The sequence below is a fragment of the Fibrobacter sp. UWCM genome (genome assembly GCF_900129735.1).
Taxonomy (GTDB): domain Bacteria; phylum Fibrobacterota; class Fibrobacteria; order Fibrobacterales; family Fibrobacteraceae; genus Fibrobacter.
On the sequence record NZ_FQWR01000015.1, the window covers coordinates 1 to 57671 of the forward strand.

The 57671-nt window shown below is 54.9% G+C and carries 48 protein-coding genes and 1 tRNA gene (1 of these 49 running past the window's edge); 25 read left to right on the forward strand and 24 right to left on the reverse strand.

Annotated elements, in window-relative coordinates; translation table 11 throughout:
- Positions 1–148: 148 nt before the first annotated feature.
- Both BUB22_RS17355 and BUB22_RS10375 read right to left on the reverse strand, forming a co-directional pair.
- Positions 149–235: an HNH endonuclease gene (locus tag BUB22_RS17355; protein WP_073115069.1), complete on the reverse strand. Its 87-nt coding sequence runs from the start codon at positions 233–235 to the stop codon at positions 149–151.
- A gap of 311 nt (positions 236–546) precedes the next feature.
- Positions 547–1410 carry an NAD(P)/FAD-dependent oxidoreductase gene (locus BUB22_RS10375; protein ID WP_073115070.1) on the reverse strand — a complete coding sequence of 288 codons (864 nt, stop codon included), beginning with the start codon at positions 1408–1410 and terminating at the stop codon, positions 547–549.
- A 121-nt stretch (positions 1411–1531) separates the two neighbouring features.
- Here BUB22_RS10375 and BUB22_RS10380 point away from each other — a divergent pair, with 121 nt between their 5' ends.
- Entirely contained in the window at positions 1532–2644 is a 1113-nt protein-coding gene (locus BUB22_RS10380) for a glycosyl hydrolase family 8 (protein ID WP_073115071.1), read from the forward strand.
- Positions 2645–2659: 15 nt separating this feature from the next.
- Positions 2660–3586 carry an FISUMP domain-containing protein gene (locus tag BUB22_RS10385; RefSeq protein ID WP_073115072.1) on the forward strand — a complete coding sequence of 309 codons (927 nt, stop codon included), beginning with the start codon at positions 2660–2662 and terminating at the stop codon, positions 3584–3586.
- A 140-nt stretch (positions 3587–3726) separates the two neighbouring features.
- On the opposite strand, the gene argJ is transcribed toward BUB22_RS10385, so the two are convergent.
- A complete protein-coding gene (gene argJ, locus BUB22_RS10390) occupies positions 3727–4944 on the reverse strand; it encodes a bifunctional glutamate N-acetyltransferase/amino-acid acetyltransferase ArgJ (RefSeq protein WP_073115073.1) in 1218 nt (405 codons plus the stop codon).
- A 74-nt stretch (positions 4945–5018) separates the two neighbouring features.
- Between argJ and greA the strand changes: the two genes are divergently transcribed.
- Complete coding sequence (gene greA, locus BUB22_RS10395; protein ID WP_073115074.1) at positions 5019–5486, forward strand: transcription elongation factor GreA; 468 nt, start codon at positions 5019–5021, stop codon at positions 5484–5486.
- Positions 5487–5498: 12 nt separating this feature from the next.
- A complete protein-coding gene (holA, locus tag BUB22_RS10400; protein ID WP_072808705.1) occupies positions 5499–6467 on the forward strand; it encodes a DNA polymerase III subunit delta in 969 nt (322 codons plus the stop codon).
- Positions 6468–6576: 109 nt separating this feature from the next.
- Here the strand turns inward: holA and pilQ are convergent, their stop codons facing one another.
- From pilQ to BUB22_RS10450, 10 genes are all read right to left on the reverse strand, one after another.
- Positions 6577–8190 carry a type IV pilus secretin PilQ gene (gene pilQ / locus BUB22_RS10405; protein WP_175547282.1) on the reverse strand — a complete coding sequence of 538 codons (1614 nt, stop codon included), beginning with the start codon at positions 8188–8190 and terminating at the stop codon, positions 6577–6579.
- Positions 8187–10205: a hypothetical protein gene (locus tag BUB22_RS10410; RefSeq protein ID WP_073115075.1), complete on the reverse strand. Its 2019-nt coding sequence runs from the start codon at positions 10203–10205 to the stop codon at positions 8187–8189. The genes pilQ and BUB22_RS10410 overlap by 4 nt, the downstream gene beginning before the upstream one ends.
- Positions 10202–10801, reverse strand: coding sequence for a type IV pilus inner membrane component PilO (locus BUB22_RS10415; protein ID WP_073115076.1), 600 nt, complete (start codon positions 10799–10801; stop codon positions 10202–10204). The genes BUB22_RS10410 and BUB22_RS10415 overlap by 4 nt, the downstream gene beginning before the upstream one ends.
- Before the next feature lies 1 nt (position 10802).
- Positions 10803–11438 carry a PilN domain-containing protein gene (locus BUB22_RS10420; protein WP_073115077.1) on the reverse strand — a complete coding sequence of 212 codons (636 nt, stop codon included), beginning with the start codon at positions 11436–11438 and terminating at the stop codon, positions 10803–10805.
- Positions 11438–12586 carry a pilus assembly protein PilM gene (gene pilM / locus BUB22_RS10425; RefSeq protein WP_073115078.1) on the reverse strand — a complete coding sequence of 383 codons (1149 nt, stop codon included), beginning with the start codon at positions 12584–12586 and terminating at the stop codon, positions 11438–11440. The genes BUB22_RS10420 and pilM overlap by 1 nt, the downstream gene beginning before the upstream one ends.
- 89 nt (positions 12587–12675) lie before the next feature.
- Positions 12676–13695 carry a PilZ domain-containing protein gene (locus tag BUB22_RS10430; RefSeq protein ID WP_073115079.1) on the reverse strand — a complete coding sequence of 340 codons (1020 nt, stop codon included), beginning with the start codon at positions 13693–13695 and terminating at the stop codon, positions 12676–12678.
- A 3-nt stretch (positions 13696–13698) separates the two neighbouring features.
- A complete protein-coding gene (locus BUB22_RS10435; RefSeq protein ID WP_073115080.1) occupies positions 13699–14946 on the reverse strand; it encodes a dihydroorotase in 1248 nt (415 codons plus the stop codon).
- Positions 14939–15874, reverse strand: coding sequence for an aspartate carbamoyltransferase catalytic subunit (locus BUB22_RS10440; protein ID WP_072808723.1), 936 nt, complete (start codon positions 15872–15874; stop codon positions 14939–14941). Before BUB22_RS10440 ends, BUB22_RS10435 begins: the two co-directional genes overlap by 8 nt.
- A gap of 1 nt (position 15875) precedes the next feature.
- Positions 15876–16436 carry a bifunctional pyr operon transcriptional regulator/uracil phosphoribosyltransferase PyrR gene (gene pyrR / locus BUB22_RS10445; RefSeq protein ID WP_072808725.1) on the reverse strand — a complete coding sequence of 187 codons (561 nt, stop codon included), beginning with the start codon at positions 16434–16436 and terminating at the stop codon, positions 15876–15878.
- A 67-nt stretch (positions 16437–16503) separates the two neighbouring features.
- Positions 16504–17421: an FISUMP domain-containing protein gene (locus BUB22_RS10450; protein ID WP_073115081.1), complete on the reverse strand. Its 918-nt coding sequence runs from the start codon at positions 17419–17421 to the stop codon at positions 16504–16506.
- A 113-nt stretch (positions 17422–17534) separates the two neighbouring features.
- Between BUB22_RS10450 and BUB22_RS10455 the strand changes: the two genes are divergently transcribed.
- The 3 genes from BUB22_RS10455 (at position 17535) to BUB22_RS10465 (ending at position 20472) form a co-directional block, all read left to right on the forward strand.
- A complete protein-coding gene (locus BUB22_RS10455) occupies positions 17535–18080 on the forward strand; it encodes a peptidylprolyl isomerase (protein WP_073115082.1) in 546 nt (181 codons plus the stop codon).
- Between the two features lie 238 nt (positions 18081–18318).
- Positions 18319–18391: transfer RNA gene (locus BUB22_RS10460), tRNA-Ala, on the forward strand.
- Positions 18392–18483: 92 nt separating this feature from the next.
- Positions 18484–20472, forward strand: coding sequence for a M23 family metallopeptidase (locus BUB22_RS10465; RefSeq protein ID WP_073115083.1), 1989 nt, complete (start codon positions 18484–18486; stop codon positions 20470–20472).
- Between the two features lie 55 nt (positions 20473–20527).
- Here the strand turns inward: BUB22_RS10465 and BUB22_RS10470 are convergent, their stop codons facing one another.
- A complete protein-coding gene (locus BUB22_RS10470) occupies positions 20528–21265 on the reverse strand; it encodes a DUF2334 domain-containing protein (RefSeq protein ID WP_073115084.1) in 738 nt (245 codons plus the stop codon).
- A gap of 156 nt (positions 21266–21421) precedes the next feature.
- Here BUB22_RS10470 and BUB22_RS10475 point away from each other — a divergent pair, with 156 nt between their 5' ends.
- Complete coding sequence (locus BUB22_RS10475) at positions 21422–22270, forward strand: undecaprenyl-diphosphate phosphatase (protein ID WP_073115085.1); 849 nt, start codon at positions 21422–21424, stop codon at positions 22268–22270.
- Positions 22271–22274: 4 nt separating this feature from the next.
- Here BUB22_RS10475 and BUB22_RS16415 read toward each other — a convergent pair whose 3' ends face one another.
- From BUB22_RS16415 to trpS, 7 genes are all read right to left on the reverse strand, one after another.
- Complete coding sequence (locus BUB22_RS16415; RefSeq protein ID WP_139258962.1) at positions 22275–23123, reverse strand: hypothetical protein; 849 nt, start codon at positions 23121–23123, stop codon at positions 22275–22277.
- 168 nt (positions 23124–23291) lie between these two features.
- On the reverse strand, positions 23292–24776 hold the full coding sequence (locus tag BUB22_RS10490; protein ID WP_073115088.1) for a hypothetical protein: 1485 nt from the start codon (positions 24774–24776) through the stop codon (positions 23292–23294).
- A gap of 29 nt (positions 24777–24805) precedes the next feature.
- On the reverse strand, positions 24806–26374 hold the full coding sequence (locus BUB22_RS10495) for a hypothetical protein (RefSeq protein ID WP_139258963.1): 1569 nt from the start codon (positions 26372–26374) through the stop codon (positions 24806–24808).
- A gap of 331 nt (positions 26375–26705) precedes the next feature.
- Positions 26706–27638 carry a cysteine synthase A gene (cysK, locus tag BUB22_RS10505; protein WP_073115091.1) on the reverse strand — a complete coding sequence of 311 codons (933 nt, stop codon included), beginning with the start codon at positions 27636–27638 and terminating at the stop codon, positions 26706–26708.
- A 171-nt stretch (positions 27639–27809) separates the two neighbouring features.
- Positions 27810–29096: an O-acetylhomoserine aminocarboxypropyltransferase/cysteine synthase family protein gene (locus BUB22_RS10510; protein ID WP_073115092.1), complete on the reverse strand. Its 1287-nt coding sequence runs from the start codon at positions 29094–29096 to the stop codon at positions 27810–27812.
- Positions 29097–29486: 390 nt separating this feature from the next.
- Positions 29487–29945 carry an RrF2 family transcriptional regulator gene (locus BUB22_RS10515; protein ID WP_072808740.1) on the reverse strand — a complete coding sequence of 153 codons (459 nt, stop codon included), beginning with the start codon at positions 29943–29945 and terminating at the stop codon, positions 29487–29489.
- Between the two features lie 23 nt (positions 29946–29968).
- On the reverse strand, positions 29969–30964 hold the full coding sequence (gene trpS, locus BUB22_RS10520) for a tryptophan--tRNA ligase (RefSeq protein WP_073115093.1): 996 nt from the start codon (positions 30962–30964) through the stop codon (positions 29969–29971).
- A gap of 70 nt (positions 30965–31034) precedes the next feature.
- Between trpS and BUB22_RS10525 the strand changes: the two genes are divergently transcribed.
- From BUB22_RS10525 to BUB22_RS10575, 11 genes are all read left to right on the forward strand, one after another.
- The gene (locus BUB22_RS10525; protein ID WP_073115094.1) at positions 31035–32192 is read left to right on the forward strand and encodes a ribonuclease D; all 1158 of its coding nucleotides are present in this window, start codon (positions 31035–31037) and stop codon (positions 32190–32192) included.
- A gap of 1 nt (position 32193) precedes the next feature.
- A complete protein-coding gene (locus tag BUB22_RS10530) occupies positions 32194–32784 on the forward strand; it encodes a 5-formyltetrahydrofolate cyclo-ligase (protein ID WP_254794721.1) in 591 nt (196 codons plus the stop codon).
- 30 nt (positions 32785–32814) lie between these two features.
- On the forward strand, positions 32815–33729 hold the full coding sequence (locus BUB22_RS10535; RefSeq protein WP_073115095.1) for a TrmH family RNA methyltransferase: 915 nt from the start codon (positions 32815–32817) through the stop codon (positions 33727–33729).
- Between the two features lie 59 nt (positions 33730–33788).
- Positions 33789–35531 carry an AAA family ATPase gene (locus BUB22_RS10540; protein ID WP_073115096.1) on the forward strand — a complete coding sequence of 581 codons (1743 nt, stop codon included), beginning with the start codon at positions 33789–33791 and terminating at the stop codon, positions 35529–35531.
- Between the two features lie 19 nt (positions 35532–35550).
- A complete protein-coding gene (locus tag BUB22_RS10545) occupies positions 35551–36888 on the forward strand; it encodes a hypothetical protein (RefSeq protein ID WP_073115097.1) in 1338 nt (445 codons plus the stop codon).
- Between the two features lie 48 nt (positions 36889–36936).
- Complete coding sequence (locus tag BUB22_RS10550; RefSeq protein ID WP_072808753.1) at positions 36937–38118, forward strand: LysM peptidoglycan-binding domain-containing protein; 1182 nt, start codon at positions 36937–36939, stop codon at positions 38116–38118.
- Between the two features lie 125 nt (positions 38119–38243).
- Entirely contained in the window at positions 38244–40283 is a 2040-nt protein-coding gene (locus BUB22_RS10555) for a sensor histidine kinase (protein ID WP_073115098.1), read from the forward strand.
- A 1-nt stretch (position 40284) separates the two neighbouring features.
- Entirely contained in the window at positions 40285–40995 is a 711-nt protein-coding gene (locus tag BUB22_RS10560) for a response regulator transcription factor (RefSeq protein WP_072808757.1), read from the forward strand.
- An 11-nt stretch (positions 40996–41006) separates the two neighbouring features.
- Positions 41007–43532 (forward strand): PQQ-binding-like beta-propeller repeat protein, encoded by a 2526-nt coding sequence (locus BUB22_RS10565; RefSeq protein WP_073115099.1) that lies wholly within the window; start codon positions 41007–41009, stop codon positions 43530–43532.
- Between the two features lie 156 nt (positions 43533–43688).
- Positions 43689–45440: an ABC transporter substrate-binding protein gene (locus BUB22_RS10570; protein ID WP_139258964.1), complete on the forward strand. Its 1752-nt coding sequence runs from the start codon at positions 43689–43691 to the stop codon at positions 45438–45440.
- A 169-nt stretch (positions 45441–45609) separates the two neighbouring features.
- The gene (locus BUB22_RS10575) at positions 45610–46422 is read left to right on the forward strand and encodes a CDP-alcohol phosphatidyltransferase family protein (RefSeq protein ID WP_254794722.1); all 813 of its coding nucleotides are present in this window, start codon (positions 45610–45612) and stop codon (positions 46420–46422) included.
- Here the strand turns inward: BUB22_RS10575 and mpaA are convergent.
- The 3 genes from mpaA to ruvC are packed head-to-tail and all read right to left on the reverse strand — an operon-like array spanning position 46419 to position 48391.
- Positions 46419–47120, reverse strand: a complete 702-nt coding sequence (gene mpaA / locus BUB22_RS10580; RefSeq protein ID WP_254794723.1) for a murein tripeptide amidase MpaA — start codon at positions 47118–47120, stop codon at positions 46419–46421. The two genes, BUB22_RS10575 and mpaA, sit on opposite strands and share 4 nt — an antisense overlap.
- Before the next feature lie 6 nt (positions 47121–47126).
- Complete coding sequence (locus BUB22_RS10585) at positions 47127–47807, reverse strand: M15 family metallopeptidase (RefSeq protein ID WP_073115100.1); 681 nt, start codon at positions 47805–47807, stop codon at positions 47127–47129.
- Between the two features lie 5 nt (positions 47808–47812).
- On the reverse strand, positions 47813–48391 hold the full coding sequence (ruvC, locus tag BUB22_RS10590; protein ID WP_073115101.1) for a crossover junction endodeoxyribonuclease RuvC: 579 nt from the start codon (positions 48389–48391) through the stop codon (positions 47813–47815).
- Between the two features lie 99 nt (positions 48392–48490).
- On the opposite strand from ruvC, the gene BUB22_RS10595 reads away from it, so the two are divergent.
- The 6 genes from BUB22_RS10595 to BUB22_RS10620 form a co-directional block, all read left to right on the forward strand.
- A complete protein-coding gene (locus BUB22_RS10595; RefSeq protein ID WP_073115102.1) occupies positions 48491–52138 on the forward strand; it encodes a S8 family serine peptidase in 3648 nt (1215 codons plus the stop codon).
- Positions 52135–52596: a hypothetical protein gene (locus BUB22_RS10600; protein WP_073115103.1), complete on the forward strand. Its 462-nt coding sequence runs from the start codon at positions 52135–52137 to the stop codon at positions 52594–52596. The genes BUB22_RS10595 and BUB22_RS10600 overlap by 4 nt, the downstream gene beginning before the upstream one ends.
- A gap of 30 nt (positions 52597–52626) precedes the next feature.
- On the forward strand, positions 52627–54060 hold the full coding sequence (locus tag BUB22_RS10605) for an FISUMP domain-containing protein (RefSeq protein WP_073115104.1): 1434 nt from the start codon (positions 52627–52629) through the stop codon (positions 54058–54060).
- Between the two features lie 118 nt (positions 54061–54178).
- Positions 54179–56059 (forward strand): CHC2 zinc finger domain-containing protein, encoded by a 1881-nt coding sequence (locus BUB22_RS10610; protein WP_073115105.1) that lies wholly within the window; start codon positions 54179–54181, stop codon positions 56057–56059.
- Positions 56059–57261 carry a glycosyltransferase gene (locus tag BUB22_RS10615; protein ID WP_073115106.1) on the forward strand — a complete coding sequence of 401 codons (1203 nt, stop codon included), beginning with the start codon at positions 56059–56061 and terminating at the stop codon, positions 57259–57261. The genes BUB22_RS10610 and BUB22_RS10615 overlap by 1 nt, the downstream gene beginning before the upstream one ends.
- Positions 57262–57281: 20 nt before the next feature.
- A protein-coding gene (locus tag BUB22_RS10620) for an LTA synthase family protein (protein WP_175547283.1) crosses the window boundary here: on the forward strand, positions 57282–57671 show its 5' portion. 1665 nt of this gene lie beyond the right edge of the window; only the first 390 of its 2055 coding nucleotides appear in the window; it begins with the start codon at positions 57282–57284; the stop codon falls past the right edge of the window.

A 57671-nucleotide genomic window follows, 5' to 3' on the forward strand; every position in this document is an offset into this window, starting at 1 on the left:
GTATACCACTTAACAAGAAAAAAGGATATATTTTAACTTAACCGGTAATGAATATGGTTGTTCATGAACCCACTATTAAAAAACCTACAAATCCATTTTTACCCTAACCAATCCCTTTGCTTATAGCGAATCTCTCCTTTTCTAATCCCTACTTGTCGCTTTTTCTTCTGTTGCAATCCCTACACAGCATCTGACAGTTTGCATCGATTGTCGGGCCGCCTTCGCACCAGGTCATCACCTGTCAATATGTACGGATAAATTCCTTTTTTGTTGGTCACGTCATCATCCTTGATGAGCCCGGCGTTGCGGCCTTTGGACACTTAGCTCTTTAGTGCTTATGTGTACATGGCCACCTTTAGGTGGTGCGGGACACTTCCCCCTTTATACAACGTCGAATTTTTACACAGATCAAATCTGCGTTAAAAGGCGTTAAAGCAGCAAATTTTATTACGCACAAACTAATATATTGCAGACTAAACGTCCACAAGCAAGGCATTTGGTCTGCTATTTTGGCAAAAAAGCCTTGCGGATTATTTGCGCGGGCACCTAGCGATTTTCACGCAAATACTTGATGGCGGCAAGGCCCGCAATGGCGCCCTCGCCCACGGCGACAGCGACCTGCAACGTACCGCCGGTGCAGTCTCCCGCGGCAAACAGGCCGGGAACCGTCGTCATGTAATCCTTGTCCAGCACGACGCTGCCGCCGTCGAAGGCGGCTCCCGCCTTCCGCGCAAGATCCATGGCACTTGCGCTGCCGAGGGCGACAAACAGTCCGTCGAGTTTCAGTTCCTCGCCATCATCGAACTTTACGCCGCCAAACGTTCCCTCGCCCACAAGACCCGCGAGCTTTCGCTTGTCAATCCTTACTTTGTCTGTAAATTCAGCCGTCGGTTCCGCACCATTCGTAAGGAGCGTCACACTTCCGACCACATTCAGGAGTTCATTGCATTCATGCAGGGCGTACTCGCCCGACCCAAGAACCGCGACATCCTTCCCGCGGTAAAAGAACGCATCGCACACCGCGCAGTAGCTCACGCCGTGGCCTTCCATCTCGGCCATACCCGGGAGAGGAGTCTTCTTGCGGGCAGAACCCGTCGCCATGATGCACGCGCGACCACGGTACTCGCCCTTGAGCCCCGTCGCCACGAATTCCTTCCCGTCGAAGAACAGGTCGGTCACCTCGTCGTCTACAAGGTTCGCCCCGAGCCGCTCGGCCTGTTTCTTGCCCACCTCGAACAGTTCTGACCCGCTCAGCGGCTTTTCCAGGCCATAGTAATTCTCTATCATGTGCGCCTTTTCGAGCGCACCGGCGCCCTTCCCAACCAAGATAACGTCCAAACCGGCACGCAACGCATAAAGCGATGCCGAAACGCCCGCCGGGCCCTGACCAATAATCAACATATCTGCCATAAATACCTCTCGTTGTAAAAATACGAAATTTCTACACATATTTTTTACACTTGTTTTCAAAAAGCGGTTTTGCATACGGGACAAATTAAGTTATTTTAGATAATAGAATAGAGGATTTTATATGGAATGTAAAAAGCCCCGCGACATGTTCGTCGAAGCAGGCTACGGCCCCAACTTCGCCGACCAGCTAATCCAGAACGCATTCAGCAAACTCTTCGAAGGTGACCCCATCGACGAGCGCGTGTGCTTTGATGCCGCCGACGACATGGCATACATCATCGACATCGGCCACGACGACATCCGCTCCGAGGGCATGAGCTACGGCATGTTCATTGCCGCCCTCACCGGCCACGACAAGCTTTTCCAGAAACTCTGGAACTTCGCGAAAAAATACCTGCGCAACGACGACGGCCCGCACAAGGGCTACTACTCCTGGCAAGTCTCCACCACCGACTTCTCGATGATGGACCCGGGGGCTGCCCCCGACGGCGAGGAATACATCGCGGCAGCCCTCCTCATCGCCGCAAAGAAGTTTGTCCGCGACGACTACAAGCAGGAGGCCATCGAACTCATCAACTGGATCAAGAACAAGCCGTTCAACGAACTCGTGGGCCCGATGATCGACCCCGAAAGGAAGCTCATCAAGTTCTCGCCCGTGCTGGGCAACGACTTTACCGACCCGAGCTACCACACCATCGCGTTCTACCGCGCCTACGCCGACGCGACCGGCGACAGCGAGTGGCTCGAAATTGCGAAGAACAGCATCGATTACCTGAAGAAGGCCGCCCACCCCGAAACCGGCCTCTGCGGCGACTATTCCGAATACGACGGCACCCCGAAGGCAATGCCCTGGTTCCCCGAAAGCAACTGCTTCAGCGGAGACGCCTGGCGCGTTGCGCTCAACCTGAGCCTCGACTACGCACTCTTTGGCGGCGACGAGAGCGAGAAGGAAATCTGCACGCGCCTGCTGAACTTCTTCGAGAACAGGAGACCCTACCTCTCTGACTACGCGACCGACGGCGGGCCCTACCCGCGCCAGGGCCGCAACGCCACGCCGGGCATTATCGCGATGAACGCGGCCGCCACGCAGGTACTCGATTCCGAAGACCCGCTGGTAAAGCCCTTCGTCAAGGACCTCGCGGCACTTTCCGTCCCGTTCCGCTTCTGGCGCTACTACGACGGCATGCTCTACATTATCGGGCTCTTGGCCACCGCCGGTAAGATTGAATTCTAGAACAAGGAGAACACGATGAAACAGAGAACCATCCTCATTGGCGCTACCCTTGCGGCAGCACTTGCATTCACCGCCTGTGACGACATCCGCGTGCAGGAATTCCCCGACGGAAAGGTGCGCATGGAAACCACCTACGTCAAGGACAAGAAGCAGGGCCTCGAGAAGGAGTACTACAACAACGGCACGCTCCGGCGAGAGACCACCTACAACGCCGACCGCAAGGAAGGCCTGCAGAAGGAATACTACGAGGACGGCACGCTCCAGGCCGAAACCCCGTTCGCCGACGGCTACATCGAGGGCGAAGTCGTGAAGTACCACAAGAACGGCAAGCTCGCCTCCAAGGCCAAGTACCAGAAGAACAAGCAGATTGAATTCGGCGAGGTGTTCGACCCCGACGGAACTCCCGCGACCGACGGCAGCTACAAGGACCCGCGCGACGGATACGCCTACCAGTGGATTCGAATCGGCACGCAGCTCTGGACCGCAGAGAACATGAACTTCGGAACCTTCGAAGGTTCCGTGTGCAACCAGTGCAACCACTGGGGCCGCCTCTACAACTTCGAGAACGCGAAGAAGGCCTGCCTCGATGGTTTCCACATGCCCACCAAGGATGAATGGAAAACACTCCTCACCTTCGCCGAGACAAGCGGCAAGGCCGGCACCGTGCTCAAGGCCGGCTTCGGCTGGGACCCCATCAAGGAAGGCGGCAACGACTACGGCAACGGCAAGGATGAACTCGGGTTCGGCGTGAAGGCCGGCGGCGCACACTTCGCGAAGAGCGATGTTCCGCTGAAGGAACGCAAGTTCGAAGATGCCGGCAAGAAGGCCTACCTCTGGACAGCCGAAGGCGAAGTGCTCGTGTTCTACCACGACAAGGACATCGCGAAGTTCGAGAAGTTCAATCCCGAATTCGGCGCGAGCCTCCGCTGCCTGAAAGACTAGGCAACAATGTGAAATGTGTAGTGAGGAATGTGGAATGAAAAATTGCTCCGGCCAAACCGGAGCGATTTTTTTCAACGAGAAACTTCTTTCGTCTTTCGTCTATAGCAAGTCTCGCAGAGACTTGCGTCCTTTCGTCTAAATCACGTCGTATATTCCGCGTTGATCTTCACGTAGCCGTAGCTCAGGTCGCAAGTAAACGCGCTTGCGGATGCCTGCCCAATGTTGAGCACGAGCGTTACTTTGTATTCACGCTGGCGCACCACGGCATGGAGTGCCGCCGTCTGGGACTCGTCGAGCTGGAGCGGGCGCCCGCCTTCCAAGACCTTCACGTCGCCGAAGTACAGGTCGGTGTGTTCGGCCACCATGTTGCAACCGCTGGAACCCGCGCTGCTGAGGATGCGGCCCCAGTTCGGGTCTTCACCGAACATCGCGCACTTCGCAAGGTTGCTGGTACCGATAAAGCGTGCCATGCGGAGAGCTTCCTCGTGGCTTTCGGCCTTCTCGATACGCAGTTCGATAAGCTTGGTGGCACCTTCGCCATCACGCACGATGTCTTTTGCGAGGCTCTGCATGATGAGCATGAGAGCAGCACGGAACTCGCCCTGTTCGCTCAAGCTCAGGTCTTCGTAACGGAGTCCGCTCATGCCGTTTGCTAGCAAGATGCACGTGTCGTTCGTGCTCGTGTCGCCGTCCACCGTAATCGCATTGAAGGAATCGGCGATGTCGGCACGGAATTCGGCGAAGAAGTCTATGGGGAGCGAGATGTCGGTCGTGATGAAGGCAAGCATCGTCGCCATGTTCGGGTGAATCATGCCCGAACCCTTGCAGGCGCCGCCAATCGTAATCACGCCCTTCTCCGTCTGGATTTCCACGGCGTGGCTCTTGAGGGCAAGGTCGGTCGTGAGGATTGCGCGCCCGAATTCCTCGGAAGCATCGGCATGCAGTTTTTCCACGAGCTTCGGGATTCCAGCCTCGATCTTGTCCATCGGCATCAGGTGGCCAATCACGCCCGTGCTGCAAACGAGCACGCTCTTCGGGGTAAGGCCAAGAGCCTCCTCGGTCATCACGGCCATGCGTTCGGCATCCTTGTAGCCCTGTTCGCCGGTACAGGCGTTCGCGTTGCCGCTGTTCACCACGACTGCAGTCGCGAAGTGTGCGTGTTCAAGCGCAGCCTTGTCGTACAGTACCGGAGCGGCCTTCACCTTGTTGGTGGTAAAAACGGCGAAACAGCGGGCCGCCTTCTCGCTTTTCAAAAGCGCCATGTCGGCGTTACCGCTGGCCTTGATGCCAGCGCAAATTCCAGATGCGGTAAAGCCCTTGGGTGAGCAAACGCCGCCTTTTTCCAGCACAGTGTACATAGTATCTCCTAAAAAGAAGCTTTCTTTGCGATTCGGGGCTCGCAACGCCCGTTAAAATTTTTACCTTGTAGAGCATGGAAAAGATCAAGTTTACACAGGAAGCTTTCGACAAGCTCATCAAGGACCTAGAAAATTTAAAAAATGTTGAACGCCCGCGCGTATTGCAGGAACTGGTTGATGCCCGTGCGCAAGGCGATTTGAGCGAAAACGCCGAATACCACGCAGCGAAGGAACGCCTTTCCTCCATCGACAACATCGAGATGCCCAGGCTCCAGGACCAGATTGCCCGCGCCGAAGTCGTCGCGTTCGACCCGAATTCCGACACCATCCGCTTTGGCGCGAAGGTCACGCTCCTCAACGCAAAGACCAAGAAGAACGTCGTGTACCAGCTGGTGAGCCCCGAAGAGGCAGACGCCCTCAACGGCAAAATCAGCTTCAAGAGCCCCATCGGAGCCGCCCTCATGGGCCAGAAGAAGGGCGAAACCATCGAAGTCACGACCCCGAGGGGCGTAAACAAGTTCCAGATTATCGACTTCAGCTAACTGGACCCGCAGATGATTATTGCGCTCATCGGCAATGACGATTTCTCGAAGGACATGCGCATCGAGAAATTCCTGCAAGATACCCTCGGCGACCGCAAGGACGACCCGATGGCAAAGCAGATTCTGTTCGCGACGGACCCGAACATCGCCTCCATCGCGGAGTCGGTCATTACCGCGTGTGACAGCGTATCCATGTTCTCGCCCGAACAGACGGTCGTCGTCCGCAAGGCCGACGAACTCAAGGCCGACGACACGCGCGAACTCACCAAGTGGCTGAGCCACAAGCCCAACTGCACACTCCTTTTCGAGTTCTCGAAACTCGACGGGCGCGGGGAACTGTACAAGACGCTCAAGAGCGTGGGCGAAATCGAGAAATTCGACGAACCACCCCAGTACAAGATGGCCGACTGGATTGCGGCCGCAATTCCCTCGCACTTCAACAAGGCAATCGACAGGGACGCCTGCTACTACCTCGCCGACGCGCTCGGCAACAAGACGAAAATCGTCTGCGAGGAAGTCGAGAAGGTCCTGATGTACGACCCCAACTGCAAAAAAATTACGCTCGACCTCGTGAAATCCATGGTGGTTCCGCAGCGCAAGAACGCGTCGTACGAAATAAACACGCCGTTCGGGCTACGCGACGTGAAGGCATACACCCGACTGCTGAACGAAATGTTCAGGAACGGCGTGGAAGCAGTCCCCATAGTCGCATCGCTCTACTACTACGCCATTGACCTGCTGAACTTCATGACCCTGACCGAAAAGAAGATGTCACCTGCCGATGCCGCAAAGGCCATGGGCAAGAACGACTACGTGTTCAACAAGCTGGGGCGCGCCCCGGAATGCGCCAAGCGCTGGAGCAAGCCCCTGCTGTGCAGGGTAATTCGCCGCCTCTCCGATATCGACTACGAAATCAAGAGCGGAAAGTGCAGCACGAAGATCGCGCAGGAACTCGCGCTCGCTGCCCTCGTCGTGCGGTAGTGCAACTAGGGACGGCATACGCACGGCTGGCCCTCCCTCTCTAAAACAATTCCAATATAAACAGAGAAGCCCGCTTGGAGCGGGCTTCTTAAGTTCTTGGAAGAACGGCTTAGTTCCAGTCGTCCTGGACGTCGTTTGCAGCAGGTTCCGGTGCGGCGGGAGTTTCAGCAGCGGGCTCGGATGCCGGAGCAGGTTCTACGGCAGGGGCAGGTTCCTGTGCAGAAGCGGGTTCAGCGGCAGGTGCCGGCTGTGCCGCAGGTGCGCTCTGAGCAGCGGGCTGTGCTGCAGGAGCAGCCTGTTGTGCAGGCTGTGCAGCCGGAGCCGGCTGTGCAGGCTGTTCCACCTTCTGCATCTGCGGAGCGCCCTGTTCAGCCACTTCGGCGGAAGGTTCGGAAAGTTCCACGTTGCCGATGTAATTGCGGATAATGCGCGGGGTCACGAAGATCACGAGGTCCTTCTTGACCACGGAATGACGCGTATACTTGAAGAGGTTGCCGAAGAACGGAATGTCCTTGAGGAACGGAATGCCGCTCTCGGATTCCTGGGTCTCGTTACGGGTCAGGCCGCCGATAATCACGGTCTCGCCGTCAGCCACCACGACCTTCGTCTTGGCTTCCTGCGTACTGATCACGATTTCGCCCTTGGAGTCGTAATCGTAGGAGTTGTTTTCCGGGTGCAGGTCAAGCAAGATGCGGTTGTCGCCCGAAACGTGCGGGGTAACCGTCAGCTTGATACCGGTTTCGACGAGCTGCGTAGAAGATTCACCGCTATCGTCAATCACGCGGATAGAAACCTTGTCACCCATGAACACCTGGGCTTCGGTATTGTCGAGCGTAGAGACCTGCGGGCTCGCGAGCACTTCGGTAGAAGCGTCACCCATCAGGCTCGACACGGCGAGCTTCAGGTTGTTGTCGAACAGGCTCGTAGTAATAGTCGTTGCGGCACCGCTAACAGCAGGCGTTGCACCGTTGTTCGGGAAGGACGTAACCATGGCAGCGCCACGGCTAGACCCAGCCTGGCTTCCGTAAGTACCGTTTGCCGCACCCGGAGTCATAGAGACGTTGTTGCCGAGCATCGCGCTCCAGTCCACACCGAGTTCGCGGGCGCGCTGGCTGTTCACCACCACGAGCTTCGCAGTAATCATGATCTGGAGGGTTTCCACGTCAAGTTCGGTAAGGGCGTTTTCCATCTGCTCGATCTTAGAATCGGTATCGTACACGATAATGGAGTTCGTGCGTTCCACGACGGTGATACGGCCACGACCGCTCTTCATGCTTTCGAGCACCTTCACGAGTTCGTCGGCCTTCGCGTGGTGAATCTGGAAGTTCTTGCGTACGAGCGGAGCAGTATCTTCCTGCTGCTTTTCCTCGTCGGCAATCTTCTTCTGCTTGGCCTGGTAAGTACTCTGGCGCTGAACCACGATGTACTTGTCCTGAATAACCCAGGTGAGGTCATTGATTTCGCAGATAATGTCGAGCGTTTCCTGCCAGGTCTTCTTGGTGACCTTGATGCTCATCTTGCCCTTCACGTCGGGGGCAAGCAAGATATCGACACCCGCAACCACAGAAACAGAGCGGAACACGGCACTGAAGTCAGTGTCCACGAACGAGAAGTCGTACAGCTTCTTGTTGGGTTCCACGGAACCCGACGCGGGGGCAGCACAGACCGAGGAGAGTCCCACTACCAGGGACAGGACCATGAGTATTTTAATCAGCTTTTTCACTTTTGACCCCCAAATTTATCGGGAAGACCCATAGAGTAGCGACGGCTCACGCCAAATTCTTGAATAAGGAAGAGCACGTCTGTTTGTGTGATTTTAAGAACTTTTCCGTTGAGAATCTTGTCGCCTTCCTTAAGCGTGTAGGATATGGAAGGATTCTTGGATTCCACGAGGAGCGCCATCGGGACATCGGATTCCCAGATAATACCGACAAGTTCGACCTGGTCAATGTTGATGCCTTCTTCCACGAGGCCCTTGATTTCGACAAACGGGTCACGACGGCCGAAGGAACTGTAGGTCACGCGGTCATCGTAGAGGCCATCGAGCTGGCTGCCAGCAATCTCGCCATTCTCGGAAACAATCTCGCCCCTTTCCTTGTCGACCTGCTTGAGGCGCTCCGTCTGCACGGCGGAAAGTTCATCCATGTAACTGACCGCGCGCTTGTTCACGAAACCGATGTGGCTACCGAACTGCACCTTGCAATAGAGGCCCGAAACATCGAGGCTCACGAGGCGGTCACCGAAGGTGAGGCGCTTGAGCACCTGCGAGTTGTCATTGGGCGCGGCAAAGAGTTCAATTTCGTCGGCGACGACAATGAGTTCACGTACCACAGGGCGCAGGTGGAATGTCTGCGAACCCGAGACGAGCTTCTTGCTTTCCTTGTCGTGCTTGCTCACGAAGGTTTCAAAGGAGGGCTTTTCTTCGGCCGACTTCATCCAGTCGCGCACGAAGATTCCATCCGGATGGGCGCTCCAGAAGAGGAAGCCATCCTTCTTGATAGTCGTTTCCCGGACCTGCAAAATAAGTGCACCTTCCTGCACCACGATAACGGGCTTCGCGTTCTGCTGCAACTGCACCTTGAGGCCGTTCGCACCCCAGGTCACGTGCTTCACGAGCGTACCCGCACCGATCTTGAACACCGGCGACTTTTGCGGGCCTGCAAGCCCGATAACAATCGTACCCGCCTTGTCCGGGCCAGTCACGTTCTGCAGTTCAATCGGGGTGGTCGCCACCAGGCGGAACTGTTCCATGCCGGAACCCACGAGCACCGTCATTTCCTTCAGGTTCGGGAGGAGTGCAGAAATCTTGCCGCCTTCCTTGATAGCCTTGTCGAGGTTCTTCTGTTCCTCGGCAATGCGCTTCTCTTCTTCCTTCGCGGCCTTTTCTGCAGCCTTCTTCTCTTCGAGGGCGCGCTTCTCGGCATCTTTCCTTTCGGCAGCCTCGCGCTTGCGTTCCTCGAGAGCAGCCTTTTCCGCAGCCTTCTTTTCTTCGAGGGCACGCTTTTCAGCCGCCTTCTTCTCTTCGGCAAGGCGCTTCTTTTCTTCGAGAGCTGCCTTTTCCGCGGCCTTCTTCTCTTCGGCTAAACGCTTCTTTTCTTCGGCGGCAGCCTTTTCTGCGGCCTTCTTGTCGAGAGCGGCCTGCTTTTCGGCAGCCTTCTTCTCTTCGGCAAGGCGCTTCTTTTCTTCAAGGGCAGCCTTCTCGGCGGCCTTCTTTTCTTCGGCGGCACGCTTCTTCTCTTCGAGGGCGGCCTTTTCAGCAGCCTTCTTCTCTTCGGCAGCGGCCTTCTCGGCAGCCTTCTTGCGGTCAGCAAAGAGCTTCGAGAGCGTCCAGGCCTTCCCGCCCTTGCCGGCGAGTTTCAGCATAAAGTCCGACTTGTTGAGAGCAATCTCGTTCTTGTCAGATTTAATCGCAGAACCGACAATCAAGTCAATCTTCAAGAAATCCGTCCCGCGGAAGGGTTCCTTGTAGACCTTCATGGACTTGACCCATTCCGAGGAGGGGTCAATTTCAAACGCACCCATGCCAAGAGCGAACTCACTCGTCGAAAAACCGAGGGTAAGCTTGTGCGACTTGGCATCGTACTTCTGGAAGAATGAGGGCAAATCCTTGTCCGAGGCAAACTTGAACGTGACGGCGCAATTGCTCTTATCGCAACCGAAACTCACATCCTTAATCTGAGCAGCGTTCACGGCCACCGCGACGAACAGGAACAAAGTAATTAATTTGTTCATCATCATGGGCCAACCTTCTTGGATGTATAGGTGGTCAGGTTAAACGACACCGACACCGTAATGGGAGTCCAGCCGTGGGTTTCCGCCTTCTGGAGTTCGGCGGCAATTCCCGAGTAGCGGTTCAACCTGAGGTTCGTAATCGCCGTCGGGTAATTGAAGTTAGCGATTTCCGCAAACAGGTAGCCCAGCATGTGGTAACCCGAGTTGACCGCGATGGAGTAACGGTTCTCGATGTAGTGTTCCTTCTGGGAAGAACCTTCCGGATTGAACTTCTGGATCTGCACGCCCGAACTGCGTAGCACGGCATACAAATCCTGCAGGCGCAGCGGAACCTTTTCCTCTTCGGGGAACATTTCCTTCAGCTTTTCGAAATCCTTCTCGGCCTGCACCAGCTGCAGTTCAAGTTCCGCAATGCGGTGCTTCTTCGCGTTAATCTTGTCGAGTTCAGCCTGTGCAGTGCTGAGTTCAGATTCTAGTTGCTGCTTCCTTTGTACATACGGGTTATACACGTAATCCCATGTGTAGTAGACAAGACCCGCAATAAGGAGACATATAACAATCAGGTATATGTTCTTCTTGTCTTTAAAATCGAAATTACCCATACTAGCCCTCCCCCAGGTCCTGCTTCAGGACTATCTTGATGGTAAAGCTATACGCTTCCTCGCCATCGACCTTGGTGGTAGCGATAGTCAGGAGCGACACCTTCTCAACGCTTACCTGCTTCTCAAGCTTGACCATGTACTCGGCCACTTCCGAGAAGTCAAACGTCATGCCCTTCATCTCGAGGTTGTCTTCCGACACCTGGTTGAGGCTCGTGAGCCACATGTTGGGCGGCAGCACCGACGACACGTTCTCGAACAGAACCACCCAACGACGCTTGCTCACCTGGATGCTCTTGAGCGCGTTGATTTTCGTATTGACAATCGCCTGTTTCTGTTCGAGGTCGCCAATCTTCGTGAGCAATGGACGTTCGCGTTCGACTTCTTCCTTCACGCGAGTCACATCGTTCTCAAGGTTCATGATTGTTTCGTCAATCAAAATGTTCGCGTACACGAACCCGACAATAGCGACAATCAATGCCAGCGTAGGCCAAACAATGCGGCGGTCAGTAATCCACGAAAGATCCTTCTTGACCTTGCGGTACTCCGGAGGCAAGAGGTTAATCGAAATGCATATCGAACGCTTTGCGACGTTCTTCGCTTTCGTCTTCGTCTTAGTCTTTGTTTTCTTTTCTGCCATTAGTCAAACTTCCTCATAGCAAGCCCAAGCGCTGGCGCAAGGATGTTGGATAAAGCGAGGGACACGCCCGATTCGCCCACCACGCTCGCATCACATTCAACGTAACGGAACGGGTTCACGGTGTCGGTCTCTATGCCGGAACGTTCGGCGATATATTCCTTCAAGCCCTTGATGGAGGCGCCACCGCCGCCGAGCAAGATCTTGTTCAGCGGTTCGGAATCTTCCGAAGAAGAGTAGTAGCGGATACCGAATTCCACCTGGGCCATAATGTCTTCAAAGGCAAGCTTCAGGGCCTCTTCCACTTCGGCTTCGGCAAACCCGTCCACGATGCCCAGATCGCCCGTCTCGAAAATCTCGTGGCACTTGGCGGCATCGACACCGAGCGTCACGCCGAGCTTTGCAATAATCATGTCGATCGAGCCACCGGTCATGGCACGCATGGAGTGGAACTTGCCCTGCTGGATGAACCCGATGCTCATCTTCTTTTCGCCGATATTGATGACGGCGGTAGTCTGCTTGAGGTCTTCTTCGGAAGCGGTCGCCGTGTAGGCGTTCAAAAGGCCGAAGATATCGACATCCATCGCGGTAAGCTTGAGCCCCTTCACGGTGAAGAACTGGGCCCAGGAATCAAGAAGCGCGTTTTTCGCGGCAACGACGTTCGCCTTGACTTCCTCGCCTTCGCGGGATTCAATCTCGTAGTCAATCACGTTGTCCTGGTCATCGAAGGGCGGACGGGACTGCGCGGTCTGGAGAATAATCGCCGACTCGTTGCCGTTCTTCGGCACCTTCACGCTAATCCTGTCGACCAGCACGCCGCCGACGCCAGCACCGCAGTTCACGCATGCGACAATATCGGTATTGGCATCGCGGGTATGGCGCATCATCATCTTGGTGAGCGCCTCGCTCAAAAGTTCGTAGCCGTCCTTTTCCTTCTTGCCGTCGGGACCTGTCGTAGGTTCGCCCTCGCGACGCTGGATTTCGCCGTTAATGACGGAGCCTTCCGGAACGGGTTCCGTATCAATCTCGACGACAACATGGCCACCGCGACTGTTGTGGTAAACCTTCACGTACTTGATGCTGTAATGGCCAACATCGATGCCGATAGTCTCGCGTTCACCGCGAATTCGAGCGAGCAAATCTAGTGCCAAAGTAAACTCCGATCGGAAACAATACTACCCTAATTCTACCTTTATAAAATCAAAATGTCAAGCGAAAAATGCATCTAAGTCATTAAAAATCAACTAGTTAGCGCATTTTCGGCCATTTCTTTTGCCTTTTTTCGCTTATTTACCTCAAATATGTACTGCAAAACGCGTTCCTGGGTCCATCCGAAGGCTCCGGTAAAGGACGCCGTCATGGAGAAAAGTTCCGGATAATCGCTGTTTTTATGGCCTAAACTGCGCAAAATCTCAATTTCCACGTCTTCGGGGCCAAAGCTCGGGAGCTCGAAATGGATATGCACGTGGGTACCGCCCGGGTATTCCTGCGGAAGCCCGATAAGGATACCGCCGGCAGACAGGTCGTAGAGGACGCCCGAAATCTTGGAACCATCGGCAAGGGTGACTTCGACCGGGAAATTGACAATTTCACGGAGCCAGCGACGCAGCTGCTGCTTTTCAAGATCGTTCGAATGGCGAAGGACAAGCTTCCCGGGTTCGCTATCCATTACCTTCACATACGCAGAATAGACCGCGTCTTCAGGACGGGTCCAGCGGATGCGGACTTCCTTGCCCACGTAGGACTTGCCCGGACCGAAACTGTCGTCGTAAGAGACCTTCCAGTACTTCTCGCGGCGTGAAAGGATTTCGGAATGCTTGAGCTTTGCCCCGCCGTCGAACAGGATGTCGACACGGTTACCCACGTTGAACTGGCGAGTACACACGATTACGGTGAGCGGATTCGCCGCATCGAACGCAAGTTTCTCGCGCAGCCCCGTTATGGCGTCCAGCGTCTCGTCACGAACCTTGTCCACATCGCGGAAATCGTAGAAGTCGCATACGGCTGCCTCGAACAGGTGCGAGGAATTCAGCACGGCATCCTTGTTTTCGAACTTGGATGCACGGACCAGTTTCTCCATTGTCCGGATTTCCTTCGGCGTAAGGCCGCGTTCTTCCACCTTATTCTCGAAATCCTTCGTCCCGAACATTTCCGCGTTTTCGCGGCGGTCATTGGAACGATGAATCTCAATGAGGACTAGGAGCACCAGTCCCAAGATGGCGATCGAACAAATCCAGAACAACTGAGCAGGCAGAATCACGAGCTAACCCTCGTTCCAGTTTCCGTTGATATAAGTGCCGAGGATACGGGAAGGCAACTTCTTGCCCAGGAGCGGGCAGTTGCGGGTCTTGCCCGCAAACATCGAGGAAACGACTTCCGTTTCTGCATCCGGGTCAAGGAGAACCAGACTCGCCTGTCCGCCCTGCTTAAGCGCTGCGGGTTCAATTCCTGCAAGCTGTGCCGGGGCGGTGGAAAGGAGTTCCACCGCGCGCGCGGCGGAAAGCCGCGTGCAGAGCGGTTTCCAGATTGCGGGGAGCGCGACTTCCAGCGAAACCGCTCCCGGCACCGCATCCTCGAAATTCACTTCCTTGTCCTGCCTGAGCACCGGGTCGTGGTTCACGCTGATTGCATTCACGGTTCCCGACTCGAGCCCTTGCCACAAGGCCTCGCGGTCTTCCGCAGAACGGAACGGCATAGGCACGTTGCAGTGCGAGTCGAGGTCGAACAGGCAGCTGTCGTCCAGGAGCAGGTGGTAGATATCCACGTCGCAGGTCACGTCCACGCCCTGCGTGCGCGCACGTTCGATAAGCTTGAGCGTCTCGCCGCAGCTCACCTGCTTCAGATGCACCGGCACCTTCAGGAAGCGCGCCATTTCAAGAATCCGGAACGCTTCCATCGTCTCGGCGATGCGCGGGATTCCCTTCATGCCGAGCGTGTCGGCGAAACTGCCCTCGTGCACGAGCCCGTGGTGGCGGAGCGAGTCATCGAGCGGCATAAAGAAGAAGCGCTTGCCCGTCATGGAACCGTATTCCATCGCGAGGCGCAGGAAGCGCGAACGCGAGCAGTTGTGGTTGCCGTCGCCGAAGCCGACCACGCCGCCTTCGGAAAGCTCCACCATTTCGGCGAGGTCCTTGCACTGGTAGCCCATGCTGAACGCGCCCAGGAAGGCAAACGAGAGACCGCACTTCGCGCTAATCTGCTGGATGGCGGCAAGTTTCAGGGAATCGTCGATGGCATTCGCGTTGCTTTCGTAAAGGCCGCCGTAGAAGCCGCCACGACGCATGGCCTCCACACCGTCCTTGAAGGTGTAGATGTCGTCGCGCAGGGGTTCCTTGAAATCGAGCCCGAGGCCGAAGAGCGCCGGGAGGGCGACTGCGCCCTTCGCATCAAATTCAGGTGTCCCTTCGGGTGCGGACGAGGCCCAGGCCCCATCCACGAGGCAAATCTTCGCAGGTTCAGCAATCTTCCCGTCAACAAAGGGGCGGACGTTGTTCAAGACGATATTACGCATTTGCACGACCTCCAGCCAAAAGGTAAAGCACGGCCATTCGCACGGCCACGCCGTTGGTCACCTGGTTCAGGATGACCGAATTTTCTCCGTCGGCAATTTCGCTGTCGAGTTCCACCCCACGGTTGATGGGCCCAGGGTGCATGACCAGCACCTGGTCCTTCACGTTTTCGAGCAGGTCGTGCGTGATGCCGAAGGTGTTGCGGTATTCGCGCATGCTGGGCAACAGGGCATCGTCCATGCGTTCCTTTTGCAGGCGAAGCGCGATGATCGCATCCGCATTTTTCACGGCCTTCTTCACATCGCTTTCCCAGGTGACCTTGTCCATCAGTTCGGTATTGCGGGGGACCAGGGTGCTCGGTCCGCAGAGCGTCACGTGCGCACCCATCGTCGTCATGCCCCAGAGGTTACTGCGGGCCACGCGGCTGTGGCGGATATCGCCCACAATCGTCACGTTCTTGCCTTCGAGGGTTCCGAGCTTTTCTTCGATGGTGAGCATGTCGAGGAGCGCCTGTGTGGGGTGCTCGTGCGCACCGTCGCCCGCGTTCACGATAATCGCATTGCTGTTGTCGGCGAGGAACTTCGGGACGCCCGTCCCCTTGTGGCGGACGACCACGATGTCGATCTTCATGGCCTCGATGTTACGGAGCGTATCGACGAGCGTTTCGCCCTTCTTCACGCTGGAGTTGGAACTCGTGAAGTTCACCGTATCTGCAGAGAGTCGTTTTTCTGCAAGTTCAAAACTCGTGCGGGTGCGGGTGCTGTTCTCGAAGAACAGGTTCACGACCGTCATGCCGCGCAGGCTCGGAACCTTCTTTACCGGGCGTTCCAGAATTTCGCGGAACTGCTTCGCGTTATCGAGAATCATGCGGATATCGTGCTTCGATACCCCGCGCAGTCCAAAAAGGTGTTTAATCTCAAGCGCGCTCACGCTATGCCTCCACTTCTACGAGATAAACGGAATTTTCACTGTCAATGGGTTCAATCATCACGCGGACTTCCTGGTTCTGCGCGGTCTCTACCGTAAGGCCCACGCAGTCCGGGGCAATCGGGAGTTCGCGGTGGCCGCGGTCCACCAGCACGCAGAGCCGGATGGCGGCGGGGCGCCCGAGGTCAAGAATTGCCTGCATGGCGGCACGCACCGAGCGGCCCGTGTAGAGCACGTCGTCCACGAGGATTACCGTCTTGCCTTCCACGGAGGCGGGCATCTCGGTAAAGCGCATCTCGGTAGAGGCGCTGGGCTTACGGTAGTGGAAGTCGTCGCGGTAGAATGTCGCGTCAAGGCAGCCCATCTCGATGGGCTTGCCGAATTTCTGCGAGAGCCTGTCGCTCAGTTTCTTTGCCAGCGGAATCCCGCGGCTTGCCATGCCGAGAACAATCAGGTTTTCGGCGGAAGGGTGCATCTTTGCAATCTTTGCAGCCATCTCGTCGAGGGCGAATTCCATGGCCTGCGCGGAAAGCAATTCCTGGATACGTTTGCAGTTGTCTTTCATATTCAAGAATTTAGTAATCCAACATATAGTTTGGCGAGACCGTCCTCTAGAAAAGGCCTAGCAATAACTAGTCCTTGAGGCAACGGACTGATTGAGCAGAATTTTGCCAGTAAAAATTAAATCCGGCCCTATTTCCACTATGCTTTATTTCCACGATGTGCACACTACCATAACCCGATACATTCGGATGCCTCGTTGATGCCGTAAAAAATTGAGCCTCTATACCTAGAGAACTGAATATCGGATAATCCAGATTTGACGGCTGGTACCATTCGCCTGCAGGGTATGCGGAAAAACCAAAAGAATCGGTAACATTAGCAGTATCTTCTCCAGGAATTTCACGCCAGCCACTGGTAGATCGCAAGTCAACATTTTCCCAGTACTCTTCTTCCTGTCCACCCACGGATTCAAATAATATCACAAATTCATCCACAGTGGGCACATGCCACCCCTCCGGACACACCCCGCGGATAGGGGGTTCCAAAGAACTCGCCGTATCGCTGTAACCCTTGTAAATTTTAGGGACAATGTGGTCAAAAGGACACTCCGCACCATTGCCACACCCTTCTGCGTCAGAAGAGAAAAGCCCCGCACTATCCATCGCCGCGCTAAATAGGTACAGACGGCCATATTGTTTACAGTTTTCGGGATCATTGTCATAGCAGAAACTGCTTGAATCCAAGGTTTTCGTGGGTTGTAGGTAAGCGTAGTTCAGGTTCTCCGCCATCCACCACTGGTTCCCAATTTTCACGGTCCTGTAAGTCTGTCCGTCACGATCGTCTTTTAGCTTGCCATATTCGCATGTTTCACAACCTGTCACCCGTGCTCCCGAACTCGACGAACCAGCTCCATTGTGCGAAGAACATGATTTTTCCCCGTCTTGAGGTTTGGCGATAAAGGATTCGTCATCACCGCAGGCGGTAAAATTCAAGGCAAAGACAGCGAATAAGGCCGTCCACGAAAGAAAAACGATTTTTTTGAACATTTTCGCACTCCTCTTTTCTGCAACATAATACCTTTATCGCGATATCACGTCAATTAAGGCATGTATTTTTACCTATATTAAGGCGGTAAATTCAACAAATCCAAGGAGATTCCATGTTCAACCAGCTCGACAAGCCCCAGGCAGGCGAAACCATCGCCATCATGAAAACCAACCATGGCACCATGAAGCTCCGCCTCTTCGAAGACCGCGTCGGCGAATGCGCCACGAACTTCATCGAACTTGCAAAGCAAGGCAAGTACGACGGCGCCCCCTTCCACCGTATCATCAAGGATTTCATGATCCAGGGCGGCGACTTCACCCGCAGGAACGGCACCGGCGGGCATTCAGCCAAGGGCCCGGGCACTACCATCGGCGACAAGTACGACCCGTGCCTCACCCACATGCGCGGCGCCCTCAGCTGGGCAAAGACCGCCATGCCGAACAGCATCGGCAGCCAGTTCTTCATTGTCCACGGTGACAACGTGCACTTCTTGGACCACGACCAGGTGGGCCCCGGCCCGGCTGACGGCTACTCCGTGTTCGGCCAGCTCTACGAAGGCTTCGACGTGCTCGACGATATCGCAAACGTCAAGACCGACCGCCGTGATGCCCCTTACGATGACGTGATTATCGAGTCCGTGACCATCGAGAAGGCGTGATTAGTTATTGGTCATTAGTTATTGGTCATTAGTTATTGGTCATTAGTTATTGGTCATTAGTTATTGGTCATTAGTTATTGGTCATTAGTTATTGGTCATTAGTTCTGTAATTTGGGTCTTCGGCCCCTTTTTCTAGAGCCAGTGACCTTTGACTAATGACCAGTGACCTTTTTTTATATTTTTTTTCAAAATTTCCCTTGACACGCCCATTTTTTATTCTATATTTGGTGCACCTTTCGGGGTTATAGCTCAGTTGGTAGAGCGCCTGCATGGCATGCAGGAGGTCAGGAGTTCGACTCTCCTTAGCTCCACGAAAAAGACTCGCTCAAAAGCGGGTCTTTTTTTATACCCGGCCACGCAGGGAAAAACGGAGCCGACGTAATAAATATGTATCTTTCTCCACATGAATACGGTTTTGAACAAAGTTATATGCTTCGCCCTCGGTTGTGCATGCATTTCCCTTGCACAGCAGTCCCCCTGCAACGAAGAAACCATGGATGCGTTCGCCTACGAGGACTGCCTCGCCGAACATAACTTGACTGTTCCCGGCGCAGAGGCCAAGCCCGCAAGCGACGGCCCCCGCCTGACGGTACTCGGCGCAAAGCAGCCCCCGTACAGCCCCTTCAACAAGGACGCCTACCTCACCTCGAGTTTCGGCGAAAACCGCGGTACGCGCTACCATGCAGGTTTCGACTTCTCTACGCAAATGGAGGAAGGCTGGGTCGTCTACGCCCCCGAGAACGGAACCGTGACCGAACTGAGCGTATCGCCGTTCATGTACGGGAAACTCATGCTATTCAAGGGCGAAAGCGGCAAGACGTGGGCGTTTGCGCACCAGAGCAGTTTCGGCAAGCTCGACGAGATGGTGATGGCAAAGCAGTACGCCACCAAGAAAAACGACGTGAAACTGAAACCCAACGTACGCTACAAGAAGGGTGACACGCTCACCTTCGCCGGGAGCAGCGGCATCGGAAACCCGCACCTGCACCTGGAAGTGCGCCTCGACAACGACCGCATCATCAACCCCGTCCTCGCGGGGACTGTCATCAGCGATACCATCGCACCACAGATTTTCGGAGCAGCCGTATGGCAGGGCAACGAATTCGCGACCACCAGCGCAGAGGCCTTCAGCATGGGCTGCGCCGTAAACCCCGTAAAGAACGAGTTCCCGCTCCACATGGCAATCAAGATTGCCGACTACAGCCGGGAACCCAAGGACAACCCGATGTCCATCCGCCGCATAGAAGTGTGGCGCTACGACGAGAAGGTCTACAGCAAAACGTACGACACGCTCAGCTACAAGAAGATGATCAACATCAGGGACGAGCTCCTGTGGGCCGAAGAAGCCGACACCGCCGGCGACTGGCACTACATCGGCGCAAGGATTGCCCCGCTTTCCTCGTACCGCCTCGAGGTAGAAGACTTCGCGGGCCACGTCACCACGCGCAAGTTTACGCTGCACCCCAAGTGCAAGGGCAACTCGCAGCTCGCGACCACCCATTTCCAGACTTCCCCGCTCTACACCTTCCTTGCAAAGCCCATGGTTGACCTGTTCCGCTGCGAATCGGGCTACACCTTCAAGGCAATGGGCAGCAAGGACGCGACACTTTCCGAAAACCTTTGCAAGGTGTTCAAGCACAGGCCCACGCTGCTTGCAAAAATCGTGGAGACCTACCCCGACCTGAAGGCAATCCAGTACAGTGCCGACGCGAAGTCCACCGGCAACGGGCGCGAGGTCGACGAGACCATCGCCGTGTACCCCTTCGGCAAGCACCAGACCAGCATCAACTGGAATACAAAGATTGGCGATATCGCCGTTGGCCAGAAGATTAGCGGCATCCCGGTCGGGCACGATTCCACAATCCGCGTGCTCGCCGTGACACGCACCCGCACCGACAGCGTGGACTACCTGGAATTCCACCCCAAGGGGCTGCAGTTCCGCGGAAAGTGGGACGTGTGCATCGAGAACCCGGACAACCCCGCACCGCTCTACTGGCTGGGCGAAACGAGCCGCAACTGGTTCATATTCAGCAAGCAGAGTTCGGGTAAAAAGCGCTGCGCCAGCACGAACGAACTGCGCGACATCGCAAGCATCCAGAACGACGAGCCCCCGACGCTCGGGTTCCCCTACTGGGCAGACGCGATGGCGTTCGGCCTGAACCAGCCCGTGCTCAGGATTCCCCTGATATACAAGTACGACGGCATTCCCGACGGCAACGCAATTAACGCAAAATCGGGCAAGAACTGGATTGCAGCGGAATACGATTCCGAACCGCGCGAAATCGTGATCCTCGCAGAAAAGCTCCCCGATGCAGGCGAAAAAATCAACATCCAGATTCAGGACGAGGCAAAGCACAAGGTAAGCTACGACATCACCATCCCGGAGATGTAGCAAGCATTCTCTCTTTAGGGAATAAACCGAGCCTAGGGAATTACCGTGCGGCGAACTAGAGTTCGCCGTAATGTGTGAGCGTACGCCGGTTGTTTAACGCCGCGCGCACCAGATCGCGAACGACTCCCCTCATGCGCGGGTAATCGTCCGGATGTATCGCCAGGCGGGGAATCCCTACCGGCAACCTCATGATAAGCGACCCGAAGGCTACCGCAAGTTTTTCAAGGCTTGCAGGCAGTCCCGCAAAACTTGCCACCGGAGAGGCATAGCGGAAACCCTTCGCCGTCGTGAGGGAAAAACGGTCTTCGTAGAGCATTTTCGCTGCACGCACCTGGCCCGGAAGATGCCGGTTCGAATACCACGTCGGCGGGATAAACGCCGCAGGCAGCGTATGCGTCACGACGCTCGTGGAACCTTCCGCAGAAAAAAGATCGTTCCAAGCCTTAAGGCCGCACTGCAACAGGCGCGAGGATTCGTACTCGCAGAGCCCCGCAAATTCGGCCTCGCCCCCCGTAAGGTTCATGCCCACAAGGCCCATGTAGCTGCGTCCCTGGCTGAATTCCGCCTTGTGCTTGTATCCGTGCAGAGCAAGTTCAAAGCCCTCCGATTCCAGTTGCAACAGCGTGTCACGGAACTCGCGCACAGCCTCCGGCGTAGCACCGTCGGTGCAGGGAATCACGAGCAGGCTGAACCCGCGCCCGCAGAGATCCTTGAGCGAGCGGATTTCGGGAACGACCTTCCGGTAATTCCAGATGTTTATATCGTGAAAGCAGAGGAGAAATTTACGGGCCATGCTGTGAAGATAGTAATATTAGACGAGAGAACGTGCCTTCGGTCTTACAGACGAAAGAGGAAAGAGGAAAAATGGCGCTTCACGCAATAAAAAAAGACTAAGATTCTATCGTCTATCGTCTTTTACCTACCGTCTAAAAACTACATTTACCTTACTATGTTCGAATCCATCATCCTCGGCCTCTTGCAGGGCCTCGCCGAATTCCTCCCCATTTCCAGCTCGGGCCATCTCGTACTCGGGCACGAACTTTTAGGCATGAACGAAGCGGGCATGTTCTTCGACATCATGCTCCACGCAGGCACGCTGCTTTCCATCTTCGTGGTATTCCGCAAGAAGATCGTGAACATTATCGTGGGTTGCCTGCACCGCGACCGCGACCAGCTGCGCGAAGCGGGCTACATTATCCTGGCCAGCATCCCTACCGCGATGATTGGCCTCGGGTTCAAGGATGTCCTCGAGGGGCTCTTCGAAAATCCGCGCGCCGTATGCGTCGCCGAACTCTTCACGGGCCTGCTCCTGTTCACCTCGCAGTGGGGGCCGACAGGCGCCAAGCATCCGGAAAATGAAGGCGTCAAGATGAACTGGTGGCGAGCGCTCGTGACCGGCGTCGTGCAGGGCATCGCCTGCATCCCGGGCATCAGCCGCAGCGGTTCGACCATCAGCGCCATGATGTTCATGGGCGTGAACCGCAAATACGCGGGCGAATTCAGCTTTCTCATGAGTATCCCCGCCGTCGGTGGCGCGGCCCTCCTCGACTGCATCAAGTGGGCCAAGTGCCAGAGCGCAGAAAAGGTCGCGCAGATGGCACTCGAGAACCCCGAAAAGGCGCTTGCCTGCAAGGATGCGGGCAGCTTTACCCCCGAACTCCTCGTGGGCATGATCGTTTCGTTCATCTTCGGGATTATCGCCCTCAAGTGGCTCATGAACTTCGTGCAGAAGGGCAAGTTCCAGCACTTCGCCTGGTACGTCTGGGCCGTGGGTATCCTCGGACTAATCTTCCTGTAGTAATTTAGCCGCCCATCGGTACGACGATGTGCCATCTGCCATTGTCGCAACGGTACATCCACTGGCCCTCAATCACTACCGATTTGCCATCCTGATTGCAGGGAACCGCATCGGGCAGGACTCTCGGGCTACCGCTACAATATTTGATTATGCCGAAATACATGCAGAGGTCCGCATCGCTGTACCCGCACCGTTCCTGGGTGATATCGCAGTCCTTGGCCGCAATCCACATCCCGGCAGCGCACATGTATAGCGAGTCGCTGTTTGCACAATCCGCCTTGAGCGTGTAATCGGGAGCATCGCAGTCCCACCTGTTCGCACTTTCGCTATCGGAAATGTGGATGCACATATCCGCATCCTTTACCCAGAAGCCATCCGTACACGTGTAGGCTTCGTGCGTGAAGCAGTCCTCGGCATGCTTGCCTTCGTCACCGAAGCACCAGGGATCGGAATCGCTGTTGGCAGGCATGTCACTCATGTGGATGCAGGTTTCGCCGGAGTTTGAAGAACTAGAGTTCCTGGAGTTCACCGCAGAAGAAGATTCCGGATTCACCATCGAAGAGGAACTCCCCGTGCAGTACTGGGTCATGCCCATCGCACACAGTTCCTCGGGCGAGTATCCACATTCCGGCATAAACGCATTGCACTGCACCATAACAGAGCTGGAACTTCCGTCAACATCGCTACTCGACACCGGATTACTATTGCTCGAACCGGGTAAGCCATTCGTCTCCGAACTCGTAATTGCATCGGGAACAACAGGACTGCTGGAGCTGTCGTCGCAGGCAATGAACGCGAACGCAGCAACCGCCACCGCGACACCCAAATTTTTGAACAGTAAATTCCGGCGCATACCGTACTCCTTTTTCGTTTACAGTATGTAATATACAATCATTCCCCACGGAAGTCAAGACTTTTATACAACAAAAATGTAGAAATCTTGTATATTTTGCACGATTTTATAAAAATTAATCACTTTTTATAATCATATACAACACTTTGTCGCATATACAAAACGGCACTATATCCAGAACCCGACTTCGATACCCAGGAAAAAACCATTCCGGAATATGAGGGAAGAGAGCGGTTCCATATCATCAGCAGTCTCCTCCTCAACAACGGGAATCACACCGGGATCTACTGGAGGCGGCTCAGGAGGAGGAACATCTATGATAACAGGCTCCTTTTCTATCATCTTGCTCTCGAATTTCATCCCCAGCGGAACTATCTGGTTCAGGCGAAGCCCGGCAAAGAATTTTCTTGACGGCGTCTGCACCTGCAGTTCAAGCCCAGCGACAATACCGAACAGGTATCCCTCCTTTTCCCAGAAATCTGTCTGATGGGTCATATAGAACATGCCCGCCTTTTCCTTGCGCAGGTTCAGCTTTCCCTCGTAACTACCATAAAAGTAGTCTACATCCGTATTGAGCAGCATATGCCAGCGGGAAAGCGGCAAGTTCCATTCGTAGCCAAGCCCGCCATAGAACAGTTTCCCGTCAATGTCCCCATAGATCCGGAACGTCCTCTGGAAAACGCTGAACGAAAGCGTCCTCAGCACGGAATTTTTCAGAGCCTTGTTCGGGGCAAGCGTCTCATAGAACCGACGATTTTCCCAAGGGATATTCATCTCCAGCGTAGCATACAGCAAGTTAGCCTTTAAGGCATCTCCCCTATCAAACTTGTACCTATAGGCGAGTTTGAACAAATTAAAATCAATCCCCAGCGGGAAGTATGCAAAACGTTTCTCGTTTACCTCGGAACCATCTTCCCGCGTCAAGGCGAACAGGCGGATATCCGCATACAGGTATGCATACAGAGCTTCAAATTCATTCTTCTGCCCCTGGTAAAGGTAGTTCGCCCTCGTGCCCCAAAAATGCGAGGAATCGCTGAACACATACCCCCACCGGTCATCGAGAGAAGGCGTATCCGCACCATAGGCAAACCCGCCCTGCAAAAGATGTTCCTTCAGACGGATTCCCGCATTAAAATCCTTCATCAAGTATATCGACCGGAACGTGCCGTCAATTTCAGGAACGTAGTCCTCGTCCCATTCCGATTTCCAATGCAAGCCAGAAAGGTCAAGCAAACCCTTGCCCATGGAAGCCCTTGCAAAAAAGAGCGAATCCGGCAGGTAAAAACGGGAAGAAACCGTTACCGAGGGCAGGGAACTGACCTTGACATCCAAGCCGAAAAAATCAAAATCCTTTGAGATGGACACATTCCCTATACTCAAGGACCCCTTGCTATCTAGAGTCCACGTTTCCTCAACGCTTTCGCCCTCATTGAACAGGAAGAAATTATAATGGATATAATCCAGGCCCGCCGTAAAGGTCCAGTTCCTAACCTGCACCGAATCCCCGACGTGCATTCCCCACACCGAGACCCGCTTGCCCTCCATATCCAACAGAAAAAGCCCGTCGTACTTGACGAGCCCAGTATTGTTCCAGGCAAAGCCCGCACATGTAGCAAGCAGGCACGCCCAGAAAAATGTTGTTAGTTTACTCAAAACCTACAATCAATTACGATCCAAGAGTTTTACCAATCCTCTTCTTCGTCGTCGGCACCCCTCACGGCGCTCCAGATATCCGCCTGCGTCTTGAATTCGGGGAAAATACCGCCAAAGGACGGATCCCTGAATACAATGTATTCTTCGCCATCGTCAAGGAACGAAAGCGTTCCATCCATGAAGTCCAACAGAGAGGCCGTCTTCTTGCCGCTCTTGTCGGTGAAGTTGAAGGACGCAAGGTCGGATCCATCAAACTCGTAGTACGGGAGGAACTTCTCGATACCGTCGACATTCTCGAAATACTTGCGGGCATCAATCTTGATAGTCTGACCGCGGTATTTCACCTCGTACGTACCACGGGTAACCTTCAAGGCCGTATCCAGCCCGTCGAGAATTTCCTGGATATCGTCTATGCTGACATCCGCATCGGCTCCGTTGCCGACCACGTACAGGTCGTTGTCCTGGGAATTCTTCATCTTGCTCTCGTCAAGGCTGTACTGGAACGCGACACGTGCTTCCGTAATGGCACTATCGATAAGGCTCGGAACGGTCTTCCATGCCTTCTGCCTATCAGTGTAGATGGTCGTAAAGGTACCATCCAAGCCAACGAGCTTCACGAACTGCACAATGAAATCCTTCTGTGCCTGAGTGGGTTCTTCTTTCCCGATAGTCATGCCGTTAATGCCATTAATCCAATCATAGCTACCCTTGACATCAATCTCGATATTCATACTGGTCGCCATGATAATTGCTGCCTTCGTTGCAAACAGGCCACCCAGAGCAACACCGAATTCGCTGTTGTCGAGTTCACGTATATACTCGCCATCCCTGATGTTCAGGATATAGTCACCCTGCGCCATGATGTTCTGCATATAGGTTATCGCAGAATCCACCATCGGAGCGACTTCCTTGTCCAGGGCATCCTGGGCAATCTTGGTAAAGCTCTTATTCTTGGAAAGGTCGGCAAGCATTTTCGTAAATTCAGCAACGCTTTCAATACCATAATCATACCAATACTTGTAGTCATCGTATAGACCACGGAGAGTTTCGTTATTGGCTAGATCCACGATCGAGGCAACTGCATAGCCAAGCTGTGCGTTACAATTCTTAGAATCCTTATCAAGGATCTTCTTGTACATGGGCTTGACTTCGGCACTAAGGGACTTTGCCGCTTCCATATCCTTATCGGAGAAAGCCTCGAACATCTTGATGGACTTCTCGTTAATCAGGTCCAGCGCAAGCAGGGTTCCCTCATCGGACTGCATGTCGCACGCAGCGCGCTTGAAGCCATCATCATCAATCACGACCGCGGAAGACGATTCCACAGTTTTCTCACTAGAAGAGGATGTTGTCTTTTCTCCACTGGAAGATGACGTCTTGGATACACTAGAAGAAGACTTGTTGTCACTGGATGCAGGATTATCCTTACCCGTAGACGAGGAACTCCCCAAAAGCTTGTCAATGTCATCGAGAGTAAGCGATGACGAGCTGGACAAGGTATCGTCTTCCGGCGAGGTAGACGAATGGTCATCCGAGGAACAGGCCGAGAAAATGGCCAGCGAAAGAGCGGCTCCAACCAGAATAATTTTCTTCTTCATAGTGGTTCTCCTGTGATTGTTTAAGAAACAATATACCTTATTCCCGCCCAAAAAGCAATTTTTAATTTACATTTTTTGCACAAGCCCCTCAAAATCGTGATTTTCGCCACAAACGCACACCTTCGGTGTGCATGAGACTAGGGAGGAGCTCGTACGACGGCCCCTCCCTAAAACCCTCCCGACACGCTCAAACACGCGTTGCTTATGTTAAACGTCATGTCAGCGTGTTAGAGCATGCGCACACCTGCGGTGTGCCCCGGTGCAAAAACGGTGCCGCAGGCGCGACACCGTTTTTTTGTCTAATTGACGGAAAGATTATACTGCGAACCGCTTATTCCGCGAACAAGGCCGTAGAGAGGTAGCGATCGCCGGTATCCGGGAGAAGCGCGACGATGGTCTTGCCCTTGTTTTCCGGACGCTTGGCGAGTTCCTTTGCGGCCCAGAGAGCGGCACCGGAAGAAATACCCACGAGCACGCCTTCCTTCTTGCCGATTTCGCGACCGGCCTCGAAGGCGGCCTCGTTCTCGACAGCGATGATTTCGTCGTAGACCTTGGTGTTGAGCGTATCGGGAACGAAGCCCGCGCCAATACCCTGGATCTTGTGGGAGCCCGCGACGCCCTTGCTGAGCACCGGAGAGCTGGCCGGTTCCACAGCCACGACCTTCACGTTCGGGTTCTTGCTCTTGAGGAATTCACCCACGCCGGTCACGGTACCGCCAGTACCCACGCCCGCCACGAAGATATCGACCTTACCGTCGGTGTCTTCCCAGATTTCGGGACCGGTAGTGGCCCTGTGGGCGGCCGGGTTGGCGGGGTTCACGAACTGGCCCGGGATGAAGCTGTTCGGGATTTCCTTCGCAAGCTCGTCGGCCTTGGCGATAGCGCCCTTCATGCCCTTCGCGCCTTCGGTCAGCACGAGTTCGGCACCGTAGGCCTTCATCAGCTGGCGACGTTCCACGCTCATGGTCTCGGGCATCACGATGATGATGCGGTAACCGCGGGCGGCGGCGACAGAAGCAAGGCCGATACCGGTATTACCCGAAGTCGGCTCGATGATGACGGAACCGGCCTTGAGCTTGCCGCTCTTCTCGGCGTCGTCGAGCATCGCCTTCGCGATACGGTCCTTCACGGAACCTGCGGGGTTGAAGTATTCGAGCTTAGCCAAGATCTTTGCTTCGAGATTGTTCGAGGCTTCGATGTGGGTGAGTTCGAGGAGGGGGGTGTGACCAACAAGCTGGTCGGCGGAGGTGTAAATCTTAGACATTTTGAAATTCCTTTTTTTTGTGATCCCCGCTAGTGCGCGTAGCCATCAGAGCGGGGATCTTGTTTAAAATTTTGTTGATGTTAAGCCGCGGTCGACGGCCCGAATGAAAAGCCTACTACCAGGGCTAACATCGAACAGAATTAAGGTAAAGTCCGTACATACTATAATTCCTTAGATGGCGTTCAGTGCCTGGTCGAGGTCGTTGATGATGTCCTCGTAGTGTTCCGTTCCGATGGAGAGGCGGATCGTGGCGGGGCTGATACCTGCGGCGGCGAGTTCTTCCGGAGTGAGCTCGGAGTGAGTCGTCGTGTAGGGGTGCACCACCAGGCTCTTCACGTCGGCGACGTTCGCGAGCAGGCTGAAAATCTTGAGGCTGTCGATGAACTTGAAGGCCTCGGCCTGGCCACCCTTCACGTCGAACGTGAAGATGGAGCCGCCACCGTTCGGGAAGTAGCGTTCGTAGAGCTTGTGGTCCGGATGGTCGGCAAAGCTCGGGTGGTTGACTTTCGCGACCTTCGGGTGCTTCACGAGGAACTCGAGAACCTTCTTGGTGTTTTCCACGTGGCGGTCGAGGCGGAGCGAAAGCGTTTCCGTGCCCTGCAACAGAAGGAACGCATTGAACGGAGAAATCGCGGCACCTTCGTCACGCAGGAGAATGGCGCGGATGTAGACGATGTAGGCAGCGGCGCCGGCAGCGGCCGTGAAAGGCACGCCGTAGCTCGGGTTCGTCTCGGTAAACTGCGGGAACTTGCCACTTGCTGCCCAGTCGAACTTGCCGCCATCCACAATCACGCCGCCGAGGGTCGTACCATGACCGCCGATGAACTTCGTGGCAGAATGGATCACGATGTCGGCGCCATGTTCCAGCGGGCGAATCAAATAAGGCGTACCGAAGGTATTGTCGATGAGCACCGGAATCTTGTGCTTGTGGGCAATTTCAGAAATCGCCTCGATATCCGGGATATCGGAATGCGGGTTGCCAAGCGTCTCAATGAGCACGAGCTTCGTGTTGTCCTTAATAGAAGATTCGACTTCCTTCAGGTCGCGGGTGTTCACGAAGGTCGTCTCGATGCCGAACGGACGGAGCGTGTGTTCCAGGAGGTTGTAAGTACCGCCGTAAATCGTACGCTGGGCAACCACGTGGTCACCCTTACGGGCGAGAGCCGTGATGGCGTAGGTGAGGGCTGCAGCGCCAGAAGCGACGGCAAGGCCAGCGACACCGCCTTCAAGAGCGGCGATGCGCTTTTCAAAAACGTCCTGCGTCGTGTTGGTGAGGCGGCCGTAGATGTTGCCCGCATCCTTCAGGTGAAAACGGTCAGAGGCGTGCTGAGCGTTATGGAAAACGTAGGAGGTGGTCTGGTATATAGGAACCGCGCGGCTATCGGTTGCGGGGTCTGCCTGTTCCTGGCCAACGTGGAGCTGAAGAGTTTCGAAGTGGAGCTTGTTCTGAGTAGTCATGTGTGAAATTCCTTTTTTCTGTTTTGCCATCCCCTTGCGGGATGCCTGTTAAATAGTGCCCCTTTATTTCAAGCCGGGGCCCAGCCTGGCGGATTTAAGCTCCGCGAGCCTCACTTAGAGTACACATTCGATATTTCATAAGCTATCCTGCCTTCGCAAACTATCGTCTTGCTGTTTCTTGGTTTTAAAGTTCTTGGGCGGCGTTTCCGCCCGACGAGGAATAAATTAGAACTATTTTCCCACCTTTTCAATAGGAAAATAAGCCAGCATATAAGAATTTTGCTTACATTTTTCTTACTAATAGATTTTACCTATAACTGTTTATAAGACAAAGGAGGTGAACATAAAAAAAAAAGGAGGGTTAACCCCTCCTTAAATACTTGGCTTAGCCTATAGCCCGCAGTTCCAGGACTTTCCTGCAGGCACCTTCCCCTTGGCTTCGGGAGTATTGCGCAGGAACTGGTCGAGCTTGACGCTGTCCAGGTAATTCTTGATAAGGGAACTGAGCTCTTTCCATACCGGGAGCGTTGCGCAAATATCGGCGCGGTCGCAAGAATTCTTTTCGTCATCCAGGCACGCGACCGGCGCGACGGACGTTTCTACAAGCGAAAGGATTTGCCACACGCTACATTCCGCAGGGTCGCAGTCAAGCTTGTAACCGCCCGCCTTTCCGCGGGCACCCGCCAGCAACTTGCCACGCACCAGCGCACCCAAGATGCCTTCGAGATACTTTTCCGACAAGCCTTCCTTCTCGGCCAGTTCCTGCAACTTCACGTACTCGTCCTTGTCGTGCTGGGCAAGGTCGATCATCACGCGAAGAGCATATCTGCCTTTAGTAGAAATACGCATGTCTTTATCTCGAGCAGAACGTCCTAGTACGTGCCAAGCAGGCTACGGACCTTCTCCATCATGGCCTTGGACTTCACGCGGGCCTTCTCCTTGCCATACGCGAGAATCTTGTCGATTTCCTCGGTATGGTTCAGCAGGTAGAAATACTTTTCGCGGGCAGCACCCAAGTGTTCTTCGAGAACGTTCTGGAGTTCCTGCTTCGCGTGTCCCCAGCCCATGCCACCGGCGCGGTAGCGGGCAGCGAGAGCCTCGGTCTGTTCCGGAGTCGCGAAGAGTTTGTACAACTTAAACACGTTGCAGGTATCGGGATCCTTCGGTTCCTCGATGCCCTGGGAGTTCGTGACAATCTTGCCAATCTTCTTCTTGAGGGCCTTGCTCTCGAGGAAGATGTCGATGACGTTGTCGTAGGACTTGCTCATCTTGCGGCCATCGAGACCGGGGATGATGCCGGTCGTTTCCTGGAACACGGGTTCCGGAATCGTGAATACATCTTCGCCAAAATGCTTGTTGAACTTGATGGCGATATCGCGGGCGAATTCCACGTGCTGCTTCTGGTCCTTGCCCACGGGCACGATGTCAGCGCTGAACATCAAAATGTCGGCATCCATCAAGCACGGGTAGCAGTAGAGGCCCATGTTCACGTTCGCATCCGGGTCCTCGCCGGCGGCTTCGTTCTTCGCAACCTTGTCCTTGTAGGCGTGGGCGCGGTTCATAAATCCCTTCGGCGTAAAGCAGCTAAGCGCCCAGCTGAGTTCGAAAATTTCGGGAATATCGCTCTGCTTGTAGAACAGGCCCTCTTCGGGGTTGAGTCCCAGCGCAAGCCACGTCGCCGCAATCTTGTAGATGTTCGCGCGCATCTCGGCACCGTTCTGCACGGTGGTAAGGGCGTGGTAGTCGGCGATAAAGTAGACCGTATCGTAGGTCTTGGAAAGTTCAAGAGCGGGGCGGATGGCGCCCAGGTAGTTGCCTAAGTGCGGCGTGCCGGTGGGCTTGATGCCCGTAAGGGAAATCTTTTTCATGAGCGCAAATATAGCAAGATTTGCAGGAAGGCCAAAATCTACACGTGTTATTTATTTAAATTTATAGAAAATGATGCAGAACGAAAAATACATACTTGTAGATAACGAAGAAAGTCTTGCAAACCTTGTTGCGGACCTCGAACTCTACGATATGGCGGCCGTTGATACCGAGGCCGATTCCATGCACCATTACCATGCAAGGCTCTGCCTCATCCAGATTACCATCGGCGAACACCACTATATCGTGGACCCTCTCTGCGGAGTCGACATTTCTCCCCTGTTTTCCACGAAGGCGATGCAGACAGTCATTTTCCACGGTGCAGACTATGACCTGCGCCTGCTCTGGCAAGCCTACCAGTACTCCCCCAAGAGCATCTTCGACACGATGCTTGCCGCAAAGTTTCTGGGAGCGCAGCATCTCGGACTAGCCGACCTCGTGCGCGAGAACTTCGGCGACGAACTGAAGAAAGAAAACCAGCGCGCCGACTGGACCATAAGGCCCCTGCCGCTCGAAATGTGCGAATACGCCATCCACGACACGTTCTACCTGCACGAACTGTGTGCCATCCTTTCAGAAAAGCTGATTGCGGCCGGGCGCATGGGCTGGCTCATGGAGCAATGCAACGCCCTGATCGAGCACGCAAAGATGCCGAGCGAAAGGACCCGCGAGCAGTGGAGACTCACCGGTTCAAGCCTCTTCAACCCCTGCAGCCTGAATATTCTCAAGCATCTCTGGGAATGGCGCGAGGCCCAGGCCGAAGCCATGGACCGCCCGCCCTACAAGGTAATGCCCGCAGAACTCATGCTCGCCATCGTGCGGGCAATGAACGCGCACTATCCCGAAATCAAGATCGAGAACCTGCCCAAGCTGCCCCGCAACTTCAGGGACGAACGTCTTGATTCGTTCAAGGCGATGCTCGAGAGCGCAGTCGCCACTCCGGAAAGCGAATGGCCCGAACGCCTGCCCAAGGCGCCTCCCCCGCCGGTCATCCCGCACTCGGAACTTCTCGCCGCCCTCAAGATATGGCGCGACGAAGAAGCCGCAAAACTCAAACTTGACCCGTCCCTCCTTGCCAACAAGGGGCAACTCATCTGGCTCGCCGCTCCCGGCGACATGCCCTGGGAAGTACGCTACAACGAGGCGCACCTGATGGAATGGCAAAAGAAAATCTGGAACGGAATCCTCCGCGAAAAACTCCCTTCTGCAAAACGTATCGGCGAGGACTAGCATGAACATGGTCACCGCCTTTGTCGCAATCATCCTCGTGATGCTCGTATTCGGGAGCAGCCAGATCGTGGAACTCGTGCTCAAGAAGCGTCGCGAAAAACGGGGCGAAGACATCATCAGGGACCCGTGGACGGAGATTCACGAAATTCCCGGTTACAGGAACTCAAGGAACATCGCCGCGTTCTACCCGCTCAAGGGCGAGGCAAACATCATGCCCATCCTCGAGGAACTCGCGCTCGAAGGCAGGCTCCTTCTCCCGCGATGCGAGGGAGAGGGCATCATGAATTTCTACAAGGTAAATAGCCTGCGCAAGGACCTCGCGAAAGGACACTTCGGAATCATGGAACCGCGCGAAGGGCTCGAAAAATTCGAAGGCGAAATCCCCATATTCCTCGTTCCGGGCACAAAGTTCAACTGGGACGGATGCCGCGTAGGGCACGGCAAGGGCTACTACGACAGGTTTCTCGCCAAGTACCCCAAAGCGTACAAGGCGGGCATCGCGACGCCGGCACAAATATCGCAGGACCCCCTCCCGCAAAAGGAAACCGACATCCGGATGGACGTGATTATCGCCTGCAAGGAACGGTACTAGGAAGCATTCACAATTAAACGGAGTATTTCAATGGGTTTCAACAATGACGGCAACCGTCGCGGTTTCAGCAGCGACCGCAGGCAAGAATTCGGATACGAGCGCCGGTTCGAAAAGAGGTTCGACAACCGTGGCGAAAAAAAGTTCGACAGGCGTCCGCCTGCAGAAAAAGTCGTCACCGCCATGGGCGATGCCGACGCCAAGCCCCAGGTCGCGGTCGGCGGCATCAAGGAAGTCACCGACGTGCTTACCAAGGAACCACTGAAGGTCCACCGCGTGCTCTTCATGCACCAGTCCGGAAACCCGAAACTCTACGAACTGCAGAAACTCGCAAAGAAGGCGCACGTTCACGTGCAGCAGGTCGACGGTAAAATCCTTGACAGCTACGCGCGCCCGAATCAGGGTGTAGTCGCCCTCATGAACGAGAAGGAACTTCTCGGCTGGCTCGACGTGCGCGAGGAACTGTTCGCCGCAAAGGAAAAGGGCGAGAAGAAACTCATCGCAGTCGCGACAAACATCGAGGACCCGCGCAACCTCGGGGCATGCATCCGCAGTTGCCTCGCCCTCGGGGTCGACCTGTTCCTGATACCCGCAAAGGGAATGTGCGGGATTACCCCGAGCGTCGCCCGCACGTCTGCCGGCGCGCTCGAGAAGATGCGCGTATGCAGGCCCGACAACCTCGAGGCCGCCATCGGTGAACTCAAGATGGCCGGCTACCAGGTCGTAGGCCTTGACGCCGATACCGAAACAAACCTCGCCGACTACAAGTTCGCAGACCAAGTCGTTATCGCCGTCGGCGGCGAAGACGTAGGCCTCCCGCCGTTCGTGAAAAAGCAGTGCGATGCCATCCTCCGCATCCCGATGATGCCCGAGGCCCATTCCTACAACGCGTCCGTGGCCCTCTCGCTCGGGCTATACGAATTCGCGAGGCTCCGCATCAAGGCATAGGGCCAACGCGCCACCGGCAAAAAATTATCTTGAAACCATAGACAGCACAGAGGTCTCTTATGGAAAGCGCAAGAAAAATCATCAACACGTTCCTCAAGACGAAGTACAGCCCGAACGAACTGAAGGGCGAACTCTTCAAGGTGGGCGAAGCCGCCAAGGAAGAGGGCTGGACCTTCATGGACGCGAGTTTCCAGCTTGGCGGAAAGGCCCGCGACGAAGGGCTTTCTCCGGACGAAGTTGAACAGATCCTTCGCCGCGCATTCTCCTCCGAGAAACGTTCCTCCGAACGCGAAGAAACCCCTGCCGCACCCGCAGCACCCGCTGCCGCTGCGCAGGCGGAACCTGCCGCCATGGCAGCCCCGGTAAAACCCGCGATAATATCGCCGCTTTCTACCGGCATGATTTCGATGGAGCAGATGCTTGCGCTCGGCCTCGACACGCAGTCCATGGAACTGTTGCAGAACTTCAAGATCGACCCCGAAGCGCTTTCCATCCCGTGGCCTGCAGCCGACTGGCGCAAGGACCTCGCGAAGCTCCTGGACATCGCCTTCGAGACCGATGAGACCATCGAGTTCAAGATTTCGGACACGCCGAACGCGACGTCGGAACTCGTGTCGAACATCGTGGGCCGCGACGACGCCATCAAGAAGATAATGAAGAGCCTCGACAGCCAGGAAGGCGCGCTCATCTGCGTGAACGCGACCAAGGGCGGGGCCGACGCCGGCGACGAAAGCTGGCGCTACCGCTACGCCGTCATCGACAACCCGAAGATGTCCTTGGCCAAGCAGCTCGCCTACTACAAGGCATTGAACCTCCCGTGCGCCGCCCTCGTGAACACAGGCGCAAACTCCGTGCAGGCGTGGGTAAAGATTGGCGCGAACGACCGCGAGGAATACGACGAGCGCATTGACTTCCTGTTCAAGACGCTCGACTCCCAGGGATTCAAGGTGGACGCCTCCAACAGGAGCCCCACCATGATGGCCCGCATGCCGGGCGTGCTCCGTGGTGGCAAGCAGCAATACCTCATCGGCACCGAACAGGGCGCGAAGAACTTCAAGGAATGGAAGGAATGGGTCGAGTACTCCCTCGACGGCAAGCCGCTTATCGAACTTGCCAGCGACAGCGAGGAACCGCCGAAAAAGGACGCGAGCATTATCGAGAACATGCTGCGCGCAGGCGAATTCTTCCTGTTCCAGGCTCCGCCCAAGAGCGGAAAGTCGCTCGCCCTCATGGACATGGCGCTTTCCATCTGCTACGGCGAGGACTGGTTCGGCAACAGCACTTCTTCCAACGACGTGCTGTTCATCAACTTCGAACTCACGAAGTCCGTGTTCCTGAACCGCCTGCACCTGCTCGGCAACAAGCGCGGGCTCAACGCGAGCACCCCGAAGTTCGGCTTCCTGAACCTGCGCGGTACGGCTCTCTCCCCGCTCGAAACCGCACAGCTTATCGCAAAGAGAATCGAGGGCGCCAAGAAACTCGAGAACCACGACTACCGCGTCGTGGTCATCGACCCGATATCCGCCGTGCTCCACAACCCGAAGTCCATGCGACTCACCGGCTCGCCGCACCAGATTCTGATGCAGATGGTCGATACCATCATCGCGCTTACCGGGTGTGCAGTCGTTACCGCATGCAATAACGACGAGTACCCGTATCTCGAATCCCGCGCCGACAGCGTCATATCGCTTTCACCGGTGGAAGGCGGCCTGAACCTGTTCCAGATAAACGGCTCGTTCCGCGAATTCCCGAAGATGCTCGCACGCGAATGCTCGTGGATTTACCCGCGGTTCCTCGTATAGTTACAAAGAGTTCTAGCAAATGTTCGACAGACAAAAGAAATACTCCACTCGCGCTCCCAAGAAGCTTGTCGCAGGCAGGTTCCACAGCGCTCCCGCAAAGTCCGTCCCCGAAAAGGACTCTGCAGCGAAGAAGGCTACCCCCGTACGCAGGGTCCTTCCGTTCGAAGAAATCAAACGGCAGCTTACGGCATGGGCCGAAGACAACCGCATTCCCGGAAAGTTCCAGGCTTGGTTCACCAAGGAACCCGCGAACGACCACTGCGACTGGCGCATACTGAACAAGCTCGTAAACAACCACGAATCGCTCGTGCTCGACGCCCCCGCACGCGACATGGATGCACCCGCAGTAGTGAAGAACGTTTTCGACCAGCTGCACAAGGACCACCTGCACACGCTCAAGAAGGCTCTGCGCCAAATCTGGTTCAGGGCCACCGGCGACGGACGCTACGCGCTCCTCGTGCAGGCGAACATCCACGGGCGCAATTCCGGCCACGAGATAAAGTCGTTTATCGAATTTTTGCAGCACAACTGCCCGCAGGTCATCAGCTGCCACCAAGTGCAGTGCACGCCGAACCACCTGTTTGACCCCGCCCTCCTGCAGAACACGCGCGTCGACGTGAAGGCCGCGTTCGGGAGCGCGTTCATGCCCATCGCGGGCACGGGCATTTCCATGCACGTGCTGGACTGGGCCCCCAGAATGAAGGACGCGTGGCTGGAACTCCCCCTCCGTATCAAGGACGCAGTCCACCCCGCGAAAGGCGACCGCTTCTTCGAGTTCTACAGCGCATCGGGCTACGTTTCCGCAAGCCTCGCCCAGGACTTCGAGCAGGTCGAATCCCTCGACTGTCGCGAGACCGCGATGGAATCCGCAAAGATGAACGCGCGCAGCCTTGCAGGCAACAACATGCGTTTCCACCGCAGCCACCTGGACCGCGCCTTCCTCGAAAAGTTCTTCGGTAAGCGCGACAACGAGGGCAAGTGGACATTCTACCTCAACGAACCCGAGGCAGAACCCATCACGAGCGACCTCGTGCAGGCCATCGCCGCCTCGCGCCCCGAGCGCATCCTGTTGCAGGTGACCGACCTCGAGAACGCCGCAAAGCAAATCAAGCGGTTCCGCGCCGAGGGCTACATGCTCCGCAAGAACATCCCGCTCTACCTGGAACCGGGCAGCGGCAAGTTCGAGCTGCTCATGCTGTTCGTACCCGACCGGGCGGGTCTTTTGGGCGGATTTGCGGCCCAGAACGGCCAAAAACGCTCCGTCAAGCGCCCCCAGGAGCGCATTTCGGGCAAAAATCAGGCCGATATACCCCATTTTGTGCAAAAAAGGGGTACTCCCAGGGCAAGAAAAGATTAAATTATAAGCAGTTAACTCGTTTTCATTCAAAGGGTTACAAGGTTTTCTATGAATTTCTTCAAGTGTGCGACAATCACCCTCGGACTTTCGGCCCTGGTCGTTTCCGCCTACGTGGTCAAGGAAGGCGACACCCTCTGGGACCTGAGCGACGAATACCTGCACGACCCGTTCGCCTGGCCCGACCTCTGGGAAAACAACAGGCACATCCAGGACCCCCACTGGATTTACCCGGGCGATTCCATCTACCTGGGCGACAGCGTACGCGAAGAACCCGTAATGCAGATCCCGGCCGACAAGAAGAAATACCCCTGCAAGGCGGCTGTAGCCGATTCTAACCTCCCGAAGGGCAAGGGCTACCAGATCCAGAGCGTCGGCTGCGACGAGAACGACGAACGCAACGGCGAATTCGAGAACATGCTCGGCAACCTCCGCGACAAGGACAAGAAGCAGAAGAAAAAGAAACAGGAAGCGGATTCCTACTACTACAAGAAGCGCCCCGAGCCGAAGATTTTCAACGGCTACTACCAGATTCTCGCCCCTGAAATCTACACGCTCGATTCCCTGAAGAACGACAGCAGCTTTATCTCCATCCGTTCCGGCGAAAAGAAGGAACCCATCCTGCACATTCCCGAAATGGAAGTGGTCGTGGGCATCGGCAAGAAGACCTACCCGAATCTCAAGAAGGGTGACCTCGTAGAAATTCTCGACGCGAAGAAAATCGAAGTGCCGGCCCGCAGTGGCGGTTTCGAGAAGTTCGCGCTTCTCAAGCTTTCGGGCGTTGCAAAGATTGTCGCCATCGGTGACACGCTTTCTCGCGCGATGATCATGCAGAGCTTCCGCGAAATCAAGATTAACCAGTCGAAGGCCCGCCTCAAGCAGCCGATCAGCCCCATCAACGTTACCGGCTATGGCGACGTTCCCGAGTCCAACATCGATTCCATGGCGCAGATCCGCTACGCGATGGACCCGATGCTCATCATCGGCAGCTATTCCTACGTGCTTATCGACAAGGGCGCCGAACAGGGTTACGGTACGGGCGACGCCATCGCCATCTGGGAAGCCGACAAGTCCGACGCCTCCATCCCGCCGCGCCTGCTCGGCAGGGGCATAATTGCACGCGCATCGCAAAACGAAGCGGCAGTGCTTGTCCGCGAAGCCTATTCCAACAACCGCCGCATCGAAACCGGCCACAGGGTCTCCGTGACCCACAAGGCGAACATAGCCAAGTGACAAAGGCTCTCCTCATCACGGCAGGTCTTGCCCTCTCGCTCTCGATGCTGCTCATGGCAAGTTGCGTCCTGGTACTTCTATTCCCAAGTATCTCGGCGAGCCTACCCCTATAAAGCGGGGTGGCGATGCACTTCTCGAAAGGAAACCTGATACTCATTCTCGTGTTCGTGGGCGGCATCATTTTGCCCACGGCAATCCTGTCGTTCCTCGGGTTCCGGAACATCCAGAACGAGATGTTCCTCGCGCAAAAGAACTTCGACGAGAACCAGGCCGCACTCGAGAAAGACATCGAGGATGCCATCGAGAAGGAACAGGAAAAAATCTACCAGGAAACGAAGGCTGCATCGCTGTTCCTGTACGAACAACCGCGCAGCCTGCTCGAATTCGGCAACGCGGCCTCGTTCAAGGACGTCGCGGGCATCGAGGCCATATTCCTCTACAACAACGGCAAACTCGTCTACCCCGATATTTCCTCGAAGCACTTCTACCCGACGCACGACTTCTCGTCGGTCGTCGCAAGCGTCAACGAGCAGAGACTCTTCGAGGCAGAACAGGACACCAGTAGTCGCGAAGTCCTTCTCCACAGGCTCATCAAGACCAACTCTCCGTTCATCACCAAGAACGAGCAGGTGGTGAACATACTCGGGATTATACGCCTCTGCTACAAGGAAAAGAACTACGAAGAGGCCCTCAAGTGGCTGAAGGTCCTCGAAAGCAACCCGCACCTGCAGGGCTACCTGCACGCGGACCTCACGCGTTCGGTGAACCTGCTGCACTTCGAAATCCTCGTCAAGCAGAAGAAGCACGCCGAAGCCGAGGACTACAGCCTCTCCGTGCTGAACCAGTTCCTGCAGAGCGAAAGCATCGAGGACATCCCTTCGGCAAAGTTCTTCTTCGAGACGGCCTTCTCGCAAATACTTTCATTCGAGGACCTCTCCCAGGAGAAGCGCGAATCGTTCTGGAACCTGCGTGCGAACTTCAACCGCCAGCTGGGCTACATGGAAATCCTTTCCAAGTACCGCAAGAACTTCGAAGACCTCCTGAGCAACGACTTCATGTCGAAGGACGGAATCCTCTACCGGAGCAGGGACGATGTTACCTTGTTCAAGATGGGCTACCCCTTCCTTTCGGGCAACCAGATTGTAATTGCAAAGATTGACACCGAAGCGTTTCGCGCGCGCCTCATCGAGAGAGTCAAGAACGTATCGCAGCGCTGGAAGAACGTTCCCTTCTCCATTATCGACGAGAAGGATTCCCTGCTCGCGGGCGCCATCCCTGACAGTTCGGGCGTGATATCGCAGACGCGCATTTCGGGAGCGTTCGACTGGGAATTTTCGCTCTACGAAAAAGACATGAAGGAAATCCGCAGGGAATCGCGCCAGCGCATGTACCTGATGTACGGTCTGTTGCTGTTCTCGCTCATCACGGTCGTGTTCGGTTCGTTCTTCATGCTGCGCTTTATCATCCAGGAACACAAGCTTCTCGCAATGAAGGCGAACTTCCTTTCGAGCGTATCGCACGAACTCAAGACGCCGCTCACCTCCATCAAGATGTTCGCCGAGATGATGGCCCGCGGGCGCGTCACCAAGGTCGAGAAGGTCCAGGAATACTCCGGGCTTATCGGCAAGGAGGCTACCCGCCTCGAGAACCTCATCGGGGCAATCCTCAACTACACCCGCATGGAGCACGGCACGGGCGCGTTCAAGTGGGAACGCCTCGACTTCTCGGTATGCGCGAAGAAGGTGTTCGAGGCCGTCGAGGATATCGGGGTCGAGAAGGGGCTCGAGTTCCATACAAAGTTTGAACCCGGCGCCTACGTGATGGGCGACTACACCGCGCTCTACAGCCTCGCCCAGAACCTCATCGAGAACGCCATCAAGTACACGAACGCTCCCGGCGAAATCACCATCAGCGTCTATAACGAAGAAGACCGGGCCGTATTTTCTGTCGCCGACACGGGAGTCGGCATCGATTCTTCTGAACAAAAGAATATATTTAACGATTTCTACAGGGTCGGTGACGAAATGACCCGCAGTACAAAGGGTTCCGGACTCGGGCTTGCCATCGTGAAGAGGGTCGCCGAAACGCACAAGGCAACCATCTCGCTATCGAGCAAACTGGGCAAGGGTTCTACATTTACTGTCAGATTCAAGAAGGTGGACTGATATGCAACACAAGATACTCATCGTTGAAGACGAAGAAATCATCCGGCTCGGGCTCCAGGATAACTTTGAGCTCGAAAACTACATTGTCGAGACCGCCGCCGACGGCGAAGAGGCCGTCGCGAAGGCGGACTCGTTCCTGCCCCACCTCGTCATTCTCGACCTGATGATTCCCAAGAAAAGCGGGTTCGAGGTCTGCCGCATCATACGCAAGAAGCACCCGGAATGCTTCATCATCATGCTTACCGCAAAGACCGAAGAAACGAGCAAGGTCGCAGGCCTTGAAATGGGCGCCGACGACTACGTAACCAAGCCCTTCTCCATACTCGAACTGCTCGCCCGAGTGAAGGCGTTCCTGCGACGCACCGAAGTCGCCGCCCCGCAAGAGGCGCCCGCCCCGCAGGCGCAAGATTCCATCGACTTTGCCGACATCCACCTGGATTTCAAGAAGTACGAGGCCACGAAGGGCGGCGAACCGCTCGAGATGTCCGCCCGCGAATTCCAGATTCTCAAGTACTTCTGGCAGCACCGCGGCGAGGTCGTTCTCCGCGAAGACCTGCTCACTGACATCTGGGGCTACACTCCCGACAACATGCCCTCGACGCGCACCATCGACAACCATATCGTGAACCTGCGCAAGAAACTCGAGGACGACCAGACGAACCCGAAAATCATCGTTTCCATCCGCGGCGCGGGCTATAAGTTCGACGCATAAAGGTACAGCAGATGTTCACCCGGCAAGACACACGCATCGCAAAGAGAAAGGCGTTTATCGCCTTCCTTGCGGTATTCTGCATTTGCAGCGCGAGTGCCTTTGCCGAAAAGATGAACGCCCTCATACAGGAAGCCATATACGATTTCGAGATGAAGGGCGAAACCGCCGAAGCCATACGCCTGCTCGAGAAGGTCAGCACGCAGGGCGACAAGGAAGACCGCGAGAACGCCTTCTTCTACCTCGGGAAAATCAAGGAACTCGCAAGCAACAGGAACTCGGCGAATTTCTACTACCAGCAGAGCCTGAACACCACCCGCGACACGGACCGCGCCTACTGGCTATCGGAACGCGAGGCCGCCACCAGCAATACGAACGACGTGCTCATCAAGAACAAGTTCACGCTGCGTTCCCCCATCGCGAAGGTCTTCAAGAACGAGGCCACCTACCTGCTGCTCCAGAACGGGAACATCAAGAAGGTGCTCGCCGATACCATCATCGACATCCGCACGGGTATTCCCGCACGCTCCGACATCCTGAAGATTGACGATTTTGGAATCTGGTACCAGAATGTCGACAAGGACAGCCTGCTCTACAAGCCCCACAATACCAAGTACCCGTCCAAGAAATATCCCGTCGTCGCCACGAAGGAATTCTTCTCGAAGGGCGACTACGCCGCCGCACAGAACGGCCACACGCTCTCCCTGCTGAACAAGAAGGGAATCATCGCCCAGGTAAAGGAAACGTTCAACGGCTGCCACGTAGAAGACTTCTTTGAACCCACCGGGCACTATGTCCTCAACTGCACCGACAACGCGCTCCATTTCGTCTCGAGCGCCGACGGCAGCGAATCCTTCGCGCTCTCGCAGTTCGACGCCATCAAGAACGTCATTACCGACGACAACTTCATCTACCTGCTTTCGGGCAACTACCTCTTCTGCTACCAGCCCAGGGCAAGTTCCTCCCCGCTGTGGCGCGTGCTGTTCAGCAACGCCGAAGTCGTGATTCCCTTCAACAAGGGAATCGTCGTGCTCGAGGCATCCGGCAGAATCACGCTTATCGACAAGGCGAGCGGCATGGTCAAGAACACCATCCGAAGCGATGCAAGTTCCATATACCCTCTCGCGCTCGGGACGCTCGGGCTGTTCTCCAACGAGGGCGACCTGATTGCGGTCGACACGCTGCTACACCCGCTATGGCATTTCAATTTCGCGCGCCCCATCACGGCGGCCCCCATCCATACCGAGAACGGCATATTCCTCGTATTCGACGACACGCACCTCATGAGCATCGCGCCGCACTATTACGGCAAAAAAGCCCTGCAGTCCGACCTGCTTACGCTCAAGGCCGCCGTCATGGCCGAGGCGGGCGCATGGGACGAGATTGCCCCCCTGCTCGATTCGCTCCTGAAACTGGAACCCGGGAACGCGGAGGCTTGGCTCTACAGGGCACTCCTGCTCGAGGCCACCAAGGGTAGCGAGAAGGACCGCCAGAAGGCATGGTCCGAGGCGGTAAGGCTTTCCGTAAGTACCTCGCACACGAGCAGCATCATCCTCGGGCGTTACAGCAAGGCAATCGGCGCAAAGTTCGTGAGCCTTTTGAACATCACGCCCAAGACCCGTTACCCGCAGTTCTTCGGCCACAAGAAAAACATCTACACCATCGACCCCGCCGCAGAGAAACTCATCTGCATCAACGCCGACAACGGCGAGCAGCGCTGGGCCAGGAACCTCCCGCGCATGACCGACAGCCCCGTGATGAACAGCGACGAGAACACGCTCGCCATCGCCTCGGGATTTGCGCTCTACATCTACGACCTCGACCGCGACGCCACCCCGCAGACGCTGCAGCTTCCCGGAAAGGCGTTCAGCATCCAACAGACGCCAAGCGCCATCTACATCGCCACCTGGAACGGATTCCTGCTCAAGGTGACCCGCTCCGAAAACAGGCTCGCCTGGTCGCGCAAAATCTACTCGTCGCCCTTCATCTTCACCCCGCACGAATCCACCATCTACGCGGCAAGCCTCGAAGGCGAAATCAAGTACATCGGCGACAACTCGGGGCAGGCGAACGAATTCAGCCCGCGGCTCCCGGGAAGCGTATCGCAAGTCGTGAAGGCCGATACTACCATCGTATTCGCGACCGACAACAACCGCCTCTATCTCTACAGCGCGGGCGACATCACGAAGGATCCGGCGCAAATCCTGCTGGAATCCCCGGTACTCTCGCTCCAGGTCACGCGCGACCACGACTCTAGAAACATCCTCGTTGGCCTCGCCGACCAGAGTTTCCTCCTGTATTCCTCGTCGGGAACGCCCCTCTGGAAATTCCAGGGCAAGAACTCCATCTTCGGCAAGCCCTACATAGAGGGGAACCTCGCCTGGATAGACCAGGGGAACGAGGTCATCGCGGTCTCCCTGAAAGACGGGAGCGTGGTCCACAAGTTCAATACCCCCGGCGGAGCGGGTACCCCGTTCGTCATGAACAAGACCCTCTACAGCGCATCTTCAAAGCGCCTCCTCTACGGTTTCTCGCTGTAAAAATCGCGTGACGGCCATCACTTTTTGTAAATAATTGGAGATATTTGCAAAAATGGGGCAATTTATTCCACTTTGGAATTACTGTAAAGAAAATTTAGTAGCAATTTTCTAACATTCTCACTAGATTTTAATATTATGAGCGATTTTGTCAAAATAATGCATAAAGCCGTGGCCGGCTCGCTGGTAATCCTGGCGGGCGTATTCGTGGCCTGCGAAAAGGAATCAGCCGATAAATCCGTCGCAGAAAACTCCGAATACCCGCGCGCAGAGACACTGTATATCGGCGGTTTCGACTGGGCCCCGCCCACGACGTTCAACCCGCTGGACTACGACCCGAACTTCCCCATCGACGGAAACGTCCGCCTGATGTACGAGACGCTCGTCACCTACAACCAGATTACCGACAAGCTCGAACCGATGCTCGCCGATTCCTTCACGAGGACGGATTCCAGCATCGTGGTTCACCTCGACAAGAATGCCAAGTGGAACAACGGCACCCCCGTTACCGTCGACGACGTCATCTACTCGTTCCATATCGATTCCATTCTCCCCACGCCGCGTCACGGCAACTGGGAATATCTCACCTCCGTCACGGCAGACAATAGCAACAACATCACGTTCCTTTTCAACAAGAAGAACAAGAACCCGCTCATAATCCTGAACGCTATTGCCGAAACGTCCATCCTTCCGAAGTCGGTCTTTGAACCGATTATCGAGGGCGCGAAGGAGGGCAAGGCCTACAACTTCGGCAAGGTCGTGGAATTCAAGAACGACAATTCGCCGGTCGTCTCGGGCCCGTACAACCTCAAGACGTTCTCGCCCGACAAGATTGTGCTCGAGCGCAACGACAGCTACTGGGGCAACGTGAACCACGGCGGCAAGGCGCCTGCGCCCAAGTATATTATCCATTCGCTCTACAACGGCAACAACCACTTCAACAGCGCGATGACGAAGGGCCACCTCGACGTGTCCTCCATCTTCCTGCCGCAGATCTGGAACAAGGCGAAGGATAACATCCGCGCCTGGAGCCGCGAGGAACCCTATCACCTTCCGGGTTCCATCACGACGCTCATCATCAACCACCAGGTCGAACCGTTCAACGACCCGGCATTCCGCCAGGCCCTCGCCCACGCAGTGAACTTCGAGAAGATCAAGTCCCGCGCCATATCGAACTACACGCCGGCAATCCAGGCAGGCTTCATACTGCCGTTCGGCCCCGAGGCGCGCTTCTTCAACAAGGAAGATGCCGACAAGTTCGGTTATTCCTACAACATCGAGAAAGCGAAGGAAATCCTTACCGCCGCAGGCTACACCTGGGATACCGAAGGCAAGCTCGTGGACAAGCACGGCAAGCCTGTACGCCCCATCAGCCTCGAATGCCCGCAGGGCTGGACTGACTGGGAAGACGTCATCAAGGTCGTCGCGGAATCCTTCGGCGAAATCGGTGTCACTGCCGAACAGAACTTCGTGGACTACAGCGTATGGGACAAGGACCTGCGCCAGTGCACGTTCGACCTCGCCATGAAGACGCAGACCGCGGAACTCTCCGCAGCCACCCCGTGGACGCGCTTTGACCAGGTGATGGGGAACGTCGCCCTGAAGCCCGTCGGCGAGGACGCATTCTCGAACCAGGGTCGCTACAAAAACGACGAGGCGAACAAGCTGCTCGCGAAAATCCCGACGATTGCCTCCGAGGATGAACTCAAGAAGGCATACCGCGAACTGAACAAGATCTTCATGGAAACCATACCGGTTCTCCCGGTCATGTACCGCCCCACGCAGTACTACCAGTTCTCCACCAAGCACTGGACAAACTTCCCCACCGAAGAGAACCCCTACGCACCGCCGCAGCACCTGATTGTCGCCGCAGGCGTGAAGGCACTGTGGGAAATTCAGCCGGTCAAGTAGACAGCGCAGACATTTAAATACAGAGGCTAGTTTCTAGCCTCTTTTTTTTATTCCAGGCCTGCTTTTACTTGCTTTTCATCGCACAATTACGCATCTCGTCGCACACTTGCAAGCGAGCCCCTTTCTAGCACTAACGCTATAGAGAATATTTTTATATCTTTAACATGTAGTGAAAACTAAGGAGACTATCGTGGGTAAGACTCGCTTTATTTTGCCGAACCTGTTTACGAGCTTAAATTTCCTTCTGGGTGTATTTTCTATCTGCTGGACCACCGGGGCATTCGCCACCGCCGACCCGATTCTCATGGGCGCCTACTTCATTATCCTGTGCGTCCTGCTCGACAAACTCGACGGTTTTGCCGCACGCCTCGTGAACGCGAGTTCGGAATTCGGAGCGCAGTTCGACAGCCTCGCCGACCTTATCGCGTTCGGCCTCGCACCCGCCTTCTGCATCCTCTTTGCCTACAAGAACCTTGCCCCCACATTCTTCGAGGCGAACATCCCCCTGATGGTCATCGCGTTCTCCGTTTACGTACTCTGTGCCGCCATGCGCCTCGCCAAGTACAACGCCTGCGATAGCGATAGCTACCACCACCACTTCTCCGGAGTCCCCACCACGTTCGTCGGTGCCATCAACTCCATCCTCATCGTGTTCCTCAAGAACGTGGGCCTGTTCCAGAATGCCGACAGTTCCGCCCTCTATCTGCCTGTCGCAGTCCTGTTTGTCACGGGCCTCCTGATGGTCGCCCCGCTGTTCCTCCCCAAGTTGCAGCCCCGCAAGAACAAGGCTTTCAACATCTTCCAGGCAGTGCTTATCGTGATTACCTACGTCTGCGGTTTCTTGTTCATCACAGAGAAGATGATTATCCTCGAGTTCCTGCTCGTGCTCGTCGCCTGCTACATGACCATCGGCCTTGCCGTCGGGCTTATCCAGCGCAAGAACATTATCGAGGAAGCAAAGGCCGCGAAGGCCGAGAACTAGTCTTGCGCCGCGAGGAATCGCGCGAAAGATTCACCGTAACGTTCAAACAGGAGCTCCGGCGCCAGGCGCGGGAGCTCTAGCGTTATGCATTCAACCCGGTGTTCGCTACACCATGTCCCGAAACTGCCCGGCGTGGGGTAACCGATATCGGGTTTCCACGGGAGGTTCAGGGCTCCCTGCAACCGCTCCACGAGGGGCGTGCGTGCGGGGGCGTCGATGCACCCGATGGGGGAATGCATCGCAATTACGGACTCCGGCTTCAGCGACTCTATGAGGGCGACAAGCGCCTGCGTCTCGGGCTCGCTGCCGGGGGCCTTCCCCGGGCTTAAAAGCGTATCTCGGGCGGATTCCAGGATGGAACGCGACTGCACGTGGGCCGGGTTCCAGTTCGAAGTCGCGAAGTTGCGGTTCAGGTCCACCCCGTTCGCGTTCCCGCGGGTCCCGAGAGTGGCACCGTCGGGGTTCGCGCACAGCACGAAGGCCACGTGCTCGAAGTTCGTGTCGAAGGCGCGCAGGCAGCGGCTCAGCAGGAACGTCGTTTCGGGCTCCTCACCGTGAATCGCGGCGAATACGAGAAGCCTGCAGGCGCTACGGCACGGGTAGTAAAGGAGCGGCGCCCCCAGTACGGAGCGGCCGTATTCGCGGGCTTCGAGGCGGACAATGCCGCGATGTTCCGGAGTGAATTCCATGCAGGCCATGAGAGTCTAGATAAAGTAGGGGTAAATGAAGTCTTCTGCGAGGGAATCGAGACGCGAGAGAATGACGCGCTTGCAGGCGATATCCGTAGCTTCGTAGATCTTGCGCAGGGTATCGAGCGAGAAGCCATCCAGCAGGCGGCGCGACGTGGGCAGGTGCGCGATATGCCAGCCCTCGGGCTTGATTTTCCCGCGGCCGGGCACGAACACGCGACTGAACCCGAAGGCCTCGTTTGCGGCAAAGCGCGCGTCCAGGAACTTGTGGAACTTGGCGAACATTCCCGTGCATTCGTCGGGCGTGAGCTGTACCTCGTAACCCTCGGGGCAGGCATTACCGTCTACCACGTCGATATCCGTACCCAGGTGGTGGCGGCTCGCGCCCGGCAGTGCCGACCACGTGAGGATAGCGTACATCAGTTCTTCCTCGTCCTGCGGGCGCTGCATCGGCTTGCCGAACTCGTCGAGCAGGGCGAGTTCCCCGCGGGCCTTGCGGTTCCAGATGGAGAGTTGCTTCTCGAACGGGCGGTATGCCGATTCCAGACGCAGCCTGAATCCGTTTTCTTTCAGGAGGGCGGCGAAACGCGCGAGGTCACTGCATATATCTTTGCAGACAAAGTAACCATTCTGGAATTCAACCAATTCGGGCGAGCCAAGGCCGTAAGGCAAAAGGTCCGCAGATTCCATATTCATAAAGCTCACGGCAACTTCCCTCCCATCTTCTCGATAAGTGCCTTCCAGTCGGCGACACTCGCCTTTTTCTTGCGGCCGGCGGGCCTCTTTGCATGCGGAGCCAGCGCCGCCGTGAGCGGGGCCGGGTTCGCGTGCGTCCACGCAATCGCGAGCGCGTCGGAGGCATCGAGCGGCAAGTCGGAAGGTTCTATCCCGAGTCGCGCGAAAATCATGTTCGCCACCTGCTCCTTGGCCGCACTCCCGTCACCCGTAACGGCCTGCTTCACCACCTTCGGCGGGTACTCGTTGAATGTCATCCCGCGCTTGCGGCAGGCTGCCAGGATAGCCCCGCGTATGTGCCCCAGCACCAGAGCGCTCTTCGCGTTCTTCGCAAAGAACACGCCTTCCATGGCAAGCGAGTCGGGCTTGTACGTATCGAGCCTTGATTCCAGTTCCGTAACGATATGGAGCAGGCGGTCTTCCACAGAGCGGCCCGCCGGGGCATGCAACACCCCGTATTCGAGCACTTTCGTGTGCCCGGATTCCGCCTGCAGGAAGGCGTACCCGGTCGTGATGGAGCCGGGGTCGATACCTAGAATTATCATGCGCTTTAAAATAGATAAATAGAATAGTTGTTATATCGCGGGGATTGACTTTTTAGGCTTATAAATATAGTTTAGGAGAAGAGTGTAATCGGACAGAACATGAAACGCTTTTTTGCCATATACTTTTTTTTGATGTTCGGCTTAGTCTGGTCGAGCCCTTCGGTGCTGTTGACAAGCGACCGACATGTAACGGCATGGAACTTCGTCAATTACCGATTTAGACTTACGAACACGTCAACTGCGCCTGTCCTAAATCCCGAAATCAATTATTATGCTGCTCAGGCTCCGCTTGGGGCTGAAGTGGATGTTTCCTCCGGTCTAAATCCCGTAACGGCATCCGTGGTGCAGGCGGGGCAATACACTGTAGTCAAGTTCTCCCTTCACGGTCTTCTTTTCCCTGGGGATTCCGTTGAAATTCATTGCCGCATCTATAGCGAAGGTTTTTTGATGGGCTGGGATTCGTCTAACGACTGGTCATACCAGCATAATGCCGAGGTCTACGAGCCGAACTACTTCATGGCGGTCTATGACGCATCGCACAATATTATTTGGGGCTCAGACCCACTAGGCGGCAACCAGAATACATCCGATGTTGTGCTGTGGACTGACCGTGGGAGCAATTTTACGGTCGAACGATATAATGGCGATACTGCCGAGGTTGTCCCGGCAGGGCGGTTCTGGTTAATAAAAGATATGCCCATCTCGCCGAAGGAGCGGGACCTGCTTGCCGAGCGTGGAATCGTCAAGCACTCCGTAGGTAGGCACCAGGGCAAGACTCTCGCCCTGTTTCGTAGCGAAACCGATGTGCAGAAGAGTCTGCTGGACAGCCTGATTGCGGGGTTCTACAACACGGTTGCCGTAGATGATTCCACTCCGGTAGAGATTGAGTTCTATCAGGATAGTTTATACGTAGATTCATCAAGGATTGACATGGAAATCTACTGCTGGCCTGATGTTTCCGTCAATACGTGCGTTGAAGAAGTTGCTGCATGTGGGGGCGACGATATTGGCGTTGCCCGCGGATTGTTAATTGCTAGGGTTCGGAAGGATTCGCTCCAGTGCCTTGCGCAAAGCCGGAATATCGATGGCTTGGCTGTGCAGCATGAACTGGGCTTGGCTAGCAGTGCCGTTGACCGTGATGCCGTCAATATATCCAGCTTGCAGAACAACGACACCGCATGGCAACACGCTCTTCAAATGGATCGTGCCACGAGGGAGTGGCTTTCCGGCGTGGAGTATACGGGGGATGGGATTGTAGTGGGGGTGTATGATCTAGGAATTGACTTTGATCACCCTGATTTTAACGAGTATGATTCAGCAGGGAATAGTGTTCAAAGAGATTTTGATGAAAAAGAATATTACGGGATTTATAATGGCTCGAAAATACTGAAAAATTCTGCAAGTTCTTTGCATGGAACAAATGTGGCTGGCATCATTGGCGGAAATGGAAACAATTCGGGCGAGTATAGGTATAGGGGAATTGCTCCCAAAATTCATTACCATCAAGGATATGCCAATGTCCGCACCCAGGTTGGACATGTTGCAAATCACTCTCACATAACAGACAGTGACAACGCGAGGTATGTAAATGACGATTATTTTATAGATGCAGCAATCCATAAAAATTGGAAAAGTATTTGCACAAATGTTGATTTAAATGACGAAGTGCACCCTAAAAAATGTGTTGAGGGAGATACTTTAACTAAGACTGTTGTATTTGCTGCTGGTAATAACGGAGACAACGAGGGGGATCCTTCCTACAAATATGGCATACACCGTAGTTATCACTCGGTTCTATCCAATTCAAAGAATGCTATTGTCGTGGGAAACATGACCAGCGAAGAAAAAGTCCGTTTTCACCATTCCAGTATGGGCCCTACATGGGATGGGCGAATCAAACCAGACGTAATGGCACCAGGAGCAACAAGCCAAATCGTCGCTAACGAGGATCATACTGTTGAAATACTGATTGATTACGTGAAAGCATACAGAAAGGACAGCGCGAATCATTATCTGATTATAGACCCGATTGAAAATGATCTAACCATATCGGAACATGGCTTTTCGGAAGATTCTCTTCTTTACATAGGGGATGGAAACAAAGCCTATAAATATGTCAGCAAAACGACAATGCATCTAGGTATAACCGTAGGCTGGAAACTTGACAAGAAATATGATATCAAGCCGACAGACGAAATTGAAGTCCGGTTCCACAAAGGGAATGGATGGGGAGATAACAACTATATCTATGGAAATGTGTTCTTTGGCACGCATGAATACGCCTTCTATCGTCCTCCCGATAATCTGATTGATTCTCTTGGCGGCGTATATCCGAATGAAGATTTTTCGGATACAGTTTGGCATGTAAGTGTCCCGGCTATCTGGGAGTCGCATAATAATTATGATACAACGCGTTTTTCATTAAGTGCTCTAGATAGTAGTATTGATGCATATTACCTTCGACTCGATTTCAGTTTTATTCGCGGTATTGTTGTTCCCACAGTCTGCGACTCCAGTCGCTGTGGATACATTTTCCCCGTAGAAGGAGGCACTTCTGCTGCAGCCCCCTTTGTAAGCGGTATCGCTGCCCTCATGTACCAGAAGTTCCGCGATACTACTGGCGATTCACTGCACAGGCATTCGATGCGAAATTCTACCGTCAAGGCGCTCCTGATTCATACAGCAATAGATATGGAAGATTCAGAGCAGGCCCATTTTTCTGGCAATCCGGATCTGTATGCAGCACATCACGATGGTACGCCTCACTATACCCCCTATGGCAAGGGCCCCGATTTTGCGACAGGCTGGGGTTATGTCGATGGCAAGGCGGCGCTGGATTTGATTTCTGATTACAACAAGAATACGAAGGAGTTTGCTAGGTTCCGTGAAATAGAAATTGGGAACGGTTTCGAAAAGCGGTGGACAACTGTTGTCGACAGTGCGCAAAACCGACTTAGGGTGACCTTGGTATGGGATGATGCTCCCGGTGAAAGGGGCAAGGCTACGGATTCGCTGAATTTCAAGGAATCCAAGCTAGTCAACGATCTGGATATGTATCTGGTGAGTCCGTCTGGTGAATACCACTATCCCTGGAGGCTAGACTCATTGCCGACGGAATACATTGACACAAGTGGAAATCACTCCGATGTAGCGACGGGGTTTGAAAGAATCCTGGAAGGAAATGTCCACGATGCATACAACGGCTGTGGTTCGGGCGACAGGTTCGATGAGGCGTGCTTCGACCACCTGAACAATGTGGAAGTGGTCGATGTGGATAATCCTGAGCCGGGACGGTGGCAGGTTGTCGTGATGGGCAGGCGACTCGAGGATTACAACAATGCAGACAGCAGCGCACAGGTGGCGACACTTGTCAGCGATTTTGCCCTTAAGGAGAGTAATTTTTGCAGCGTCGTTCATGATTATGCCCCGCAGACGACATACCGCTGTTCGTATGTACTTGGCGATGACGCCATATCCTACGTCACGTTTGACGAACGCACATTTGTCGGTGCCGGGGATAATATTCAACTCTTTGATGAGAATGGAACCCTATTGGGAACTTACGTCGAGAACCAGCTGGCCGGGAAAAGGCTGAAATTCCGCTCAAGGTTGCTTACGGTCGTACTCCATAGTGACAACGACAATTCGCAGGGCTGGGGATTCGGCGTTACGAAAATAAAGGTGTACCCGATGTCGGTTCTGAAAATGCCGTTCGAATTTACAAAAAAGATGGGAGGTAATCCATGAAAAAAACAATGGTTTTGATTCTAGCTTTGGCAGTCTTTGCCGTTGCCCAGAACTTCGAGCGATGTAATATTTCGGGCATTCCGGATTCATTATCTATATCAACCATTCCGGAGGGCTCGTGCTCAAGAGAAAACGTGTTCGTATGCAATGTCGGTTTCAATGTGGCCGGCGAAAAGAGCATGCTGTATTTAAATATATCTTTAAATGCGGCATGTAATTCTCTTGAAACTAGCCGCCTTGTCGTATATGATGCACCCTCTAATACGGAACCTCTGTATACGACATTCTTTTTAGTTGAAGACGAGTATGAAGCGACACCGCTTTCCCTGACATTGACGGGTTCCCTTGCCATGTCGGCTTCGCTTAATGGGAAAAAAGTCAGAATTATATATAAAAAAGTAAAGGATGAGGCCTATGGGGGAATTCGTCTTCAGACTATAGAATTTTATGGTCCATAATTGTGTATATTGACGTCTGTGAGTGATTAAATGCGTAGCATTCTTTTGATAATTTGTTTCGTATTGTTCCTTGTCGCCTGCGGCGACGGAGGAACTTCGGAACCTATCCTGCATCCTGTAGGAAAAAGTGAAAGTAGTTCCTCTAGTTTTGATAAAGTTAGTTCTAGTGAGACTACGAGCCAGGAAAATCAACCGTCTTCTGCAGAATCAGATACGTCAAGTGAGGAGTTCTGTGTCGAAAATGAATGCTTTGTTATAGACAAACGTGATGGTAATGTTTACAGGGTAATAGAAATTGGAGAACAGTTATGGATGGCGCAGGATCTAATGTATGAAATTGTAAATCAACAGTGCTTTGATGAATCCGTTAACGACTGCGCAAAATATGATGGATTATATTCATGGAGTGCGGCGATGGACAGCGCCGGAAACTTTTCTTTGAATGGTCTAGGGTGCGGGGATGGCCTGGTATGTGTTCCTGCTTCGCCTGTACGTGGAATATGTCCTGCGGGATGGCATTTGCCGAATAATAACGAGATAAAAAATATGATCTATGCTATGATGCATAATAGTGACTTGGACTTATTCGGGCGTTCAACTTTTTGGTTGTCAACGGAAGAAAATGACCAAGATGCATTTTATATGGGTTTAAATATGACGGAGGAGCATAAATCAATGATGGCAAGTCCAAAATCTGATTTGAAGAAAACACTACTTAATGTGCGCTGTCTCAAGGGCAAGTCCTCTGATGGAGCCGCTGTTGTTTCTAGCTCGTCGTCAGTCAGCGTTAATTCAAGTTCGTCATCAGTGGGTCTCTATATCTCCTATGGAGAAATGACTGACGAGCGTGACGGACATGTTTATAAGACAATGACTATCAGCGGAACGCTATACGACAAATTTTATCCAAAACAAATATGGATGGCAGAGAATTTGAACTATGCTTATCTACAGCCAACTTCTACCGAGGATTCATCAAGCTGGTGCGGTGATAATGATCCGGAAACCTGCAAAAGATATGGAAGGCTGTATTTGTGGTCTGCGGCAATAGATAGTGCGGCTGTATTTAGTGAGGATGCCAAGGGGTGCGGCTATTTCGCTACAGACGATAAATGGGTTAAATGTACGTCCGAAAGAAATATTCGGGGGATTTGCCCCGAAGAATGGAGACTTCCTACTTACAACGAATATTACAAACTGCTGTTTTGGCGCTTAAGAGACGGAAGCGGCTTTGCGAAAGAGCAATTACTAGAATATTTTGAGGATGAGAAAGAGGAAATTTGGGGGTCTTCGAATTTTTGGTTGGCAACGGAAAAAAGTAATACTATGGCTTTCCGGGATGCTTTTAGTCCTTATTCGCTAGAATATTCGGAGGGCTATCCTCTTAGTGGAGCCTTGTCTCCAGAAGATAAGAGTATGGTGCATTCTGTCCGTTGTGTCAAGGATGTTCTTGATATAGAATAAAGGGTCAGAATTATTTACAAAACTTGGAGTAAACAATTCGCCTTTTTTAGGCAGAAAATACTAAATCCAGCATAAGACCGGTGCATTTTCTTATTAGATTTTCATTGAGAGGTTTTATATGGTCGTCGATCAAGAACACACCGGTATCATGCGCAAGAAGACTCACCCGCGGCAGCTGGGCGTACCCCTGAACCGCTGGGGCCGTAACCTTATTTCGTGCTGTCCGTTCCATTCGCCCGAAGAGACGTCGTTGTTCTTCTACGACGCGCTGGGCTACTGGCGTTACCGCTGCCTGCAGTGCGGCAGCGAAGGCGACCTGGTCGAATTCGTGATGCGCAGCCGTTTCAACGGGCTCGAAGAGCCCGCCGCCCGCGCCGAAGCCATGGAATTCCTGGGAGCCCAGGAACACGAGCAGGACAGCGACCCCGACGAACATCCGTGGATTAAGGAAATCGGCGGCGAGAAGTCCCGCGTGCTCGAGAACTTCGTACGCTACTGCCACTGGGCCGCCTGCAAGAGCCCCTCTTCCGCTGAATTCTTCGAGAGCCGCGGCTGGAGCATCGGCCAGGCACAGCTCTACGGTCTCGGCTACTACAGCGGCGACCCGGAACCCTTCTACAGCTACTGCATGCTTTCGGGCATCGAGCGCCACCAGGTATCGTTCTACCTCGACAACCTCGAGGCCTACCACGAACCGCGCATCACTATCCCGGCACGCAACTCCAAGGGGCTCATCCACTCCGTGTACGGGCGCTCCATGGAAGATGACGGAGTGCACAACCCCTACATCTCGTACGCCTCGGGCCCGGTCGACATCCCGTTCAACATCCAGCCCGACAACGACAACCCGATTATAGTGGAAGGCATGTTCGATGCTCTGACCGCAGACCTCGCGGGCATCCCCGGCGTGGTATCCACGATGTACCAGGACCTCACGATGAGCCACCTGTACAAGCTCAAGGCTTGCGGGGCAAACTCCGTGACCCTCATCCTCAGGCGCGACGCGAACCGCAGGAGCCAGGAATACCGCATCCAGGACTACCTGAAGATGGCGGAAACTCAGGGGCTCAAGTTCAAGTCCATCGTGCTCCCGAAAGACGAGACGGTAGACCTGCTCGTGCGCAACTACGGCGCAGACCACCTGCTGAACCTCATCAACGAGACGGAAGAGGATACGGTCCACACGCACCGCCGTTCCATGCTGCTGCAGGACATCAAGGAGAACTTCGACACTGCGATGGGCTGCCCGCCCGACGAAAGCGTGGGCTACCCGCTCAACACGTTCCCGCAGCTGTCCAGGGATATCGACGGCATCCAGTCCGGCATCTTCTACGTGTCGTCGAACCCGTTCAACCTGAAGACTTCCCTGCTCTCGAGTTTCGCGCTTGACCTCATCGAGACCAACAAGGAAATCAAGCTCATCTACATCGCGCTCGAGACGCCGCGCCGCCAGATATTCGACCGCATGGTCGCGATGCTCACCGGGCTTTCGGTGCTCGACGTGCGCAAGAAGAACACGGACGAAGAGGTCAACGCGAGGATTCTTGAGGCGACGCGCGCCCTCATGGGCTACGTGCGCGACAACCGCCTGGAAATCTGGGAAGACCAGCCCTCGTTCGACAACAAGGAACTGCTCGCCACGCTCAAGGAAGAACAGCGCGAACACGCGGGCCTCGTCGTGATTATCGACGGCATCGACCACTTCAAGGTGACCGACCGCCCCGACCTCGCCGACATCCACGAGAGGCGTTCCTCCGTAATGCTCGACATCTACAAGACGCTCGACATCCCGCTGTTCATCGGCGGCGAGATTGTAGACGAGAACGGAGCGCTTATCGCGCCGCGCGCCTACCTGCGCGATTCCGACGCCATCTACTGGCTTGAATCCAAGGACGGCGAACTTGCGCTGAATGTCAATTCCAAGCGACTCGGCAACAACAACTTCTACAACGGCAAGCTCTCGATAGACCCGCAGTCCAACCGCATCCAGGAAGCCTGATGTTCACCATCGTGGACTTCAACAACTTCTGGAGCCCCTCGGGCGGCGGCGTGCGCCGTTACCACCTGCAAAAGATGGCGTTCTACGAAAAGCTTGCAAGCACGAGCCCTGAAGCGGGCGTGCTTTCCGTATTCGTGATGCCCGATTCCAAAACGTTTACCGAAGTCAAGAGCAAAAGCCTCGTCATCGAGCACGTGCAGGCGTTCAAGTTCCCGGGTAACTGGGAATACCGCTTTATCTGGAAACTCTCGCAGGTAGAGCCCGTACTCGCGAAATACAAGCCCGATATAATCGAGGTGGGTTCGCCCTATATTCTCCCGACGGTAGTGCGACGCGCGGCAAGGCGAGTGAGCCCCGAATCGAAACTGGTCGGGTTCTGGCACGCGGACTTCCCCGTGACCTACGTGGGCCGCCCCGTCGCGAAAAAACTCGGAGTGGGTCTCGGCACGTTCGCCCGCAAGGAAGCGTTCTGGTACGCCCGCAAGGAATTCAAGGGATTCGACTGCATCCAGGCATCCTCGAAGGAGGCGATGGCAAGGCTGCGCAAGAACAACCTGCCCGACCCGCGGTGGATTCCGCTGGGATGCGACATCGAGATGTTCTCGCCCACAAAGCGCGACGAATCGCTGGTTGCCGAACTCAAGGCGGGCAATCCCAAAAGACTCACGATGTTCTTCCCGCACAGGCATTGCAACGAGAAGGGAATCGACCTCGTACTCGGGGCCTACGACATTCTCACGCAAAAGCTCGGGCACGAGCCCGCCATCGTATTCGCGGGCACGGGACCGAGCCTCCCGCTTGTCGAAGAAGCGGCAAGCAAGCACGAGCATATCCGCTACATCGGGTTCGTGAATTCCATCGACGAGATGGCGCGCTACTACGCGAGCGTAGACCTGGGGTTGGCACTTTCGGGCTGGGAGACCTTCGGGCTCTCGATTCTTGAAAGCATGGCAAGCGGGAACGCGCAAATCGGGGCCTCCGCGGGGGCCGCATTCGAGCACGTTACCGAAAGCGGTGCGGGCATAATCCTCAAGGAGCGCACGCCCGAAGCGCTCGCCGACGCCATCGTGGAACTCTACCACAGCGATATGGCGGCCATGAAGCAGAAGGCCCGCGCATACGCCGAAAAGTTCAGCTGGAACGACTGCTTCAAACGGCAGCTGGATCTCTATAGACAAATTTGTAACAAAGGCCAAGTATGAAACCGGCTTTTTTAAACGTATTGAAGAAAATAGGGGCTAGTGTCGCCCCTCTGCAGAACCTCGTGCTGATTTCACTTGCGGCATGGGTCACGCACATCATTTTGCGCGTACTGCTCCTGTTCCGCAGCAACCCCTACGGCTTCCCGTTCGTCTCTAAGCCGGACTGGTTCATTTTCCATGCGGTGTGCATTGACTTCATGTGGATTGTGAACGCCCTCGTGGTATTCCTGATTCTGGGCGGAATCGCTGTCCGCATCGCTAGCGGCTCTAATGCAATCGGGACAGGGAATGCCGCCACCCGCAGAGTCGCGGTAGTCACAAAAGTCACGACCATTCTCTACGCCGTCTTCCATACCGCAATTTTGCTCCTGACGCTTCTGGACAACGAGACGCAGCGATTCCTGGGCGGT

Excerpts from the sequence above, each read along its gene's own strand:
- BUB22_RS10510 (WP_073115092.1), bottom strand. The coding sequence starts at position 29,096 with ATGACTACTCAGAACAAGCTCCACTTCGAAACTCTTCAGCTCCACGTT.
- ruvC (WP_073115101.1), bottom strand. The coding sequence starts at position 48,391 with ATGATAATTCTAGGTATCGACCCCGGCTCCATCACGACCGGGTACGCC.
- BUB22_RS10530 (WP_254794721.1), top strand. The coding sequence starts at position 32,194 with ATGAACATGGTCACCGCCTTTGTCGCAATCATCCTCGTGATGCTCGTA.
- BUB22_RS10570 (WP_139258964.1), top strand. The coding sequence starts at position 43,689 with ATGCATAAAGCCGTGGCCGGCTCGCTGGTAATCCTGGCGGGCGTATTC.
- BUB22_RS10525 (WP_073115094.1), top strand. The coding sequence starts at position 31,035 with ATGATGCAGAACGAAAAATACATACTTGTAGATAACGAAGAAAGTCTT.
- BUB22_RS10380 (WP_073115071.1), top strand. The coding sequence starts at position 1,532 with ATGGAATGTAAAAAGCCCCGCGACATGTTCGTCGAAGCAGGCTACGGC.
- argJ (WP_073115073.1), bottom strand. The coding sequence starts at position 4,944 with ATGTACACTGTGCTGGAAAAAGGCGGCGTTTGCTCACCCAAGGGCTTT.
- BUB22_RS10450 (WP_073115081.1), bottom strand. The coding sequence starts at position 17,421 with ATGTTCAAAAAAATCGTTTTTCTTTCGTGGACGGCCTTATTCGCTGTC.
- mpaA (WP_254794723.1), bottom strand. The coding sequence starts at position 47,120 with ATGGCCTGCATGGAATTCACTCCGGAACATCGCGGCATTGTCCGCCTC.
- BUB22_RS10535 (WP_073115095.1), top strand. The coding sequence starts at position 32,815 with ATGGGTTTCAACAATGACGGCAACCGTCGCGGTTTCAGCAGCGACCGC.
- BUB22_RS10455 (WP_073115082.1), top strand. The coding sequence starts at position 17,535 with ATGTTCAACCAGCTCGACAAGCCCCAGGCAGGCGAAACCATCGCCATC.
- BUB22_RS10375 (WP_073115070.1), bottom strand. The coding sequence starts at position 1,410 with ATGGCAGATATGTTGATTATTGGTCAGGGCCCGGCGGGCGTTTCGGCA.
- BUB22_RS10495 (WP_139258963.1), bottom strand. The coding sequence starts at position 26,374 with ATGAAGAAGAAAATTATTCTGGTTGGAGCCGCTCTTTCGCTGGCCATT.
- BUB22_RS10610 (WP_073115105.1), top strand. The coding sequence starts at position 54,179 with ATGGTCGTCGATCAAGAACACACCGGTATCATGCGCAAGAAGACTCAC.
- BUB22_RS10415 (WP_073115076.1), bottom strand. The coding sequence starts at position 10,801 with ATGGGTAATTTCGATTTTAAAGACAAGAAGAACATATACCTGATTGTT.
- pyrR (WP_072808725.1), bottom strand. The coding sequence starts at position 16,436 with ATGAAAGACAACTGCAAACGTATCCAGGAATTGCTTTCCGCGCAGGCC.
- BUB22_RS10615 (WP_073115106.1), top strand. The coding sequence starts at position 56,059 with ATGTTCACCATCGTGGACTTCAACAACTTCTGGAGCCCCTCGGGCGGC.
- greA (WP_073115074.1), top strand. The coding sequence starts at position 5,019 with ATGGAAAAGATCAAGTTTACACAGGAAGCTTTCGACAAGCTCATCAAG.
- trpS (WP_073115093.1), bottom strand. The coding sequence starts at position 30,964 with ATGAAAAAGATTTCCCTTACGGGCATCAAGCCCACCGGCACGCCGCAC.
- BUB22_RS10515 (WP_072808740.1), bottom strand. The coding sequence starts at position 29,945 with ATGCGTATTTCTACTAAAGGCAGATATGCTCTTCGCGTGATGATCGAC.
- BUB22_RS10465 (WP_073115083.1), top strand. The coding sequence starts at position 18,484 with ATGAATACGGTTTTGAACAAAGTTATATGCTTCGCCCTCGGTTGTGCA.
- BUB22_RS10385 (WP_073115072.1), top strand. The coding sequence starts at position 2,660 with ATGAAACAGAGAACCATCCTCATTGGCGCTACCCTTGCGGCAGCACTT.
- BUB22_RS17355 (WP_073115069.1), bottom strand. The coding sequence starts at position 235 with ATGACCTGGTGCGAAGGCGGCCCGACAATCGATGCAAACTGTCAGATG.
- cysK (WP_073115091.1), bottom strand. The coding sequence starts at position 27,638 with ATGTCTAAGATTTACACCTCCGCCGACCAGCTTGTTGGTCACACCCCC.
- BUB22_RS10550 (WP_072808753.1), top strand. The coding sequence starts at position 36,937 with ATGAATTTCTTCAAGTGTGCGACAATCACCCTCGGACTTTCGGCCCTG.
- BUB22_RS10540 (WP_073115096.1), top strand. The coding sequence starts at position 33,789 with ATGGAAAGCGCAAGAAAAATCATCAACACGTTCCTCAAGACGAAGTAC.
- BUB22_RS10410 (WP_073115075.1), bottom strand. The coding sequence starts at position 10,205 with ATGATGATGAACAAATTAATTACTTTGTTCCTGTTCGTCGCGGTGGCC.
- BUB22_RS10560 (WP_072808757.1), top strand. The coding sequence starts at position 40,285 with ATGCAACACAAGATACTCATCGTTGAAGACGAAGAAATCATCCGGCTC.
- BUB22_RS16415 (WP_139258962.1), bottom strand. The coding sequence starts at position 23,123 with ATGCGCCGGAATTTACTGTTCAAAAATTTGGGTGTCGCGGTGGCGGTT.
- BUB22_RS10420 (WP_073115077.1), bottom strand. The coding sequence starts at position 11,438 with ATGGCAGAAAAGAAAACAAAGACTAAGACGAAGACGAAAGCGAAGAAC.
- BUB22_RS10565 (WP_073115099.1), top strand. The coding sequence starts at position 41,007 with ATGTTCACCCGGCAAGACACACGCATCGCAAAGAGAAAGGCGTTTATC.
- BUB22_RS10435 (WP_073115080.1), bottom strand. The coding sequence starts at position 14,946 with ATGCGTAATATCGTCTTGAACAACGTCCGCCCCTTTGTTGACGGGAAG.
- holA (WP_072808705.1), top strand. The coding sequence starts at position 5,499 with ATGATTATTGCGCTCATCGGCAATGACGATTTCTCGAAGGACATGCGC.
- BUB22_RS10470 (WP_073115084.1), bottom strand. The coding sequence starts at position 21,265 with ATGGCCCGTAAATTTCTCCTCTGCTTTCACGATATAAACATCTGGAAT.
- BUB22_RS10595 (WP_073115102.1), top strand. The coding sequence starts at position 48,491 with ATGAAACGCTTTTTTGCCATATACTTTTTTTTGATGTTCGGCTTAGTC.
- BUB22_RS10475 (WP_073115085.1), top strand. The coding sequence starts at position 21,422 with ATGTTCGAATCCATCATCCTCGGCCTCTTGCAGGGCCTCGCCGAATTC.
- BUB22_RS10585 (WP_073115100.1), bottom strand. The coding sequence starts at position 47,807 with ATGAATATGGAATCTGCGGACCTTTTGCCTTACGGCCTTGGCTCGCCC.
- BUB22_RS10600 (WP_073115103.1), top strand. The coding sequence starts at position 52,135 with ATGAAAAAAACAATGGTTTTGATTCTAGCTTTGGCAGTCTTTGCCGTT.
- BUB22_RS10555 (WP_073115098.1), top strand. The coding sequence starts at position 38,244 with ATGCACTTCTCGAAAGGAAACCTGATACTCATTCTCGTGTTCGTGGGC.
- BUB22_RS10605 (WP_073115104.1), top strand. The coding sequence starts at position 52,627 with ATGCGTAGCATTCTTTTGATAATTTGTTTCGTATTGTTCCTTGTCGCC.
- BUB22_RS10545 (WP_073115097.1), top strand. The coding sequence starts at position 35,551 with ATGTTCGACAGACAAAAGAAATACTCCACTCGCGCTCCCAAGAAGCTT.